Below are 56,253 nucleotides of genomic sequence, written 5' to 3'. Positions count from 1 at the left end.
TGAACACGTCCTTGCAGAAGCCGTTGACGATCATCGACACCGCTTCTTCCTCGCCGATGCCGCGCGCCCGGCAGTAGAACAGCTGGTCGTCGGAGATCTTCGAGGTGGTGGCTTCGTGTTCGAGCGTCGCGCTCGGGTTGCGCACTTCGGTGTACGGGAAGGTGTGGGCGCCGCACTGGTCGCCGATCAGCAGGGAATCGCACTGCGTGTAGTTGCGCGCGCCTTCGGCGGAATCGAGCATCCGCACCAGACCGCGATAGCTCTGCTGGCCGCGACCGGCGGCGATGCCTTTGGAGACGATCGTCGACTTGGTGCGCTTGCCGACGTGGATCATCTTGGTGCCGGTGTCGGCCTGCTGGCGGTGGTTGGTCAGCGCCACCGAGTAGAACTCGCCGACCGAGTCGTCGCCTCGGAGGATGCAGCTCGGATACTTCCAGGTGATCGCCGAACCGGTCTCGACCTGGGTCCAGGAAATCTTCGAACGCGGGCCACGGCAGTCGCCGCGCTTGGTGACGAAGTTGTAGATGCCGCCGCGGCCTTCTTCGTCGCCGGGATACCAGTTCTGCACGGTCGAATACTTGATCTCGGCATCGTCGAGCGCCACCAGCTCGACGACGGCTGCGTGCAGCTGGTTCTCGTCGCGCTGCGGCGCCGTGCAGCCCTCGAGGTAGCTCACGTGGCTGCCTTCGTCGGCGATGATCAAGGTGCGCTCGAACTGGCCGGTATTGCGCTCGTTGATGCGGAAGTAGGTGCTCAGCTCCATCGGGCAGCGGGTGCCTTTCGGGATGTAGACGAACGAGCCTTCGGTGAACACCGCCGTGTTCAGCGCGGCGTAGAAGTTGTCAGCGAACGGCACTACCGAGCCGAGATACTTCTTGACCAGTTCCGGGTGCGTCTTCACCGCTTCCGACAGCGGGCAGAAGATCACGCCGGCCTCGGCCAGCTTCTTCTTGAAGGTGGTGCCGACCGACACCGAATCGAACACCACGTCGACCGCCACGTTCTGCACGCCGGCCAGCATTTCCTGCTCGCGCAGCGGAATGCCGAGCTTCTTGTAGGTTTCCAGCAGCTTGGGGTCGACCTCGTCGAGCGACTTCGGGCCGTCCTTCATCGACTTCGGCTGCGAGTAGTAGGAGATCGACTGGTAGTCGACCTTCGCGTAATGGACGTTCGCCCATTCCGGCTCGGCCATCGTCAGCCAGCGGCGATAGGCCTTGAGGCGGAAGTTCAGCAGCCACTCCGGCTCGTCCTTCTTGGCCGAGATCAGGCGGATGACATCCTCGGAAAGACCGGGCGGAACCTTGTCGGCCTCGATGTCGGTGATGAAGCCGGCGCTGTAGAGCTTCCGGCTGGCAACCATTTCGGTCACCTCGCGGATGTTCTGGGTCGCTGCGGCGTCTGGACTGGCTGCCATGGCGGTTGCTGATCCTGTGGTCGGAATGGAATTCGGGCTGTCAGCCGGCACGGTGCGGAACGCTGCCCAGTGCGGCCGGCGGCTTGATGCGGGTGACGGCGCCCGGCCGCGGTGCCGCCATGTCGGCCAGGGTCACTGCCGACAGCGCCTGGCGGACCGCGTCGTCGATCAGCCGCCAGTTCGAGCGCGACGTGCAGCTGCCTTCGATCGTGCAGCCGCCGCCGTGCTGGGCGCAGGCGGTGATGGCGATCGGCCCTTCGAGCGCGCTGACCACTTCGGCCACGGTGATGTCTTCGGCAGGTCGCGCCAGCTGGTAGCCGCCGTGGGCACCGCGCGTCGATTCCACCAGCCCGCCCTTGACCAGCAGCTTCAGCAGCTTGGCGACCGTCGGCGCCGAGACATGCGAACGCGCGGCCAGCTCCTGGGCGTTCAGCACCGTCGCTGGCGCGCGCGCCAGCGTGGTCATCACGAGCGTGCCGTAGTCGGTCAGCTTGGCAATCTTGAGCATGGCGGGGGCCTGTCGGCGGATACCGGACTGGAATGGTGCGGATTATAAGGGACGCCGCGCCCGCGGGTGCCGGGTGGTGGCGGAGTCGGCGACAATCGCCACCCGTTCCTGCCCGATGGATGCCGATCCGAATGAGCGACACGCCGCCCGCCCGCCTCGACTGGGATGTGGTCTACCCGCACGTGCTGCCGGTGATCGTGCAGCCAGAAGACACCGACGGCATGGGCCACACCAACAACGTCGCCTATCTCGGCTGGCTGGAACGGGTGGCCTGGGATCATTCCCACAAGCTCGGCATGACCCTGGAACGCTACCGGACGCTCGATGCCGGCTGCGTCGTGCGCCGCCACGAGCTGGACTACTTCGCGCCGACCTTCGCCGGGGAACAGCTGCTGCTCGGCACCTGGATCATCGAGAACGACGCCCGGCTGACCATGTGGCGCGGCTACCAGATCATCCGCCCGGCCGATCGCAAGGTCGTGCTGCGCGGCAAGACGCTGTGGGTCTGCGTCGACATGAAGCACGGCCGGCCCCGGCGGATGCCGCCGGAATTCGCCGTCTACGTCGCCGCCCAGCCGGCGCCGCGCGGCTGAGACTTCAGCGCAGCCAGCGCAGGACCGGCGCTTCTCCCAGCCGGCCGGTGACGATCGCGTTCTGGCCGAACTGACGGCCCAGCTCGGCGGCGCTGTCATCGGGCGGATCGATCAGCAGCTCGGAGGCCTCTGCCGGCCATTGGCCCGCCGGGTCCAGGCCGGTGGCCGGCAGATGGCGAATGCCCTGCGCCTGCAACGTGGCCTGCAGGTGCGCGCTGGCCGCCGCGTTGCGAGCCTCGTCGACAGCCACTCCGAGCGGATTGCAGGCGGTGACGATCGCCCAGCGCTGCACCACGCCCTGCGCGGCCAGCCAGCGATCGGCCTCGGCATCGACGACACCGATGCGGCGTTCGATGCCCGTTGCGATCCGGTAACGCGCCTGCCGGTAGGCGGCGTGCAGCCGGGCCTGATCGAGCAGCTCACCGAGCAAGGTCGCCAGCTCCGGCAGCCGTTCGTTCAGCGTGTGGCCGGCGTCGAGCATCGTCAGCGGCACCCGGTGCGTCGCGGCGTAGCGGATCGCCTTGTCCGGCACCACGATGTCGTCGCCCCAGCCGTGCACCACCCGGGTCAGCGCCGGCGGCTGCGGCGGCGCCCGGTCGTAGCCGGGGAAGTACAGCGCCGGCGCGATCAGGAACAGCGCGTCCGGATGCAGCGCGCCGGCCGCCATTGCCGACACGTAACCGCCCATGCTCGACCCCGCCAGCACCACGGCGCCGCGCGCTTTCGGCGCCAGCGCGATCAGCTGGGCGACTCTCAGGTCGGGGTCCGGCTGCTGTCTATAATCCGGGCTGACAACCGTATAGCCATGCGCCCGGGCGGTTTCGGCGAGATGGCGGATCTTGGTGCCCCAGGGGCCGCTCTCCTTGCCGTGGGCGAACACCAGCAGATGCTCGGGCAGGGCATCAGGAGCGGCCGGAGGGCGGGTGGTTTCGTCGGCGTTGCGCATCGGGAGCGAGGGCGGGAACGTGAAGAACGACAAGAAGAACGACGGAAAGGCTGGCCGCAAGGCAGGCGGCAGCATCATAGGCAACGCCGCCCGCGCGCGACGCAGCGCCGAGCCGCTCGAAGTCAAGCTGACCCTGCGCTACCGCTTCGGCGACGAACCCGACGACACCGTGACGGTGATGGACGACCGCGCGATCCCGATGGTCGACAGCGTGTTCAAGAACCGCGACCGCATCGTCCGCGCCCTCGCCATGACCCTGGTCCGCGCCGGCATCACCCGGCCGAAGGTGGTCAGCGAACTGGTGCCGGGTATCGGCCTGCTGCGCAAGGTGACCGGGCGGAAGGGCAACAAGCGCTAGCGACCGAGGTCGTTCAGCCCGGCTTCCATCGACTCGGCGCCACCCCGGTCCAGCGCCGGAAGGCATGGGTGAAGCTCGACGTGTCCGAGAACCCGAGCAGGTAGGTGATCTCGCTGATCGAGTGCCGCGCCTCGCGCAGGTAGGACGTCGCCAGTTCTCGGCGCAGCTCGTCGAGCACGTCCTGGTAGCGGGTGCCTTCGTCGGCCAGCCGCCGTTGCAGGCTGCGGCTCGACAGGTGCAGCGCTTCGGCGGCGCGATCCTGCGAGGGCTCGCCGCGCGGTAACTGCTCGATCAGCACGGCGCGCAAGCGCTCGCGGACCAGCAGCTTGCCGAAGCGGGCCAGGTAGCGGGCCGCCACTTCGTCGTTCTGGCGGGCCAGTTCCGGGTTGGCGAACTCCAGCGGCGCGTCGAAGGCTGCAGCGGCGAACAGCAGCCGGTTCTCGGCGGCGTCGAACAGCACCGGGCAGCGGAAGGCGCGCTGCCAGGGCGTCGGGTCCGCCGGTGCAGGGCGCATCAGCCGCACTTCCAGCGGCGCGTGATCGCGGCGATACAGGCCACGGCACAGGCGCACGACGACATAGGCGAAGGCATCGACGGCTTCCGGGATCGGCGCATGGCCGTCGCCGGTGGCGGCGATCGCGTAATGGCAGGTGTCGCCATCGCAGCCGAAGCGCAGCTCGGCGCCATCGCTGACCACGCGGAAGTAGCGGATCAGCCGTTTGAAGGCTTCGCGCAGCGTGGCCGACGCCACCAGCGAGTAGCCGAGCGCGTGGAAGCTCAGCACGCCGGCTTCGCGGGCCACCTTCAGCGCGAACGCCGGGTCACCGGTGGCGGCCACGGCCAGCTGCCAGAGCCGGTTGGTACGGGCCACCGGATAGCGGGCCTGGGCGTCGCCGAGGGCGGCGATATCGAGCCCGGCCTCGGCGAACAGCGCGGCGCTGTCGACACCGGCGGCATCCAGGGATTTGCGGATCGCCCGCGCCCAGCTGGTCAGCGTGGTGGCGGTGGTGAGCGGTGACTTGTCGTGCACGGACAACATCGTGGCGTCGGCGATCAGGCGGGAAAGGCGGGCGGAGCGAACAATGCGGCGCATCGTAACCCCACGTTGCACGAGGAGCGTTGAGTGAGCACCGTCGACCCGAGCCGCATGACCGATGAACAGAAGGCCGCCCACATCAAGGCCGTGGTGAGCGCCGAAGGCCAGCGCCTGCGCGAGCGCTATCCGATCCTGAAATCGCAGGACGCCATCGGCGCGGCGATCCTGGCGCTGGCCTGGGCCGGGATCGTCGCCAGCGGCTGGGCTTACTACGCGGGCCTGATCAGCGCCTGGCTGTGCATTCCGCTGGTCGCGGTGTTCGCTTCACTGACCCACGAGCTGGAACACGACCTGATCCACTGGATGTACTTCAAGAAGCAGCCGTGGGCGCATCACACGATGATGGCGCTGGTCTGGCTGGCGCGGCCGACCACGATCAATCCCTGGGCGCGGCGCACCTTGCACTTCAACCACCACAAGTTTTCCGGCCAGGCCAACGACCTGGAGGAGCGGGCGATCACCAACGGCGAGCGCTGGGGCGTGAAGCGCCTGCTGATGACCGGCGACAACCTGCTGTCAGTGGCGCTGCGGATGGGCAAGGTACCGAAGCACAAGCGCCTGAAGCTGTTCGTCAGCGCAGCGGCCGGCTACTTCCCGCTCGGCTGGGTGCAGATCGGCCTCTGGTACAACTTCCTCGGCTTCCATGCGCTGAACGGGCTGGCGCTGCTGGCCGGCACCGAGATCGGCTGGTGGGGCTGGATTCAGTCGACCATGCAGGTGGTCGATTTCCTGGTCGTCGCCTGGATCGCGCCGAACGTGCTGCGCAGCTTTTCACTGCATTTCGTCAGCTCGAACATGCACTACTTCGGCGATGTCGAGCCGGGCAACGAGCTGCAGCAGTGCCAGGTGCTGAACGCCTGGTGGATGACGCCGTTCCACCTGTTCTGCTTCAACTTCGGCTCGACCCACGCGATCCACCATTTCGTGGTCAAGGAGCCGTTCTACATTCGCCAGATGACCGCGCCGGTGGCGCACCGGGTGATGCGCGAGATGGGCGTGCGCTTCAACGACCTCGGCACCTTCCGGCGTGCCAACCGCTGGACCCGCACGGCCACCGCCTGAGCGCGGCAGCGGCCCGGATACGGCGGCGCCAGCGCCGCGTCACCTCAGGCCAGGACCCACGCCGCCCGCGACTGACCGTCGCCGGCGGCGTTGTCATTTCAGCCGGTCGCGAACATCGCTTCCGAGCCGGTGTGCGCCTTGCGCAGCTCGCGTTTCAGGATCTTGCCGGCGGTGTTGCGCGGCAGGTTCGGCACGAAGATCACCTGCTTCGGCACCTTGTACGGGGCCAGTGTCGCCTTGGCGTGGGCGATCAACAGCTCCTCGGTCGCGCTGGCGCCGTCGCGCAGCACCACGAACGCAGCCACCGCCTCGATCCACTTCGGATCGGGCAGCGCGACGACCGCGACCTCCGACACCGCCGCGTGGGTCAGCAGCGCTTCCTCGACCTCGCGGCTGGCCACCAGCACGCCGCCGGTGTTGATGACGTCCTTGACGCGATCGGCGATGAAAAGATAGCCCTCGTCGTCGAAGTAGCCGAGGTCACCGGAGCGGAACCAGCCGCCGGCGAAGGCTTCGGCGGTCTGCTCCGGCTTGTTCCAGTAGCCCAAGGTCAGCTGCGGGCTGCGGTGGACGATCTCGCCGAGCGTGCCCGGCGGGCAGTCGTTGAACTGCTCGTCGACGACGCGCGTCTCGACATTGAACACCGGCCGGCCGGCCGAAGCAGGACGCGCCTCGTGCTCGTGCGGGCGCAGCACGGTGGCCATCGGCGCGATTTCGGTCTGGCCGTAGCAGTTGAACGGCTGCGCCTTCGGCAGCCGCTGGCGCAGCTCCTGCAGCACCGGCACCGGCATGATCGAGGCGCCGTAATACACCTTCTCCAGCGACGACAGGTCGCGCGTGGCGAAATCCGGATGGCGCAGCAGGCTGATCCAGACCGTTGGCGGGGCGAAGAACGAGGTGATCCTTTCCTGCTCGATCAGTTCCAGCACGCGGGCTGGTGCCGGGGCGTCGATGATCATCTGCCAGGCGCCGACCAGCAGGTGCGGCATCGTGAACACGTGCATCTGGGCCGTGTGATACAGCGGCAGTGCCGCCAGCGCGCGATCGGTGGCGCGCAGTTCCAGATCCTGGATGCAGGTCTGGTATTCGGCCTGGATGCCGGCATGGCTCAGCATCGCGCCCTTCGGCGCCGCCGTGGTGCCGGAGGTGTACAGGAACTGCGCGACCGAGCTGTCGTCGACCGGATAGTCGGTATCCGGCAGCGGGCCGGACAGGGCGATGCTCAGCAGGTCCTCGCCCGGCGCGCCGCGCAGCAGGCGGGTGGCTGGCTGGTCGGCGCCGAGCACGTCGAGGTTGGCCGCCAGATCGGGATCGCTGAGCACCAGCGCCGCGCCGGACTGCTTGACCAGGTAGATCAGCTCGTCGCCGGTCAGCGCGTAGTTGATCGGCACATGGATGGCGCCGAGCCGGGTGCAGCCGAGAAAGGCGATCAGGTAAGCATCGGAGTTCTTGCCGTAGCTCAGCACCCGGTCCCCGGCCTTGAGGCCGAGGCTGGCGTAGAAGCCGGCCACGCGGTCGGCGGCCTGGTTCAGTTCTTCGAAGCTCCACTGGCGATCGGCATAGGCCAGCGCCGGGCGGTTGCGCTGGCGGCGGGCACTGCGGCGCAGCGCGTCACCCAGCGTGTTGCGGCGGGCACGGACGATCTCGGGCGAAAGGCTCAGGCTCACGGTTCGGTTCTCGCGGTGGTGTTGGTGGCGACGGGACTTGCGCCGTCGCCTTGTCTTGTCAGTCCGGAACAATACCGATTCGCGGCCGCTGGTGGCACCACCCGGTCGGGTCGTCCGCTGGCCCTAATCGCGGGGCGCGGAACCGGACAACGCAGGCGGCTCAGGCGGCGAGCAACTCCGCCAGCATCGCCGCAACGGTCGCCGTGGCCGCGCGCAGATCGCCAAGCCGCAGGCACTCGTCGGCGCCGTGGCCGTTGGCTTCGGCCAGCGCGCGCGGCCCGGCGCCGTAGAGCACGGTAGGAATGCCGGCCGCAGCGTAATGGCGGGCATCGGTGTACAGCGGTACGCCGTGCTCGGCGATCGGCGTGCCCAGAAAGGCTTCGCCATGGCGCTGCAGCGCGGCGGTCAGCCGTTCCGCGCCCGGCAGCTTGACCAGTGGCTGCGCCAGCATCCGCCGTTCGATGTCGACCCGGATGCCCGGATAGCGCCCGGCCGCTTCGGTGATCAGCGTCCGCAGCGCTGCTTCGGCGGCCTCGGCGGATTCCTCCGGAATGATCCGCCGGTCGATCCGGAAGCAGACCCGGTCCGGCACCACGTTGGTATTGATGCCGCCGCTGATCAGGCCGACGTTCAGCGTCGGCGTGTCGATGCCCGGCGTTGCCGAATGCACCTCGGCCAGCGCAGCCCGCGAGGCATACAGCGCCGCCAGCACGCCGGTCGCCGCTTCCAGTGCATCGACCGCCGCCTGCGGCATCGCCGCGTGGCCCTGCCGGCCGTGCACGGTCACTTCCAGATGCAGGCAGCCGTTGTGGGCGGTGGTCACCGCATAGGCAAAGCCGGCCGACAGGGCCAGATCCGGCCGGCTCAGTCCCTTGCGCAGCAGCCAGGCCGGGCCGATCTCGCCGCCGACTTCCTCGTCGTAAGTGAAATGCAGTTCCACCGCGCCGCACAGGCGCAGGCCGCCGCGCGCCACCAGCCGCTGCAAGGCGCGCAGCGCAAAGCTGTAGGTGGCGAAATCGGATTTCGATACCGCCACGCCACGGCCGTACATCACCGGCCCATGCCGCGGATCGTCGCGGATCAGCGCCCCGTAGGGATCGACCGACCAGCCGGCGCCCGGCGCGACGACATCGCCGTGGGCGTTCAGCGCGATGCACGGCCCCGGCAGGCCGAAGGACTGGCGGACGATCAGGTTGCGGGCCGATTGCATGCCGGCGGCGGCCAGATCGTCGGCGCCGACGACATGCGTTTCCACCGCATGGCCCAGCTGCATCAGCAGCTCGGCAGTGCGCGCGCCGTGGGCGCCGCAGTCACCGGGCGGATTGTCGCTGGGCAGTCTGACCAGATCGGCGAGAAAGGCGACCTGCTCGGCGAAGCTGGCGTCGACCTCGTCGAGGATCGCGCGTTGCAGCGGCGTCATGCCGGCCGCCCCAAGCAGGTCAGGAAATCGCCGAACACGTCGGCGGCACGCTGGGCATCGTCGGCTGTCATCTGTTCCTCGGGGTGGTGGCTGATGCCGCCGTTGCCGCAGCGGACGAACAGCATCGCCATCGGTGCCAGCCGCGCCATCATCATCGCGTCGTGACCGGCACCACTCGGCAGGCGGCGCGGCGGACGCGGATCGGCGCGGCGCTGGATCGCCTCCGCCAGCGCCTGCTGCAGCGCCGGGTCGCAGGGTGTGGCGGCCGCCTCGTGCACCTGGCGGCGCTCGACCGTGACCGCGCGGCGTGCGGCAATCGCATCGATCGCCGCGAAGATCGCGTCGCGGGCGGCGATCCGCCGCGCATCGTCCGGCGCGCGCAGGTCGATCGACAGCTCGCAGCGGCCGGGGATCACATTGATCGCGCCACCGAGCACGGTCAGCGTGCCGACCGTGGCAACGACGCCGTCGTGATCGCGGGCGATGTTTTCGACGGCCAGCAGCATCTCGGCAGCCGCCGCTGCGGCATCGCGGCGCAGCCGCATCGGCACCGTGCCGGCATGGCCGGCGCGGCCGGTGACGACCAGCGCATGACGCTCGGCGCCGTTGATCGCGGTGACCACGCCGAGCGCGCGGCCTTCGTCCAGCAGCACCGGACCCTGTTCGATGTGCACCTCGACGAACGCGGCGATCTGCTGCGGATCGCGGGCCAGCTGCGGAATCTCGGCTGGATCGTGGCCGGCCTGCTGCAGCGCTTCGGCCAGTGAAATGCCGTCACGGTCACGGCGGGCCAGCAGCATCGGATCGAAGTGGCCAGCCAGCGCGCTGGAGCCGAGGAAGGTCGACTGGAAGCGCACGCCTTCCTCGTCGCTGAAGGCGACGATCTCGACATCGAACGGCAGCTGCACGCCGCTGCGGCGCAGCTGGCCGAGCACGACGATCGGCAGCAGCACGCCGAGCCGGCCGTCGTAATGGCCGCCGTTGATGACCGTGTCGTAGTGCGAGCCGGTGATCACGGTGCGCGCGCCGGGTTGCGCGCTGCGCCAGCGGCCGACGACGTTGCCGATCGCGTCGATGTCGGCCTCGAGTCCGGCTTCCAGCATCCAGTCGCGCAGCCGCGCGGCGGTTGCCCGGTGCGTCGGCGTCAGGCAGGAGCAGGTCAGGCCGTCGGGCTGCTCGCTGAGCATCGCCAGCCGGCGGCACAGGCTGATGATCTCGTCGCCGGCCGGCTCGCGGATCCGGTCGGCGAGCCGGAACGCGGCGATCCGGCCGATCTCGTGCAGCGCGCGGGCGAACTCGGTGTCCTCGTCGTTGAGCAGTCGCTCGGCCCAGGTCGCGATGATCGAGGCCCGGCTGTGGCCCTTCACGGCGACGATGAACGGGAAGCCGAAGCGGGCCCGGTAGTCGGCGTTCAGGCGCTGCAGCTCGGCGTACTCCTCGGCGCTGCAGCGGTCGAGCCCGGCGCCGCGCTGCTCGCGCTGCGACTCGGCGGTCAGCGCGCCGGCCATCGCCGCCTTGCCGGCCAGCTCCGGGTGGGCGTCGATCAGTGCCCGCTGGGTGTCGCGCGGCGCGGCCAGCATCGCGGCGTTCAGCGCATCGAGCAGCGCCAGCCGGCTGGCGAACGGCCCGGCATCGATCGCCGCCTCGGCGACCCACGGCGAGTGCTCGTAGATGCCGTCCAGCGCGGCGACGAAGCCGGGCCGGTCCAGCGCGTTCAGTTCGGCCAGCGTGATCCTCATGGCGCCGGGAACCGCTGCCGCCAGTGCTCGGCGATGTCGATGCGCCGCGCGATCCAGACGTGGTCATGGGCCAGCACGTAGTCGAGGAAGCGCTCCAGCGCGGCGATCCGCGCCGGCCGGCCGATGATCCGCGCATGCAGGCCGATCGATAGCATCTTCGGCGCATCGAGCCCGGCCGGATCGCCTTCGGCGTAGAGGCTGTCGAAGGCGTCCTTCAGGTAGTCGTAGAACTGGGTGCCGCTGTTGAAGCCCTGGGCGGCGGCGAAGCGCATGTCGTTGCTGTCCAGCGTGTACGGCACGATCAGCTGCGGCAGCGGCCCGGCTGCCGTGTCGACCGTCACCCAGTACGGCAGGTCGTCGGCATAGGAATCGGCGCTGTAGGCGAAGCCGCCGTACTCGGCGATCAGCCGCAAGGTGTTCGGGCTGTCGCGGCCGGTGTACCAGCCGAGCGGCGCGCTGCCGGTCAGCGCGCGGTGGATCGCCACCGCTTCCGTGATGTGGGCGCGCTCGGTGACTTCGTCGACCTGCTGGTAGCTGATCCAGCGCAGGCCGTGGCAGGCGATCTCGTGGCCCAGCTCGCGATAGGCGGCCAGCGCGTCTGGATGGCGCTGCAGCGCCATCGCCACCGCGAACACGGTCAGCGGCAGGGCGCGCTGCTCGAAGGCGCGCAGCACCCGCCACAGGCCGGCGCGGCTGCCGTACTCGTAGAGCGATTCCATGCTCATGTGACGCATCGGAAAGCTTTGCGCGCCGATGATCTCGGAGAGGAAGGCTTCCGAGCCGGCATCGCCGTGCAGCACACAGTTCTCGCCGCCTTCCTCGTGGTTCAGCACGAACTGCAGCGCCAGCCGGGCGCCACCCGGCCAGCGCGGGTGCGGCGGGTAGCGGCCGTGGCCGATCAGGTCGCGCGGGTAGCGGTGGCTGTTCACGAGGGCAGGCGGGTCTTGGCGGGTTCGCCGAGGATGAACGTCTCCCGGATCGCCCGGTCGTCGCCCAGGGTCATCAGCACCATCAGCTGCTCGGCCAGCGTCCGCGCGCTGGCGGTACGGCGGGCGATCAGCGGCGTGGCGGCGAGGTCGAGCACCAGAAAATCGGCTTCGCGGCCGGAGCGGAAGCTGCCGATCCGGTCATCTAGCCCGAGCAGCCGCGCGCCGCCCAGTGTGGCCAGATAGAAGGCCCGCAGCGGGTGCAGGCGCTGCTGCTGCAGCTGCGCCACCTGGTAGGCGGCGGCCATCGTCTGCAGCATGCCGAACGAGGTGCCGGCACCGACATCGGTGGCCAGCGCATAGCGCAGGCCGAAGGCGTCGCCGACGTCGAGATTGAACAGGCCGCTGCCGAGAAACAGGTTCGAGGTCGGGCAGAACGCGGCGCCGGTGCCGGTCGACACCATGCGCCGGCGGTCCGACTCGTCGAGATGGATGCAGTGCGCGTAGATCGCCCCTTCGCGCAGCAGGCCGAAGCGGTCGTAGACATCGAGATAGCTGCGGGCCTCCGGAAACAGCTCGGCGATCCAGGCGATCTCGGCGTGGTTTTCCGCCAGGTGGCTGTGGATGTAGGCATCGGGGAACTCGGCGGCCAGCCGTCCGGCGGCGGCCAGCTGCGCGACGCTGGAGGTGGCGGCGAAGCGCGGCGTGATCGCGTAGTGCAAGCGCTCCCGCCGATGCCAGCGCTCGAGCAGCGCGCGGCTGTCGTGATCGCCGGATTCGGCGCTGTCGCGCAGCGTCTCCGGGCAATGGCGGTCCATCAGCACCTTGCCGCAGATCATCCGTAGCCGGCGTTCCGCCGCGACCGCGAAGAAGGCCTCGACCGATGCCCGGTGCACGGTACCGAACACCAGCGCCGTGGTGGTGCCGTTGCGCAGCAGCTCGTCGATGCAGACCTGGGCGACGTCGCGGGCGTGGGCCGGATCGCCGAAGCGGGCCTCGACCGGGAACACGTGATCGGCCAGCCAGTCGAGCAGCTGCCGGCCGCTGGAGCCGATGACCTCGGTCTGCGGATAGTGGACGTGGCTGTCGACGAAGCCGGGCACCAGCAACGCATCGCGATGGACGGTCACCGGCACGCTGTCCGGCAGCGTCGCCAGCAGCGACGAGGCCGGCCCGCAGGCGACGATCCGGCCGCTGGCGATCACCAGCAGGCCGTCGGCGAAGTATTCGTAGGCGCCGGGGTCGCTGCCGTCGCCGGGATCGCGGAGGAAATGCAGCAGCGCGCCCCGGTGCACCGCCACGCTCAGGTTGCGGCTCATGGCGACTGCGCCCAGCGCAGCAGCGCGGCGCGTTCGTCGGCGCTGAGGCCGGTGACGTTGCCGGGCGGCATCGCGCCGCCGCCCAGCTGGGCGGCAATGGCGGCCCGCCGCGCCTGCGCCGCCGCCAGGCTGTCGAGGCGCACGCCGTTCGGCGCGGCGGTCAGGCCGGGGAAGCTTGGCTGGCCGGCGTGGCAGCCGGTGCAGCGGGCCGCGAGGATCGCCAGCGCCTGGGCGTCGTCGATCGCCGGGCCGGTTGCAGCCGCTTTGCCGGGCGGCTGCAGCAGCACGGCGGCCGTGGCCAGCATCGCCAGGCCGGCCGCCAGCGCCAGCAGCACCGGGCGTCGGCCGTGCGGCTGCGCCCGGTGGCGCAGCACGAAGCCGTGGCGGATTGCTGCGCCGCCGGCCGCCAGCAGCACCAGCGCCAGCGCATTGAGGCCGGCGTGGGTGATGCCGGCGTGGTGATGGCTGATCATGGTCATCAGCACCGGCAGCGTGAAATAGGTGTTGTGCACCGAGCGCTGCTTGCCGCGCCGGGCGTCGAGCGGGTCGGGCGGCTGGCCGGCAGTGATCGCCGCCACCATCCGCCGCTGGCCGGGAATGATCACCATCGCGACATTGGCCACCATCATCGTGCCGAGCATCGCGCCGAACACGATGAACGCGCCCCTGCCGCTGAACAGCGCGCACAGCGCCCAGGCCGCCTGCGCCAGCAGCAGCGCCAGCACGGCGTTGAACATCCAGCCCGGCACGCGGCCGGCCTGCGCCAGCGGCGAGCGGCACAGGCCGTCGTAGACCAGCCAGCCGCCGACGATGAAGCCCAGCGCCACGGCCACCCCGGCCGCGCCGGGCGGTGCGGCGCGCGCCGGATCGAGCAGGTTCGCGGCCGGGTTCAGGAAATAGACCAGCACCAGCATGGCGACCCCGGTCAGCCAGGTGCTGTAGGCCTCCCAGTAGAACCAGTGAAGCCGTGCCGGCAGCTGCGGCGGGCCGAGCCGGTACTTCTGCGGGTTGTAGAAGCCGCCGCCGTGCACCGCCCACAGCTCGCCGGCCACGCCCTTGTCGGCCAGCGCTGGATCGCCCGGCGGCTGGAGATGGTTGTCGAGCCAGACGAAGTAGAAGCTGGCGCCGATCCAGGCGGTGCCGGCGACCAGATGCGCCCAGCGCGTCAGCAGGCTCAGCCAGTCCAGCCAGTAGGCGCTCATCGGACGGCGGCCATGGCGGTGGCGACCCGCACGCTACCGCAGCGGGCGCAGCCCTGCGGCTGGTCGAGGCGGCAGCCGTCGTCGGCGCCGGGCTGCGCGGCAGGTGCGGCGCTATCCAGGCCTTGCAGCAGCTGCGCCGCGACGCTGACCGCGATCGCTGCCGGCAGCTTGCTGCGGATGCCGCCGATGCCGACCGGGCAGGCGATGAGCTGGCCGTCCAGCCCGTCGCGGGCCAGCCGCGCACGGAAGCGTGCCGCCTTGGACGCCGAGCCGATCATGCCGATGAAGGCGGCGTCGCCGCGCCGCAGCAGCGCCTGACAGAGCGCGTAGTCGAGCGGGTGGTCGTGGGTCATCAGCAGGTAGCGGCCGGCGAGCGGCGCCTCGGCCAGCAGCGCCACCGGATCATCCGCCACGCAGGTCTCGATCCCGGCGGCGAGGTCGGCCGGGAAGAGACCCGGCCGGGAATCGATCCAGCGCAGCCGGAACGGCAGCGTCGCCAGGATCGGCGCCAGCGCCTGTCCGACATGGCCGGCGCCGAACAGCCACAGCGGCAGACGCAGGACATCGAGCCGCTGCCGCAGCCGGGCGCTGCCGTCGCCGTCGTCGCGCACCAGCTGCAGCGGCGCGGCGGTTGCCGCTGGCAGCAGCTGGCGGTGGACGCCGCCATCGGCGTCGATGCGGCTGTCGAGCAGCTGCGGCAGGTCGTCCGCCGCAGCGGCGGCAGCGGCCAGCAGCAGCGGGCGATCGGCCGCCGTCCAGCGTTCCAGCCACAGGTCGACGACGCCGCCGCAGCACTGCGCCAGATGCTCGCCGAGCCGGCGGCGCAGCAGCACGCCGCTGCGGCCGCCGTGATCGAGCAGCGCGCGGGCGGCCTGGGTCGCTTCCCATTCCAGATGGCCGCCGCCGATGCTGCCGACGCTGCCGTCGGCGCTGACCAGCATCGTCGCGCCGGCTTCACGCGGGGCCGAACCGCGCAGGCCGGCCAGCACCACGCGAACGATGACCGCGTGGCTCGCCAGCAGCTCCAGCAGGGCCTGCGGCCACGGGCTGTCGGGCGTTGCGCGCGAGATCGGCGTCATGGCCAGGCCTCGCCGCGGATCGCGGCGATCGCGCGCAGCACCGCTTCCGGCGTCGCCGGGGCCGGTAGCTGCGGCAGCCGGTGTCCATCGCCGCAGGCGGCAACGGCGTCGCGGATCGCGTGCAGCGCCGAGAACGCCAGCATCAGCGGCGGCTCGCCGACCGCTTTCGAGCGGTGGATGCTGTCCTCGCGGTTCGGCTCGTGCTGCAGCAGCGCGATGTGCGCCTCGGCCGGCCAATCGCGGGCGGTCGGAATCTTGTAGGTCGATGGCGCATGGGTCTGCAGCTGACCGTCGCCGCCGAACACCAGTTCCTCGCAGGTCAGCCAGCCGTAGCCCTGCAGGTAGCCGCCTTCGATCTGGCCCCGGTCCAGCGCCGGGTTCAGCGACTGCCCGACATCGTGCAGCACGTCGACCCGCAGCAGCCGGGTTTCGCCGCTCAGCGTATCGACCGCCACCTCCGACACCGACACGCCGTAGCCGAAGTAGAAGAACGGCCGGCCCCGGAAGGCGGCGCGATCCCAGTGGATCTTCGGCGTCCGGTAGTAGCCGGTGGCGGACAGCTGCACGCGGGCCAGGTAGGCCCGCTGGACGAGTTCGGCGAAGCCGAGGCGATGCTCGCCGATGGCGACTTCGCCGCCGCCGAAGCGCACGGCATCGGCGCTGACACCGAACGCCGTGCACGCCCAGGCGATCAGCCGCGCGCGTAAGGTCCGGGCGGCGGCCTGCGCGGCCTTGCCGTTCAGGTCGGCGCCGCTGGAGGCGGCGGTCGCCGAGGTGTTCGGCACCTTGGCGGTGTCGGTCGCGGTGATCCGCACGGCGGCCGGCGGCAGCCCGAATTCGTCGGCGACGATCTGGATGATCTTGGTATGCAGGCCCTGGCCCATCTCGGTGCCGCCGTGGTGGATCACCACGCTGCCGTCCTTGTAGATCTGCAGCAGCGCGCCGGCCTGGTTGTAGAAGGTGGCGTTGAAGGAAATGCCGAACTTGACCGGCGTCAGCGCCAGGCCGCGCTTGATCACCGGGTTTGCCGCGTTCCATGCGGCCACCGCGCGGCGTCGCGCACGGTAGCCGCTGCTGGCTTCGAGCTGGTCGGTCAGCGTGTCGAGCACGTTGTCGGTCACCGTCATGCCGTACGGCGTCAGGTTGCGACGGGCGAGGCCGTAGTAGTTGCGGCGGCGCACGGTCAGCGGATCGCGCTGCAGGCTGCGGGCGATGTCGTCGATCACCTGCTCGATGACCAGCATGCCCTGCGGCCCGCCGAACCCCCGGAACGCGGTGTTCGACACCGTATGCGTACGGCAGCGGTGCGACACGATCTCGACGTGTTCGAGGAAGTAGGCGTTGTCGACATGGCACATCGCACGGTCGTTGACCGGCCCGCTGAGGTCGGCCGAATGGCCGCAGCGCGAAGCGAGCATCACCTTGAGCCCGAGGATGCGGCCCTCGTCGTCGAAGCCGACCTCGTAGTCGGCCAGGAAATCGTGGCGCTTGCCGGTGATCTGCATGTCGGCGTCGCGGTCCAGCCGCAGCTTCACCGGCCGCCCGGTCTTGACCGCCAGCACGGCTGCAGCGGCGGCCAGCAGCGCCGGCTGGCTTTCCTTGCCGCCGAAGCCGCCGCCCATGCGCCGGCATTGCACCGTGATGTCCTGCATCGGCCGCGCCAGCACCTCGGCCACCACGTGCTGCACCTCGGTCGGATGCTGGGTCGAGCAATGGATCAGCAGCTGGCCGTCCTCGCCGGGAATGGCGATGGCGATCTGGCCTTCGAGGTACAGGTGATCCTGACCGCCGCAGACCATGGTGCCGGCCAGCCGCCGAGGCGCGTCGGCCAGCGCCCGGTCCGGCTCGCCGCGCCGCAGGTTCTGGCTGGGGATCACGTAGCTGTCGGCGGCCAGCGCGGCACGGATGTCGAGGATCGCCGGCAGCGGTTCGATGTCGGCGCGGAACTGCTGGACGGCGCGGCGCGCGGCGCGGTGGCTGGTGGCGGCAACCGCGAACATCGGCTGGCCGACGTGATTCAGCAGCGGCCCGGCGAACACCGGATCGTCCGGCACGATGCCGCCGTAATTGTTGTGGCCGGCGATGTCGGCGGCGGTGGCCACGGCCACCACGCCGTCGCTGGCCAGCACCGGCGCGAGATCCAGCGTCCGCAGCCGGCCATGAGCGACCGGGCTGCCGCCGAACGCCGCGTGCAGGGTATTGGCCGGCAGCGGCAGGTCATCGACGTAGAGCGCCCGGCCGCTGACGTGCAGATGCGCGGCCTCGTGGCGCAGCGGCTGGCCGACCGCGCCCATCAGCCGCTCACCTGATCGAGGCGCAGCGCATACGGTGCAGAGGCGTGTTCGAGCCGGAAGCGTTCCAGCAGGCGGGTCACGCCGAGGCGCCGGTAGGCGCTGCTGCCGCGCAGGTCGTCCAGCGGCTGGAATTCGGCGGCCAGCGCCGCGCTGGCCGCCGCGAACCCATCCGCTGTCCACGGCTGGCCGATCAGCGCTGCTTCGGCAAGACGGGCACGGACCGGGGTCGCCGCCATGCCGCCAAGGCCGATGCGGGCGCTGGCGATGCGCTCGCCGGCCAGCGTCACCGCGAAGCCGGCGCAGACCGCCGAGATGTCCTGATCAACGCGCTTCGACAATTTGTAGGCCGCCAGCCGCAGCCCCGGCTGTGCGCGCGGCACCCGGACCGAGGCGATGAACTCGCCTGCAGCCAGCGCCGTTTGCCGGTAGCCGAGGTAGAGATCTTCCAGCGGCAGGCACCGCGTGACCGGGCCGCAGCGCAACTGCAGGTCGGCGCCGAGCGCGATCAGCGCCGGCATCGCATCGCCGATCGGCGAGCCGTTGCCGAGGTTGCCGCACAGGGTGCCGCTGTTGTTGACCAGTGGCGATGCAAAGCGGCGGGCCAGATCGGCCAGCGGCGGATGCTCGGCGACCAGCGCCGTCCAGGCATCGGCCAGCGGCACTGCCGCGCCGATGGTGAGCGCCGCTTCGTCGTGCTCGATGCGCTGCAGTTCGGCGACCTCGCCGAGGTACAGCAGCGCCGGCAGCGCGCGCAGATCCTTGTTCAGCCACAGGCCGATGTCGGTGCCGCCGGCCAGCAGCAGCGCCTGCGGGTTTGCCAGATAGGCGTCGGCCAACGCGTCCAGCGTGCGCGGCGCCGTGAAGCCGGGCAGGGCCAGCGTTTCACGGCGCTGGATCGCGGCCAGTGCGGCGTGCCGCTCGACGCTGTCGGCATCGGCCGGCGAGCCGCACGCGGCTTCGGGATCGCGGTGCAGGGCCAGCGCGGCATCGATGATCGGCCGGTAGCCGGTGCAGCGGCAGAGGTTGCCGGACAAGGCGTCGAGCACCTCGTCGCGGCTCGGTGCCGGATTGCGCTGCTGCAGCGCGAACAGGGCCATCACGAAGCCGGGCGTGCAGTAGCCGCACTGCGAGGCGTGGTGATCGACCAGCGCCTGCTGCACCGGATGCAGCGGACCTGCGGGCGGCGACAGGCTTTCGACGGTGATCAGCTCGCAGCCGTCGAGCGTGGCGATGAAGCGGATGCAGCTGTTGATCGCGCGTCGTTCGATGCGGCCGTCGCGCAGCCGGCCGATCACCACCGTGCAGGCGCCGCAGTCGCCCTCGTTGCAGCCTTCCTTGGTGCCGCAGCGGCCGCGCTGTTCGCGCAGCCAGTCGAGCACCGTGGTGGTCGGCGGCAGGTCGCGCAGCGCCACGACCTCGCCGTCGAGCAGCAGGCGGACGGTGGTGGCGTCATCGGTCGGCATGGTCCGGCTCAGCTGCCGCGATAGGTGGAATAGCTCCACGGCGACAGCAGCAGCGGCACGTGGTAGTGCGCCGTGGCATCGGCAACGCCGAAGCGCAGGCTGACCCGATCGAGGAACGGCGGCTCCGGCAGGTTCAGGCCCTGCGCCCGGAAGTACGCGGCTGCCTCGAAGTGCAGCTCGTAGATGCCGGCAGTGAACGCCGCGCCGTCGAGCAGCGGCGTATCGAGGCGGCCGTCGGCGTTGGTGAGGAAATCGACGATTCGTTCGCAGCGCTCGGCATCACAGCGCCAAAGGCTGCCGCGCAGACCCGCCGCCGGCAGACCGGCAGCGGTGTCGAGCACGTGGGTGGTCAGTCGAGACATGGCTGCATGATGCCGCGTTGGCAAGGGTCCATCAGCCACGGCAGCAGCGCCGTCGCCTGCGCTGCGGAACATCGCAGCCGCCGCACCGGTTCAAGCAACCTCCATGCCGTATCAGTGCTGATCGCTTACCCGCTTGATGCGACCTGGTGCGCTGGAGAAATTGCCGGCAGCGGCGGCCAGCCGATGCAGGAATCGTGAGCGCGGAAATTGCGCAGCCACCAGGCCCAGTCTTCCGGCACCAGCGAAAACGGGTCCTCGTGCGCCAGTTCCCGCGCCGCCCAGACAGGCCAGTGCGGATTGGCCAGCGCCGGTCGGCCGAGCATGGCGATATCGATCAGCTCCTTGCGGATCACCTCATCCGCGACCTGCGGCAGGCCCAGGTTCCAGCTGGCGGCAACCGGAATGCCGACTTCGCGGCGCACCCGAGTGGCCCGCTCCACCATGAACGCCATGTCGGAAAACGGCGGTGCCGTCATCTCGTCGGTGTTGAAACCGATGCTGAGGTCGGCGAGGTCCAGGCCATGATCCCGCATCATCCGAACGGCTTCGATTGAATCGTCGAACTGCACGCCTTTCGGATTCAGATCGTCAGAGCCAAGACGCATCGTCAGCGGGTAGCGCTCCGGCCAGACGGCGCGCACCGCATCCAGCGCTTCCAGATGGAAACGCATGCGGTTCTTCAGGCTGCCGCCGTATTCGTCGGTGCGGTGATTGGCCAGCGGCGAGAAGAAGCTGGCGCCGAGATAGCCGTGAGCGAAGTGCATTTCCAGCCACTCGAATCCGGCATCAGCGGCGCGCCGTGCCGCATCGGCGTAGGCACGGTGGATCGTCTTGATCTCGTCGCGCGTCAGTTCGTGTACCGGGTAGATGCGGTGGCCGCCGTAGGGCACGGCCGAGGGCCCGACCACCGGCCAGCCGTCCGGATGATCCGGCGGCAGCTGCGCGCCGCCTTCCCAGGGCTTGAGCTCCGAGCCCTTGCGCCCCGTGTGGCCAAGCTGGATGGCCGGCACGGCGCCGAATGCCTTGATGATCGCCGTGACCCGCTTAAGGCCTTCGATCTGCGCGTCCTTCCAGATGCCGGCGCAGCCGACGCTGGTGCGGCCGTCCGGCGTGATCGCGATCTGCTCCGGGAACACCAGCCCGAAGCCACCCGCAGCGCGCGAACCCATCAGCATGATGTGGAAATCGTTCATCTCGCCATCGACCGACCGATACATGGTCATCGGCGACATCGCGATGCGGTTGCGCAGGGTGACGCCCTTGAGCGTGTAGGGGCTGAACAGATGCGGCATGACCTGGGTTCCTGTCGGTGGATGGGTGACACCTGGCGCTACGGATCGACCGTGCTGTCCGGACGCAATCCTTGCGCCTGCCGCTTCAGCCCGCCGACGGTCTACGCTGCGGCCGGCTTGGTCACCAGCATCGACTTCGCCATCTTTTCCAGTTCTTCCTTGGAGATGCCGAAGTCGATCGGTTCCGGCACCACGATGCCGCGCTGCACGGCCGGACGGGCGCGGATCGCTTCGATCCATCGCTGCAGGTGCGGCAGGTCGCCGATGTCGACGCCGGCCCAGAAGTGGATCGACACCCACGACCAGTTGGCGATGTCGGCAATCGAATAATCGCCGGCCAGGTATTCGTGATCGGCCAGCCGGGCATCGAGCACCTTGTACAGGCGCTTGGTTTCGGTCTGGTAGCGGTCGATCGCATACGGAATCTTTTCCGGCGCATAGCGGAAGAAGACATTGGCCTGGCCCTGCATCGGGCCGACGCCGCCCATCTGGAACATCAGCCACTGGATCACCTGCGAGCGGCCCTTGCGGTCGGTCGGCAGCAGGCGGCCGTACTTCTCGGCCAGATAGATCATCAGCGCACCGGATTCGAACACCGCGAAGTCGCCCTCGTCGCGATCGACGATCGCCGGAATCCGGCCGTTCGGATTGATCTTCAGGAAGTCCGGCTGCTTCTGCTCGCCCTTCATCAGCGCGATCGGATGCACGGTGTACGGCACCGCCAGTTCTTCGAGGGTGATGGAGGCTTTCCAGCCGTTCGGGGTGGCCGAGGTGTAGAGGTCGATCAAGGGTTGTCTCCGGGATGGGGGCGGACAGCGGGCGGTCAGGAGTCAGACGATCGCGTGGCGATCGAGCACGGTGAAGAAGGTCGCCGGTTCCGGGCGGACCCGGTAGTTGTCGGTCATGTCGCAGTAGATGATCCGGCCGCCGGCGGTGGTGATGAATACGGTCGGGCGGGGCACATCGCTGTCGTAGCCCAGCGCCTGGAAGCCGGCCGGCAGACCGTTCCTGACCTTGATACCCAGTGCTTCCGCCGCGCGGTTGCCGGTATCGGTCAGGAAGCGCATCGGCGCATCCATCTGCCGGGCGAGCTGCTCGCTGCTGGCTTCGGACTGCGGGCTGACCAGGTATACGGCCACCCCGCGACGCGCCAGTTCCCGGTACTGCGCGGCGATCTCGCGCACCTGCGCCACGCACAGCGGGCACCAGTTGCCGCGATAGAATATCCACAGCGCCGGGGTCTGCACCAGCGCGGCGGTCCGTAACGGCTCGCCGCGTTCGCCGAGGCTGAAGTCGGGCAGCGTGTTGCCGACCGCCAGCGCATCGTTGCCGGCAGCGCCGAAGCGTGAGTACCAGTAGACATAGGCCAGCGTGCCGACGACGCCGACCATCGCCGCCAGCGCCACTGCCGTCAGCGACGCCGGGCCGGGCAGCAGCAGGCTCAGCGCGGTGCCGAGCAGGCCGATGGCGCGGATCGGGCCGAGGTTGCGCGAGGTCCGCGCTCGCGGCATCAGCATCAGCTGCGAGAAGAACAGTGCCGGCCCGGCACAGGCCAGTGCCGTGCCCAGCCAGCGCGAGGTCCAGCCCTGCTCGCCGATCATGATCAGCGCCGCGATCAGGCCAGCGACGCCGGCCACGATGTAGGCGGTGACGAACAGCGATTTCAGCAGGTTCATGGCGAGTCTCCGGCGGTGGGCGGCAAGCGTGTTCAGTCGAGCGCGCGCAGGGCGACGCGGACGATGTCGTCCAGGCGTTCGGCTGCCGGCTTCGACTTGGCGGCCAGGTTGAGTCCGGACAGCGTGTTGACCAGAAAGCGCGCCAGCGCTTCCGGCGCCTCGCCGGTGGTGATCGCGCCGTGCTGCTGGCCGCGGCGGACGGCGGCCAGCAGGGCCGCTTCCAGTCGCTGGATCGCGGCGGCTGCGGCGGCCATCACCTCGGCGTCATGCGGTGCGATCTCGGTCAGGCAGTTGTTGATGAAGCAGCCGCGCTGGCCGGCTTCGGTCCGGGCCACGGCTACGGTTGCGCGCAGCGCCTCCTCGATCTCGGCGCGGCCGGCGTCGGGTCGGCCGAGCGCGGCCAGCGGGCCGTCCATCAGCTGTTCGGCATAGCAGCGCATGGCTTCGACGACCAGCGCCTGCTTGCTGCCGAAGCTGGCGTACAGGCTGCTCTTGCTGAGCCGGGTGGCGTCGAGCAGATCGGTCATCGACGCCGCGTTGTAACCCTTGGCCCAGAACACCTCGAGGGCGCTGCGCAGCGCCTGGTGTTCATCGAAGCAGCGCGGGCGGGCCATCGGAGGACGGTCGATTCTGGTTCTGGACTGACCGGTCCATAATTGAAGGGCCTGCCGTCCCTGTCAATGCAGGGCGTGTCCGCAGTCCGCGACTGATGTCCGTTTCCGCCATTCCCGGCCATCGTCGAGCCCGGCATGATCCGCCCTCGATACCCGATGCTGCGGCCACGACCGCAGCCACCATTCCGAGGAGGATTCATGTCCGCTGCGATCGACGCCTATCTGCCGTTGCGCCGCCTGGCCCACTGGGCGCACACCACGCCCGATGCCGTCTACCTGACCCAGCCGCTGGCCGATGGCACGGTGCGCACCTTCACCTGGGCCGAAGTGCACGACACCGCGCTGCGGATGGCGGCCCACCTGGCCGCGCAGGGCTGGCCGGCGGGCGCGCGGATCGCGATCCTGTCGAAGAACAGCGCCTGGTGGTACATGGCCGATTTCGCGATCTGGCTGGCTGGCCATGCCTCGGTGCCGATCTATCCGTCGCTGACCGGCGAGTCGGTGCGCTATGTGCTCGAACACGCCGAAGCCGAGGCAGTGTTTGTCGGCCAGCTCGATTCCAGCGACCGCGCGGCGATGCTGGCCGGCATTCCGGACGACGTCGAGGTGATTCGCCTGCCGACGGCCCGTGAGCCTTTGCCGGGCGGCCGCGCCAGCCTGGATTGGGACGCCGTGATCGCCCGCCACGCGCCGCTGCCGAATCCGCCGGACCGCAGCCCGGAAGAGCTTGCGACGATCATCTACACCTCCGGCACCACCGGCCTCCCGAAGGGCGTGATGCACCACTTCCGGGCGATGGCGGTGTCCGGCTATGCGCTGAAGCTGGCCTATGGCGCAACACCGGACGACCGCGTGCTGTCCTACCTGCCGCTGGCCCACGTGGCCGATCGCGTCGCTTCGGAAATGCATTCGCTGACCACCGGCCTCAAGGTCTGGTTCTCGCTCGGGCTGGAGACCTTCACCGCCGACCTGCAGCGCGCCCGGCCGACCTTCTTCCTGTCGGTGCCGAGGCTGTGGACCAAGTTCCGGCAGGCGATCAACGCGAAGATTCCGCAGCCGCAGCTGGCCGCGATGCTCGCCGATCCGGAGCAGGGTCCGCGGGTGCGCAAGCAGATCCTGACCCAGCTCGGCCTCGATGCTGTCCGCGTGCCGACCTTCGGCGCCGCGCCGATGCCGCCGGACCTGCAGCAGTGGTATCTCGATCTCGGCCTCGACATGCTGGAGGTCTACGGCATGACCGAAAACATGGCGGTGTCGCACCGTACCGGCGCCGGTGCCGGACGCATCGGCTGCGTCGGCCAGCCCTCGTATCAGGTCGAGGTGCGTCTCGACCCGGCCAACGGCGAGCTGCTGGTGAAGTCGCCGGGTCAGATGATCGGCTACTACAAGGACGCGGCGAAGACGGCCGAGGCTATGACCGCCGATGGCTACTTCCGCACCGGCGATGTCGGCACCATCGACGCCGACGGCTACTTCCGCATCACCGGCCGCGCCAAGGAAGCGTTCAAGACCGCCAAGGGCAAGTACGTGGCGCCGGCGCAGATCGAGAACAAGCTCGGCGCGCACGGCTACGTCGAAGCCTGCTGCGTCGCCGGCTCCGGCTTCCCGCAGCCGTTCGCGCTGCTGATGCTGTCGCCGGTCGCTTCTGCTGCCGGCCGCGAGGCGGTGAGCGCCGCGTTGGCTGCGCTGCGCGAGCAGGTCAACGCCATGCTCGACCCGCATGAGCGGCTCGACCGGCTGATCGTCGTGCCCGATGCCTGGACGGTCGACAACGGCCTGGTCACGCCCACCTTCAAGGTCAAGCGCAACGAACTGGAAGCCCGCTACGGCGCCCGCTTCGAGCAGTGGGCCACGGCGGCCGAGACGCTGGTCTGGGCCTGATCGCGGTCTGCGCGGCGCGGTTCAGCTGGCCCACGCACGCTGCACCATGATCGCGGCGGCCAGCAGGCTCAGCAGGCCGAACGCCTGCTTCAGCCGGCCCGGCGCGATGCGACCCGCCAGCCGGCTGCCGGCCGCCGTGCCAAGTGCGGCACCGCCGGCAAACGGCAGCGCCAGCGGCCACAGCAGGTGACCGGACAGCGCGGCCACAGTGACGCTGCCGGCCGAGACCAGCGCAATCACCGCCAGCGAGGTGCCGACCACGCTGCGCGCGGTCAGATTGGTGTAGCGGGCCAGGGCCGGCACGATCACGAAGCCGCCGCCGACGCCAAGCGCGCCGCTGAGCAGGCCGGACAGTGCGCCGGTGCCGATCAGCGCGCGGGCGCAGGGCGCGGTCCACTGCAGGCGGCCGCGGTCGCCATCCTGCACACAGGGCAGGCTGCGATCGGGCGTGATCGCCGCGGCACCCGGTGCGGCCTCGCGGATCATCCGGATCGCCACCGCGGCCAGCACGGCGGCAAACACCAGGGTCATCGGCAACACCGGAATCTGGTGCGCCAGCCAGGTGCCGGACGGCGCCACCAGCACGCCGACACCGCCGATCAGCGCGGCGGCGCGATAGCGGAGCTGCCGCTGACGAAAGGCCAGCAGCGCACCGAGCGCCGCCGACAGGCCAACGGCGAGCAGCGCGATCGGGGCCGCCTGCACCACGGTCAGATGCAGGACGAGGATCAGCAGCGGCATCGCCAGGATGCCGCCGCCGGCGCCGGTGAGCGCCAGCGCCAGTCCGATCAGCGCGCCGAGGCCAAGGGTCAGGACATGGGTCAGGGAAAGTGAGTCCATGTGCGCCTCAGCCGACAAGTTCGGGCTGGGCCATCCATTCACGGCCCTTGAGCATGCCCTGCCAGTACAGCGGTGGCAGGACGCGTTCCTTCAGCAGCCAGGCCAGCCGCGAAGGCTTGCGGCCGTCGAGCAGCCAGGCCGGAAAGCTTGGCGCCAGCTTGCCGCCGTAGACGAATTCGGCGAGCACGATCTTGCCGCGCTCCACCGTCAGCGGGCAGGAGCCGTAGCCGTCGTAACGGGCGTCGAGCGGCTGGTCGCGCAGCTGGGCGATCACGTTGTGCGCCACCACTGGCGCCTGCTTGCGCGCGGCGGCAGCCGTCTTGGCATTGCCGGTATTGCCGGCATCGCCGAGGCCGAAGACATTGGCGTGGCGCCGGTGCTGCAAGGTGCCGGCATCGACATCGACCCAGCCGGCGGCGTCAGCCAGCGGGCTGGCCTTGATGAAATCCGGTGCCCGCTGCGGCGGCACCACGTGCAGCAGGTCGAAGGATCGCTGCACGGTCTCGCGGCTGCCATCGGCAAGCACCCGGCTGAAGGTGGCGAGCCGGCGCGGGCCGTCGACGGCGGTCAGCGTGTGGCCGAAGCTCAACGTGGCCTCGTAGCGCTTCACGTATTCCATCAGCGCCGGCACGTAGTCGGCGACGCCGAACAGCACTGCGCCGGCGTTGAGGAACTCGATCTTCACGTCGCCGATCCGGCCATTGCGTTGCCAGTGATCGCCGGACAGGTACAGCGCTTTCTGGGGTGCGCCCGCGCACTTGATCGGCATCGGCGGCTGCGTGAACAGGGCCTTGCCGCGGCGCAGCGCGTGCACCTGCTGCCAGGTGTACGGCGCCAGGTCATAGCGATAGTTGGAGGTGACGCCGTTCTTGCCGAGGGTTTCCGACAGGCCGGGAATCGCTTCCCAGTCGAGCTTCAGGCCGGGGCAGACGATCAGCGTTCGATAGCGGATCGCCCGGCCGTCTTCCAGCAGCACTGCGTTCTGCTCCGGCTCGAACGCGGCCACGGCGGCCTTGATCCAGTGCACGCCACGCGGAATCAGCGACGCCATCGGGCGCACGGTCTGCTCGGCCCTGAACACGCCGGCACCGACCAGCGTCCAGCCGGGCTGGTAGTAGTGCCGCTCGGCCGGATCGATGATCGCGATGTCGAGCTTCGGATCGCGGGCCAGCAGGCTGGCGGCCGTGGCGATGCCAGCCGCACCGCCGCCGACGATTACCACGGTGTGCGTCACATCGGTCTGCGGGCCGGCCGCTGGCCGTGCTTCGGCTGCCTGCCGTTCCAGCCGGGCGGCCAGTGCCGAGAGGTCATAGCCGGCCTGTCGTGCGGCCTCGATCAGCGGTGCCGCCGCCGCGCCGCGCGCGGCGGCGGACAGCGCCCACAGCGTCGTCGAACGGGTACCGGTGCGGCAGTAGGCGAGCACCGGGCCGGGGGCGCTTGCCAGCAGATCGCCGAAGGTGCTGGCAGTGGCGTCATCGACCTTGCCGGCCACGACCGGCAGGTAGTGCAGGGTGATGCCGAGGGCGGCCGCGGCCTGCGCGATTTCCTGATGGGTCGGCTGGTCGGCGCCCTCGCCATCGGGGCGATTGCAGATCACCGTCGTGCAGCCCTGCGCCGCCAGGGCCGGCAGGTCGGTGGCGGTGATCTGCGGCGAAACGGTCAGGCGGTCGGTAAGGCGGGCAGGCGTCATGATCGAGGTTCCGGAAGCGGGTACGGGCAGGGGGGGCTGGAACGCGCTCAGAGCGCGTTGAGGGGAATCTTCAGGTAGCGCATGCCGTTGGCTTCCGGTTCCGGAAGCTCGCCCGCGCGCATGTTGACCTGCACCGACGGCAGGATCAGCACCGGCATCGCCAGCGTTGCATCGCGGGCTGTGCGCATGGCGACGAACGCGTCCTCGCTGATGCCGTCACGGACGTGGACGTTATGGGCGCGCTCCTCGGCCACCGTGCTGGTCCAGCGCGGCGCGCGGCCGTTCGGCGGGTAGTCGTGGCACATGTACAGCGTGGTGGCCGCCGGCAGGCTCAGCACCTTGTTGATCGAGCGGTACAGGGTGCGGGCGTCGCCGCCGGGAAAATCGCAGCGGGCGGTGCCGTAGTCCGGCATGAACAGGGTGTCGCCGACGAAGGCGGCGTGGTCGACCCCGTCGCTGACCACATAGGTCAGGCAGGCCGGCGTATGGCCGGGGGTGTGCAGCACGCGCGCCTCGAGCGAGCCGATCGCGAACCGGTCGCCATCGTGGAACAGGCGATCGAACTGGCTGCCGTCCCGGGCGAAGCGCGCGTCGGCGTTGAAGAGGGTACCGAACGCCGTCTGCACGGTGCGGATCTGGTCGCCGATGGCGATCTGCCCGCCGAGCCGTTCGCGCAGGTAGTGAGCGCCCGACAGGTGGTCGGCATGGACGTGGGTTTCCAGATGCCACTGCACGCGGGCACCGAGTTCCTCGACGCGACGGATCAGCGCGTCTGCCGACGTGGTGGCGGTCCGGCCGGATTTCGGGTCGTAGTCGAGGACGCTGTCGACGATCGCGCACTGCCCGGTGCTGCGATCGAGCACGAGGTAGCTGATGGTCGAGGTGGCCGGGTCGAAGTGACCTTCGACGACAAGGCCTGGGGTCGTGTTCATGGTGCGGACTCCTGTGTCGGTGCCAGTGCTGGCGGATAGCCGATCTGCAGCCAAGCGCCATGCCAGCCGGGCGATGCGATCAAGCCATTGATCGGTATCAGGATTATTCGGAAGTGACGGGGCCCTGCCCGATGCTGGCAGCGTTGGGGCTGGCAGTTCCGGCAGAAGATGGCAGTCGATTGGCAGTCCCGCGCGTTGGCGCTAGGCTCGCAGCGGGCGCAGCGGGCGCCAGAACCGGCAGACCTGACGATGGCGACCGCGGACCCTTCGGTGCACGCGCTGATCTCCTACCTGGAGCACGAGGCGACGCCGATGATCGTGCTCGACATCGACTACAACATCCTCGCCGCCAACACGGCCTACCAGCGCCAGTTCGCCACGCCGCGCCAGCAGGTGCGCGGGCAGAAGTGCTACCGGGTGTCGCACCAGTACAGCGTGCCCTGCGACCAGGCGGGCGAGCACTGTCCGATGAAGCAGGCGCTGGCCAGCCGCGCGCCGGATCGCGTGCTGCACGTTCACCACACGCCGCGCGGCCCGGAGCATGTCGATGTCGAACTGCGGCCGATCCTCGATGAAGCGGGCGAGGTGATCGCCTATGTCGAACGCCTGAACAGCATCGCCGCCGCCTCGGCCCAGCCGCGCGAGGACGGTCTGGTCGGCCGCTCCGATGCCTTCAATGCGGCGCTGTCGGCGCTGCAGCGTGCTGCGCCCTCCCAGGTGCCGGTGCTGCTGCAGGGCGAATCCGGTACCGGCAAGGAACTGTTCGCGCGGGCGCTGCATCAGGCCAGTCCGCGGGCGCGCGGCTCGCTGGTGGTGGTCGATTGCACCGGGCTGTCGGAAACGCTGTTCGAGAGCGAGCTGTTCGGCCACGAGCGCGGCGCGTTCACCGGCGCGATGCAGCGCAAGATCGGGCTGGCCGAAACCGCGCACGGCGGCACGCTGTTTCTCGACGAGATCGGCGACGTGCCGCTGCCAATGCAGGTCAAGCTGCTGCGGCTGATCGAGTCCGGCACCTTTCGACGTGTCGGCGGCATCGAGACCCTGCGCGCCGATTTCCGGCTGGTATCGGCGACCCACAAGCCGCTGAAGGCGATGGTCGAGGCCGGGACCTTCCGGCAGGACCTGTACTACCGGATCAGCGCCTTTCCGGTGCAGCTGCCGCCACTGCGAGAGCGGGACGACGATCTGCCGCTGCTGGTCCAGAGCCTGCTGCGGCGGATCGGTGGCAGCACGCCGCTGCGCATCGACGACGAGGCGCTGGCGACCCTGCGCCGCCACGCTTGGCCGGGCAATGTCCGCGAGTTGCGCAACGTGCTGGAGCGCGCGCGGCTGTTTGCCGACGACGGCGTGATCCGGCCGCGCGACCTGCCGCCGGAACTGCTCGATGGCGCCGGCAGCGCGGCGCCGCCGCTGCGCCGACGCCCGGACGACGAGAAGGCCCGGCTGTCACATGCGCTGGCCACCTTCGACGGCAGCCGTGCCGAGCTGGCGGCGCATCTCGGGCTCAGCGAACGGACCCTGTATCGGCGTCTCAAGGATTACGGGCTGGCCTGAGTCGGTTTGGCCGCAGCGGCTGCGGACTGCCAGAACACTGCCAAGGGGCGGCGGCGGCAGTCCTGATGGCAGTCAGCGCTGGCAGAGCGGCTCGCCGAAGGAATTCAAGCGAATGAAAATAAACAGGTTTTTCGTATGTCGCGGATGGCATGGCGTTTGATAGACGGGGTAGCCCTGCCAACCACCTGCCGATCATGTCCCGCCCGCCACCGCTTGCCGATACTGCCGCTGAAGTCCTCGCGCGCATGCCGCTGTTTCCAGGACCGGCGAAGGCTGCGGGCGCTTCCCGCCTGATGCAAACCCCGATTGCCGATACCCAGAGGAGCGACTGACGTGGACGACCCCCTGCTGCTGGCCCGTATCCAGTTCGCGGCCAATATCACCTTCCACATCCTGTTCCCGACCTTGTCGATCGCCCTCGGCTGGGCGCTGCTGTTCTTCCGGGTGCGCTATACCCGGACCCGCGACGAGCGCTGGATGTCGCTGTACCGCTTCTGGGTCAAGATCTTCGCGCTGTGTTTCGCGCTCGGCGTGGTCAGCGGCATCACCATGAGTTTCCAGTTCGGTACCAACTGGCCGGGCTTCATGACCACGGTCGGCAACATCGCCGGCCCGCTGCTGGCCTACGAGGTGCTGACCGCGTTCTTCCTCGAAGCGACCTTCCTGTCGATCATGCTGTTCGGCATGAACCGGGTCAGCGAGCGGGTGCACACGCTGGCAACCGCGCTGGTCTGCTTCGGCACCACGCTGTCTGCGTTCTGGATCCTGGTGCTGAACAGCTGGATGCAGACGCCGGTCGGCTTCGAGATGCGCGACGGCGTGGCCCATGCCACCGACTGGCTGGCGATCCTGTCGAACCCGTCGCTGCCGTACCGGTTCGTGCACATGCTGATTGCCAGCGCGCTGACCGTGGCCTTCCTGATCGCCGGCCTATCGGCCTACCGGCTGCTGCGTCGCGACCGTGGCCCGGAAGTGGCGCTGGGCCTGAAGGTCGGCGTCTATGCGGCGGCGGCGCTGATTCCGCTGCAGATCGTGGTGGGGGACCTGCACGGCCTCAACACCCTGCATCACCAGCCGGCCAAGGTGGCGGCGATGGAAGGGCTGTGGGACACCACCGCCGGTGCGCCGGCCGTGCTGTTCGCGATTCCCGACGAGGCCGGCCAGCGCAACCGCTACGAGATCGCGATTCCGAAGCTGGCTTCGCTGTACCTCGTCCATGACGCCAACGGCGTCGTGAAGGGCCTCAAGGACTTCGAGCGCCATCCCCGGATGACGCCGGTGTTCTGGTCGTTCCGGGTGATGGTCGGTGTCGGCCTGCTGATGCTGGCGGTGTCGTGGCTGTCGGCTGCCGCGCTGCGACGTGGCCCGTTGCCGACCTGGTTGTTGAAGGTGCTGACGGCGATGAGTTTCTCCGGCTGGTTCGCCGTCGTGGCCGGCTGGTGGGTCACCGAGATCGGCCGCCAGCCCTGGCTGGTCACCGGCGTGCTGACCGCCGCCGATGCCGCCTCCAGCGTGCCGGCACCGCTGATCGCGACCTCGCTGGTGATGTACCTGGCGCTGTACGCCGTGCTGATCGTGGCGTTCATCTCGGCGGTGTTCCATCTGGCGCGCAAGGGCACACCGCCGGCGCACGGCGGGGCTGCGCTGCCGCTGGCTGGAGCGGTGTCATGAATCCGGTCGACCTCGTACCCGCCGGCCTGACTGGCGCCGCGTTCTGGCTGCCGCTGATCTTCGTCTGCCTGATGGGGCTGGCGATGCTGCTGTACGTGATTCTCGACGGCTACGACCTTGGCGTCGGCATCTGGCTGCAGCGCGCCGAACCCGCGCAGCGGGACCGGATGATCGCAGCGATCGGTCCGTTCTGGGATGCCAACGAAACCTGGCTGGTGCTCGGCGTCGGCCTGCTGCTGGTGGCGTTCCCGCTGGCTCATGGCGTCATCCTCGGCGCGCTGTACCTGCCGGTGGCGCTGATGCTGGTCGGCCTGATCCTGCGCGGCGTGGCGTTCGACTTCCGCGCCAAGGTGAAGTCGGAGAAAAAGGCGCGCTGGGATCTGGCGTTCCATGCCGGCTCGCTGCTCGCCTCGCTGGCGCAGGGCACGATGCTCGGCCAGCTGATCACCGGTTTTGACGCGTCGCCGGCCGGGCTGCTGTTCTCGATTTTCATCGGCCTGGGCCTGGCGGCCGGCTACGCGCTGCTGGGCGCCAGCTGGCTGATCCTGAAGACCGAAGGCGCGCTGCAACTGCGGGCGCTGCGCTGGGCGCGGCTGTCGGCCTGGGGCACGGGTGCCGGCATCGCGGCGGTATCGATCGCGACACCGCTGGTCAGCCCGTCGATCTTCGCCAAGTGGTTCTCGCTGCCGCAGTTCTTCGCGCTGCTGCCGATCCCGCTGGCCTCGCTGGCGATGTTCGTGCTGCTGCAGGTGTTCCTGTCGCGGCTCAAGGTCGATGCCGGCAGCGGCAATGCCAATGGTCTGCGCCGCTGGTCGTGGGGCCCGTTCGCCTGCAGCGTGTCGCTGTTCGTGCTGGCCTTCTTCGGGCTTGCCTACAGCCTGTTCCCGTATCTGGTGCCGGACCGGATCACCATCTGGAACGCGGCCGCTGCACCGGAGTCGCTGATGGTGATGCTGGTCGGCGCGCTTCTGGTGCTGCCGGCGATCCTCGGCTACACCGCGTTCGCCTACCGGGTGTTTCGCGGCAAGGCTTCGGACCTCCATTACGGATGACGGAGGTTCTCGACCTTTGGGGATGGGCCGCTTCGGGTTAGCAGACTTACCGTGGCCGGCTTCGGCATCATCGCGGCCACGTTCCTCTTTCGGCCGAAACTGCCCGCATCCATGGAAAACCTTGACCTGCTGCCTGTCATCATCGGTGTCGGCGACATTACCGATCGCCCGGACAAGGGCCAGTCCGGCCTGGAGCCGCTGCGGCTGATCGAAGCGGCCGCGCGGGCCGCCGATGCCGACGCCGGCGGCGGCTGGCTGGCGAAGCTCGACCGCCTGTACGTGGTGCCGCAGCTGACCTGGCCGTACGCCGATCTGCCCGGCCTGGTGTCGTCGACGCTCGGCATCGCGCCGACCGTGGTGCCGACCGAAGGCATCAGCGGCGATTCGCCGGTGCGCTACCTGAGCCAGGCGGCGGTGGAGATCGCCAGCGGCCGCTCGGTGGCGGCGCTGATCTGCGGCGCCGAAGCCTTCGGTTCGCTGCGTGCCGCTGCCGCCCAGCGCAAGGCGCCGGATGGCTGGACGCCGGGCGGCAAGGCGGCGCCGTTGATCGATGGCTCCGCGTACGTCACCAAGCTGGCTGCGAAGTACGGACTCAAGGACCCGACCGAGGTCTATACCCTTTACGAGAACGCGCTGCGCGCCGCCAACGGCCTGACTGCCGAGGCATCGACCGCCGAATCGGCCGCGCTGTGGGCGCAGTACGCGGCGGTGGCGGCGACCAACGCCTATGCCTGGGACCGCGCCGGCCATGATCCGGCCGCGATTGCCACGGCCTCGTCGAAGAATCGGCCGATCAGCTATCCGTACCTGAAGCGGATGGTCGCGCAGCTGTACGTGAACCAGGGCGCGGCGGTGATCGTGACCTCGCGTGCGGCGGCGCTGGCGGCTGGCGTGCCGGCCTCAAAGCTGGTCTATGTCGGCTCCGGTGCCGGGGCTTCGGACATCGACGACTTCCTCTCGCGGCCCGGTTATGCCGAATGCCTGCCGATGGAGCTGGCGCTGACCGAGGCGCTGAAGGCCAACGGCCTGAGCGGTCGCGATGTCGATGCCGCCGAGATCTATTCCTGCTTCCCGTGCATCCCGAAGCTGGCGCTGAAGGCGATCGGCGGCCTGCGCGACGGCGTGGCGCCGAGCGTCACCGGGGGCTTGAGCTTCTTCGGCGGCCCGCTTGGCGATTTCATGAGCCATGCGATCACCGCGATGACCCGCGTGCTGCGCGCCGGCAGCGCCAACAGCGGCCTGCTGTACGGCAACGGCGGCTATGTGACCAAGCATTTCGCGGCCGTGCTGCTACGCGATCCGCCGGCGTCGCTGCCGGTCAGCCTCGATCTGAACGACACGGTCGCCGCCCGCCGCGCCAGCCTGCCGGCGCTGCGGCTGCTCGACGACTACGAAGGCTCGGCCACGGTCGAAACCTATCTGGTCAAGTTCGATTCCAGCGGCGACCCGCAGCTGGCGTCGATCGTCGCCCGCACGCCGGACGGCGCCCGCACCGTGGCGCTGCTGCATCCGCACGACTATCGCGGCCAGGCGCTGCTGATCAATGGCGCTCGCGAGCCGATCGGCCTGCCGGGGCAGATCGCCAAGGTCGACGGCCAGATGCAGTGGACCTTCGACGAGGCCGTGCTGCCGCCGGTCGGCGCGCCGGGCAGCCCGGTGCTGCTGGAACGCCGCGACGGCCATGTCGCCGTGGTGACCTTGAACCGGCCGCTGCGGATGAACTCGGTCAATGCGCGGCTGGCGCGGGCGATCGCCGAGATCATCCAGGTGACCGAGGCCGACCCGGCGATCCGCGTCGTGGTGTTCGCATCGTCGCGGCCGGAGGTGTTCTGCGCCGGGCTGGATCTGTCGGCGCTGTCGAACCCGCGCGCGCTGCAGGAACTGATGCGCATCGAGGGCGGCTTCGCCGGCTATGTCAACGCCGTGCGCAGCAAGCCGTGGATCGCGGCGGTGCGCGGCCAGGCGCTGGGCGGCGGTTTCGAACTGGCGCTGGCCAGCGAGCTGATCGTGGCCGCCGACGACAGCCAGTTCGGCCTGCCGGAAGTGAAGCGCGGCATCATCGCCGCCGCTGGCGGTGTCGCCCGCCTGCCGCGCGCGCTGCCGCGCAATCTGGCCGCGCAGGCGGTGCTGACCGGCGAGCCGATGTCGGCGGAGCTGCTGCACCGGCATGGCGTCATCAACGCGCTGGCGCCGGCCGATCAGGTGATCGACAAGGCCGTCGAACTCGGTCGCCGCATCGCCGCCAATGCGCCGCTGGCGATCGCCGAAAGCCTGAAGCTGCTGAAGCTCGGCGTCGACGTGAGCGATGCCGAACTGTCGCGGCTCAGCATGGAAGCCGGCGCCCGGCTGATGGGCACCGCCGATGCCCGCGAAGGCGGCCAGGCGTTCATGGAAAAGCGCGCGCCGGTCTGGAAAGGCAAGTGAGCGCCGGCCCGCTCGCCAAGCCGCTAACGGCGCGGCCGGAGCGGGCCGTATAGTCGGCGCAGGCGCCCGCAGCGCCCGACCGGGCCGACAGAGCCCCGCCGCCAATATCGAGGAGTGAACCGCAATGCGTCTGCTGATCCGTGTGGTCGTGTTTGTCGCCGTGCTGCTGGTGGGGCTGGTCGGGATCGGGTTCCTGCTGTCGGACCAGGTGCATGTCGAACGGCGTGTCGAGATCGCTGCGCCGCCGGCGGCGCTGTACGCGGTGCTGAACAGTTTCGACAAGTTCGAGCAGTGGTCGCCGTGGGCCGGCCTGGACCCGGCGATGAAGGTCGAGATCAGCGGCCCGCCGGCGGGTGTCGGCGCGCGCTATGCCTGGCATGGCAATGCCGAGGTCGGCTCCGGCAGCCAGGAGATCATCGCCACCACGCCGGACCGCTCGGTGACACTGAAGCTGGTGTTCGATGGCTTCGAGCATCCGTCGACCACGGTCTACAGCATCGAACCGAAAGGCGAGGGCAGCGTGGTCAGCTGGTCGATGGACGCCGATCTCGGTCATGACCCGGTGATGCGCTATGTCGGCCTGGTAATGAAGAAGGAGATCGAGGTCGACTACGACAAGGGTCTGGCGCGCCTGAAGACATTGGCCGAGGCCCTGCCGGCGCCGTCCGGCGATGCCGCCGCACCGGCCGCCGAGCCGACCGCCGCACCGAGCCCGGAGGGCGCCGGCTACTGAGCCGGAGGGTCGGCGCGGCAGCGCTGCGCGGGGTGCTTCCCGCCGGCTGCCGCTGCTGCCGCAGCGGGTCTCCGCAGATGGTCAATGCGCCGGTATCCTTCGCGCGATGAGCGATCCGGCACCCGTTTTCGATTCCAAGGCATTCCTGTCGCAGCTGACCAGTTCGCCCGGCGTCTACCGCATGTACGACGCCGGCGACGATCTTCTGTACGTCGGCAAGGCGCGCAATCTGAAGAAGCGCGTCGGCAGCTATTTCCTGCGTGCCAGCGGCAATCCGCGCATCGAGTCGATGGTCGACCAGATCGCCCGCATCGAGGTGTCGCTGACTCACACCGAAGATGAGGCGCTGCTGCTGGAAGCCACACTCATCAAGGAGCAGAACCCGCGCTACAACGTGTCGCTGCGGGATGACAAGAGCTACCCGTTCGTCAAGATCAGCAACGGCCACGACTACCCGCGGATCGGCTTCCATCGCGGCAGCAAAGACAGCGAAGCGCGCTACTTCGGGCCGTTCCCGAGCGCTACCGCCGTGCGCGAGACGCTCTACACCCTGCAGAAGCTGTTCCGCCTGCGGCCCTGCAATGACACCTTCTTCAGCAACCGCCGCCGGCCCTGCCTGCAGTACCAGATCCGGCGCTGCTCGGCACCCTGCGTGAAGCTGATCTCACCGGAGGACTACGCGGTCGACATCGGCCGCGCGGTGCGGCTGCTCGAAGGCCGTGGCGACGAGCTGGCCCGCGAGATCGGCACCGAGATGGAAGCAGCCTCCGAAGCGCTGGAGTTCGAGCGCGCCGCCAAGCTGCGCGACCAGATCGCGGCACTCGCGCGGGTGCGCGAGAACCGTGCGATCACCGGCGGCGCCGACGAGATCGACGTGATCGCGGTCGCGCCGCATCCGTCGTCGAGCTGCATCGTCGTCACCTCGGTGCGTGACGGCCTGAACCTCGGTCACGGCAGCTTTTTCCCGAAGCATCCGCACGGCATGGAAGTGCCGGAACTGCTGGGCAGCTTCCTCGGCCAGTACTACCTGAGCCGGCCGGTGCCGCCGGAGGTGCTGATCAGCCATCAGCCGGACGATCTCGAATGGATCGAGGCGACCCTGGCGCACGCCGCCGGCCGCAAGGTGAAGATCAACGCGCCGCAACGCGGCCCCAAGCAGCGGCTGATGGAGATGGCGATCAACACCGCGCAGCAGGCGCTGTCGACGCGGCTGGTCGAGGCGGCCAGCATGGACAAGCGCCTGCTGGAACTGCAGCAGGCGCTGGATCTGGACGCACCGCCGCGCCGGCTGGAGTGTTTCGACATCAGCCATTCGATGGGCGAACGGCCGGTGGCGTCCTGCGTGGTGTTCAACGAGGAAGGGCCGCTGAAGATCGCCTACCGCAAGTTCAACATCGAAGGCATCACGCCGGGTGACGACTACGCGGCGATCAAGCAGGCGGTGTCGCGGCGCTTCGCGCGCGTGAAATCCGGCGAGGTCCAGGTGCCGGACGTGCTGTTCATCGACGGCGGCGCCGGCCAGCTCGCGTCGGCCTGCGAGGCGCTGGAGGAACTGGAGTACGAGGGCGTGCGGATCGTCGCGATCGCCAAGGGGCCGACGCGCAAGCCGGGGCTCGAACAGCTGATCCTGCCGGAGCGCGATCAGCCGATCATGCTGCCGCCGGATTCACCGGCGCTGCACCTGATCCAGCGGATTCGCGACGAGGCCCACCGATTCGCGATCACTGGCCACCGGGCGCGGCGCGACAAGGCGCGCGTCACCTCCGGGCTGGAGGCGATCGAGGGCCTGGGGCCGACCCGGCGGCGGGCGCTGCTCAATGCCCTGGGCGGGCTCGGCCAGATCAAGCGTGCCGGCATCGACGAGCTGGCGCGCGTCGACGGCATCAACCGGCGGCTGGCGGAGCGGATCTACGCGCATTTCCATTGACGCGGTGTTGACGAACCGGCAGTGGATTCCTCGCCCGTTCGTTGCCTGATGACCCACTGCGCGCCACGTGCCGGCGGCATTCGGCTCGATTGCAGTGCCATGCGACCACAAGGCCCCGCTTTTGCTGGACACTAGCCTCTGACCACCGGCCACGAACGGCATCGCCTCCAGGACATGCGGATCAATCTCCCCACAGCACTGACGCTCGGCCGGGTCGTGGTCATACCGATCGTCGTCGGACTTTTCTACATCGACTGGCAGCATGCGCGGCAGGCCACGGCGATGCTGTTCGTGGCGGCAGCGGTCACCGACTGGTTCGATGGCTGGCTGGCGCGACGCTGGAACCAGACTTCCAACTTCGGCGCGTTTCTCGATCCGGTGGCCGACAAGCTGCTGGTGGCCGTGGCGCTGGTGATGCTGCTGCGCGACGACCCGCGCAGCGTCATGAGCGTGCTGGTGGCGATCATCATCGGCCGCGAGATCACCATCTCCGCGCTGCGGGAATGGCTGGCCGAACTGGGCCAGCGCAAGCGGGTCGCCGTCGGCATGGTCGGCAAGATCAAGACCGCGTTCCAGATGACCGCGATCAGCCTGATGCTGTGGAAGCTGCCGGTTGCCGACGTCGACGTCTATCGCATCGGCTATGGCTTGCTGTTCGCGGCGGCGGCGCTGACCTTGTGGTCGATGGTGGTCTACCTGCGGGCGGCCTGGCCGGTGATGCGCGACGAATTCTGAGCGGCCGTTCAAGCGCGTCTCGCGCTGCTTCGGAGACCGGTGATGAAGGGCGGACGGCGGTGCAGGTTTTTCGCAGGAATGGCTTGACACCCTGCCTTCAGCCACTAGAATACGCGCCTCGGCAACACGCTGCGGGAATAGCTCAGCTGGTAGAGCGCAACCTTGCCAAGGTTGAGGTCGCGAGTTCGAATCTCGTTTCCCGCTCCAACGTGAAGTCAGTCAGAAACCTCGTGAGCAACGAGGTTTTTTCGCTTCAGGAGTCTGGCTCCGAAAGCAAGCGGGTCGGGCACCTGAGGTGCTGGCCTGGCAGCAAGCGGTACGTGGGCTACATGGCAGATCGGTTATGCAGAGGACTGCAAATCCTCGTAGGTCGGTTCGACTCCGGCTGTAGCCTCCACTTTCAGACCCTCGTTCGAGGGTGGCGTTGCACGCTGCGGGAATAGCTCAGCTGGTAGAGCGCAACCTTGCCAAGGTTGAGGTCGCGAGTTCGAATCTCGTTTCCCGCTCCATTGCCGGCCTCGGCCGGACGCCCTTCGCGGCTGCCGCCGCAGACCTGACTCCCAGTTTCCTCGCGATCGTCAGCCGGGCATGCGCCCGAGCAGGCGCGTCAGCTGCGCGCGCAATGCAACGGCTGCACCGGCCAGCGCCACGATGACCATGCCGATGATGCTCAGCAGGTCGGCGACATGGCCGAACACCAGCCAGCCGAGCAGGCCAGCCCAGACCAGTTGCAGGTACATCACCGGCGCCAGCACCGATGCCGGCGCGTGACGGTGGGCCGCAGTGAACAGGAAATGCCCGAGCCCGCCGGCTGCGCCGGTGCAGAAGAACAGCAGCATCTGGGACGTGTCCGGCCAGCGGCCTTCCCAGAACCACGGCAGCATCAGCCCGTAGACCAGCGAGCCGACGATGGCCGTGTAGAACAGCATCGGCACGGTGCCTTCGGTGCGCGCCAGCAACCGCGACATCAGCTGGTAGCTGGCGATCAGCACGGCGCCGATCAGCGCGCAGACGACACCAAGCGGATCAAGCCCCGCGCCCGGCCGGGCGATCAGCAGCACGCCGGAAAAGCCGGCCACGGCCGCCACGATGCCGTAGCCGCCCACCCGTTCGCCCAGCACCGTGCCGCTGATCAGCACCACCAGTAGCGGCGACAGGAAGACGATCGCCGTCGCTTCGGCGACCGGCAGCCGGTGGAAGGCGATCGCCATGATCACCGACGCCAGCGCCAGGCAGGCCGAACGCAGCAGCACCAGACCGGTGCGCTGGGTCTGTACCAGCCGGCGGCCATGACCGGGCGCGAGGATCGCCAGCATCAGCAGGCCTTGCACGGCGTAGCGGATGGCGATCACCACTGGTGGCGCGTAGTGCTCGGTCAGCACCTTGGTGGTGGTGTCCATGCAGGCGAACAGCAGCACCGCCGCCATCACCAGCAGCGCAGCGCGCAGCGGGTGGCTGCCGACAGCAGCGCTGGCGATGACGGGAGCCGGCGCGGCGGTTGCAGCAACGGAATCGGCGGGCGGCGGCGTCGTCATCGGCGGAGCGGGTCGGTGGGCGCGCATCTTAGGCTGCCGGCGTCCGCCGTGCCCGCTGCCCGATCAGCGCTGCCAGAAAACCGCCGGGCCGGCCGACCGCAGGCGCGCGACCTCACCGCTTCCACCCGACGAGATGTCGAAGCCGCGCCGGCCGGTCCCCGTCCCCGGAGGTCCGGCAGACGATCAAGCGCCAGCCTTCAGGCCGCGCAGGCCTTGGCGGTGCGCTGCCAGGCCGGGCGTTGCTCCAATCGGGCCAGATAGGCGCGCACCTGCGGGTAGCGGTCCAGCGGCGCGTGAGTGGGGAACGGAATCGCCGTGCCGGCCGCCATCGCCAGCGTGTAGTAGACCATCACGTCGGCGGCGCTGAAGCGGTTGTCGACCAGGTAGTCGCCGCCGGCCAGCGTCCGCTCGACATGCGCCAGCATGGTGTCGTACTCGCCCATCGCGAAGGCCTGCAGACCCGGCGCATCGGACTGGGTCAGCACCGACAGCAGGTCGATCAGCACCGGATACATCAGAGTCGATTCAGCGCTGGCCATCCAGTAGTCGTACTGCCGTCGCGCGGCGGTGCCGGGCGCCGGACGCAGCCCGTGGTCGCCATGGCGATCGAGCAGGTAGTCGCAGATCACCGAGGATTCCTCGACGACGATACCGTCGTCCTCGATCACCGGCGCCTTGGCCAGCGGCGTCACCGCCCGCAGCGACGGCGGCGCGCGGAAAGTCTGCGGGTCGCGCAGGTGGCGGACCAGCTCGTAGCGCAGGCCCATTTCCTCGGCCAGCCAGACGATGCGCTCGGAACGGGACAGCACCAGATGGTGGATCTTCAGCACGCGGGTTCTCCTCCGGTTGCGGGATGCGTCCGGCCCCTCGTGCCGCTTCCGGGCCGGATCGCGACTGCGACTTTAATTCACCCGCTGGTTGGCGGTCGCCAGCAGGCTGCGGCATTCGCCGACCATGCGCTCGATCAGCTCGGCGCAGGTCGGAATGTCGTCGATCAGGCCGACCGACTGGCCGGCCCAGATCAGGCCGGCATTGACGTCGCCGGTTTCCAGCGCCACGCGGCCCTTGGCGCCGGACACCAGGTGCTGGATGTCGGCAAACGTGCAGCCGCCCGGGCGGTTCTCGATCGCCACCACCTCATCCGATACCGGCGTCTTCAGCACCCGGCCGGTGTTGTGCAGCGTGCGGAAAATCAGGTTGGTGTCGCGCTCGGTCGCCTTGACCAGCAGCTGCTTGATGTTGTCGTGGATCGGCGCTTCCTGGGTGACGCAGAAGCGGGTGCCCATGTTGACGCCTTCGATGCCGAGCGCGAACGCGGCGGCCATGGTCCGGCCGTCGGCGATGCCGCCGGAGGCGATCAGCGGAATCTTGACCTTGCGGGCGGCCAGCGCGAACAGGATCAGGCAGCCGATGCCGTCCTCGCCCGGATGGCCGGCGCATTCGTAGCCATCGATCGACACGGCATCGACGCCATTGCGTTCGGCCGACAGCGCATGCCGCACGGCGGTGCACTTGTGGATGATCTTCACGCCGCGCGCCTTGGCCTTGAGGATGAATTCCTTCGGGTTGTTGCCGGCGGTTTCCAGCACCTTCACACCGTTGTCCAGCGCGGCGTCGAGATAGGCCTCGTACGGTGGTGGCTTGGCGCTCGGCAGGATGGTCAGGTTGACGCCGAACGGCTTGTCGGTCATCTCGCGGCAGCGAAGGATTTCCTTGGCCAGATCGTCCGGGCTCGGCTGGGTCAGCGCCGTGATGATGCCCAGGCCGCCGGCATTGGAAACCGCAGCGGCGAGTTCGGCACGGCCGACCCACATCATGCCGCCCTGGATGATCGGGTACTGGATGCCCAGCATTTCGGTGACTCGGGTCTTCATCGGGGCGGTGTCTTCGGTGGGTGAAGGGAAGGTGGGCCAGCCGGCGGCAGGGGCTGGAAACGGGTGACGGCGAGCATGCGGGCCGGGCCAGCGGGCGCTGCCCGTCTTTCGTCTGGGCCACGAAAAAGCCCCGCCGATCGGAGATCGACGGGGCTTGCCGGCAAGGCCCGAAGGCAGCCGGATCAGCTCATCGCGAAGCCCTGGTAGTCGTTGGCGGCCACCTCGTCGCACTTGCCGCGATAGGTGCCGACGCCGCCGCAGTACGACAGCAGGCGCCGCGGCTTGCCTTCGACGTTCGAGCCCATGTACCAGCTGTCGGTCTTGACGATCAGCGTGGCGTTGGCGATCGAGTCGTGGTGTTCCACCCAGGCGTCCTCGAAGGCCTTGGTCGGCTCGATCTCGGTGACGCCCTTGTCGCGCAGGCGGATCAGGCAGTCGCTGATCCAGTCGACCTGCTGCTGCAGGCAGGTGGTCATGTTGCACAGCGCCGCCGACGGTGCCAGCGGAGCCGCCGTGGTGAACAGGTTCGGGTAGCCGTGCTTGCCGAGGCCCATCGCGGTGCGGATGTCCTTGCCCCAGTCTTCCTTCAGCGAACGACCGCCGCGGCCGCGCACGTCGATACGGCTCAAGGCTCCCGAGCCGGCGTCGAAGCCGGTAGCCAGCACCAGGATGTCGACTTCATGCACGGTGCCGTTCTTCATCTGCACGCCGTTCGGCACGATCCGCTCGATCGCCGATTCGCGGCAGTCGATCAGCTGCACGTTCGGCCGCAGGTAGGCTTCCAGATAGTTCGATTCCAGCGGCACGCGATGGGTGCCGAAGCCATAGTCCGACGGCTTCGGGATCAGCTTGTCGCAGAGGAAGGGATCGTTGTTCAGGCGTTCGCGCATCTTTTCGCGGACGAACTCGGAGATGTCGGCGCTGGCCGCCTCGTCGGAGAACACTTCCGGGAACGCCGACAGCCAGAGCGCCAGCGAGCCGTCCTTCCAGTAGTGCTCGTAGATCGCCCGCCGCTGTTCCGGCGTCTTGTCGTACCAGGAGCCGTTGGCGAAGTCGTACTCGAAGCCCGAGAACGTCGACTGCACCCGTGACTTCAGCGACTCGAAACCGTCGACCTTCTTGGCCCAGTCGGCTTCCGAGTACTTCGGGTTGTTCATCGGAATGATGTACTGCGGCGTCCGCACGAAGGCCTTCAGCTTGCCGACCTTCGGGGCGATGGTCTGGATCACCTGGATGCCGGTGGCGCCGGTGCCGACCACGCCGACGGTCTTGCCGGTCCAGTCGATCTCGTCCTTCGGCCAGCGCGCGGTGTGGAAGATGCGGCCCTTGAAGGTGTCCTGGCCCGGGAAGCGGTTTTCCAGCGGCGCCGACAGCATGCCGGCGCAGCTGATGAAGAAGCGCGCGGTGACGGTGTCACCCTTGTCGGTCGAAATCTTCCAGAGCTTCTGGGCTTCGTCGTAATGGGCGGCGGTGACCCGCGTCGAGAAGCTGTAGTGCTTGCGCAGGTCGTTCAGATCGGCGACGTGGTTCAGCCACTTTTCTGTTTCCGGCTGGGCCGGGAAGCGCTCGGTCGGCTTCCACTGCGCGTACATGTCCTTGGAGAACCAGTACTGGTAGATCTCGGCCTCGGAATCGAAGCGGGCACCGGGGTAGCGGTTCCAGTACCAGGTCCCGCCGACGTTCGAACCGGCCTCGAAGGCCTTGACGTTGAACCCGGCTTCGCGAAGCCGATACACCTGGTACAGGCCGGCGACGCCGGCACCGATGACGACTGCGTCGTATTGTGCCGTTGAGGTGGCAGGGGTCTTGGCGACTGCGGACATGGGATCTCCTCCGGTTGGTGTCTGGGGGCCTATGTTCGAACCGGGAACGGTCAAGGCCTGATTGACATGAAACCAGAAGTGCCGCCACTGCAAAAGCGGGGGCGGCCCATGCCGAAAACCTGCCCGATCGGGTGGCGCGCGGCCTGACCACCGAGGTGCCGATCGTGGCCGGTGCGCCGCCGGCTGCGGCCACCGGCATGACGGAGGCGGAAAAACGGCGACACCCGCTGCGCCGGAAGCGTAGCGGGTGTCGTCGAAGGCCGGTCGTATCGACCCGGCCCCGATGCAGACTTCAACCGATCAGCTGCGGACGCAGGCGGCAATCTTCGCCGGAACGTCGATCGTCGCGCCGTTCAGCTTCAAGGTCAGCGGCGCGAAGCCGGTGGTCTTGCCGATCGTCTTGGTGGTCGACAGCACCGTCGCGTTGTACGAGGCGCCGAGCAGCGCCTGCAGGTCGGCCAGCTTGCTGCCGTTGCCGGCGGCGGTGGCGATCAGGTACGAGACGGCGATGACCGGGTAGGTCGCGAAATCCTGCGCGGCCTTCTTGGTCGCGATGACCGGCGGCTGGGCGTAGTCGTTCGGCAGCACGGTCAGCAGGCAGCCCGGGATCGCCGAGGCGTTCTGGCCGGTGACGTCGAGCACGGTCGGACGGCCGTTGGCATCGTTGGCGCCCAGCACCTTGTCGAGCGACACGTTCAGCGACAGGCCGGTGGAGCCCTTGGCCAGCAGGTTCTTCGACGGGCTCAGCTTGTTGTAGACCACGGCCGGGCAGGTGTACTTCACCGCCTTGGTCGGCGACGGCTGGAACACCTTGCCGCTGCCGGCGCAGGTCACGGCGTCGCCGCCCGGCGGAATCACGCCCGGCGTGCCCTTCGGCAGATCCTTGGAGCGCGACACGGTTGCGAACTTGAGGCTGGCGCCGCCTTCACGCTTGGTGCGGCTGACGGTATCGGCCACGTCGGCGTAGCCGATCGCGCCTTCGGTCGCTGCCACCGTGGTGACGATGCTGCCGTTGCCCGACACCGCCAGCGAACCGGCCGGCAGGGTGGCGCCGGTCGGCAGGCCGGTCGAGAACACGTTGACCGTCTTGAAGCCGGTGACGGCGGTGTCGCCGGTGGCGTTCAGGGTCGGGCAGGCGGCCGACAGGAAGTTCGTGAAGCTGAAGGTGGTGCCCGAGCTGTCCGACCGGGTGATGACCTTGATCGGCCGCGTCAGCGTGGTGACCTTCGGCGTGCTGGTCAGCTGCGACCAGTCGGTGATCGAGCCGGAGAAGATGCCGCAGATGTCCGAACGGGTCAGGTTCAGCTGCTTCTTGCCGAGATCGGGATTGTTGTAGACCACGGCGACGCTGCCGGCGACGGCCGGAATCTGCACCTGCTGGCTGTAGAGATCGCCGTAGTTCTGCGCGGGTGTGCCGGCCGAGGTGTTGAAGGTGTTGACGTCAGCCTGCGACAGCGGCGCGTCCGAGCCACCGAAGTCGGCCTTGCGGGTCGGGGCCGAGACGCCAGCCGGCGTGCCGGTGCCGTAGTCGCCGCACGGCGCGGTGGCCACCAGCGTGTTCTGGATGATGCCGCGGCCGACGCCCGAGCCACCCTGGCAGTACGACACGCCGACGCGACCGGACTTCTGGTCCGGCGTGCCCGAAGCGGCCGTGCTCTTGGCGAACTCGACGAACAGCGAGGCCTTGCTGGCGGCGTTGGCGTTTTCCTTGGCGCCGGCAGCCGGCGGCAAGGTGTTCGACAGACGGCGATTCGGCACGGCGTCGAGCCAGGAATCACCGACGTAAGCGTTGATCGGGAAAGTAGCGCCGCCGCCGTACAGCACGACCGACGGCTGTTCGATGGTCGCTGCGCCAGCGGCGTTGGCAAGCGCCAACGCGGCCGCCGCGACGATCGACTTCGATGAATGAGACATGAGGCCCCCTGAAAGCAAAAGACAAAGTGGATACTTCTGGAATGCAACGCGAAACCTGGACAACGCGACGGCACCACACCGTGCTCGAACGAGCGGCGGCACCGTAGGGGTTCAACGTGTCAAGGCAATGTCAATTTCGTGAAACCGCATCGGCAGCGATGCCAGTCCACTGGCATGCACTCCACTAACGGCTGCTGGAGTCGGCAGCTGTTGCGGCTGCCGCAGGCCGACTTCAGCGCTGCAGCAGCCGTAGCGGCACTTCCACTGCGCAGCCGGCGGCGGCCAGCACCAGGCTGGCGCGGTCGATGCGCAGCAGGGTGCTGCCATCGGGCAGGCGGCTGCCTTCGCGGAACACGGCATCGTCGATGACGATGAAGCGCCGCAGCGGCTCCGCCGCATAGACGCTGGCGACCGCACGCGGCAGCGGAAAGCGGCCGCGTTCGTCGGCCGACAGGTCGCGCCACTGCGCGGGCGCCTCCGGCGTGCTGGCAGCGGTGCAGGGGCCTTGATAGGCGCTGACGGCAACCGGCTTGCGCGGATTCAGCGGCGCCGCCGCGGGCTGCTGCAAGGGCGGCCCGGAGGTGACGATCACCGGCCCTGCCGCCGGTTCGTTCGCCGAATCGTCATCGCGCTCATCCGATAATTCATCGGCAGCGGTCGGCGGCGCTTCCTGCGTCCACTCCACACCGGTCGGTTCGGCCGGCGCCGCGATGGCTTCGTTATAGGCGTACGGATCGTCCTCCACTTCGATCATTTCGCTATCGGCCGATTCGCTGGCCGGCGGTGGCGCCTCCGGTACGGCGGCCGATGGCGACACCTCGGGCGCGGCCGCAGCGATGGCATCGCCATCAGGCGAGCTGTCGCTGCCGGATGAAGGCGGCGGCGTCATCAAGGCGGCTGCATCCCCTGTCGTGACCGGCGCTGCCGCCACCACCGATGCCGGTGCGGCGACCGGCTGACCGCGCAGCGTAAGCAGCAGCGCAGTGGCTGCCACCGCCACCAGCAGTGCGCCGGTCATCAGGCGTCGTCTGTCATCAGGCTGCCGGGGCGTTCGCGCCATTGTGTGGATCAGGGGAGGTACAAGCCGATGTCATCATATTGACAAATTATTTAACTTTAATAACGGCGCGGTCTGCCTCCTGCGCAGATCCAGTGTGGTGACACTCCACCCGCCGGAACGACGGCCACAGTCGACGGTGTATCCACTCATTGTCGATTCGGGGATTGCTGCTTGCGCATTGCCGGCCCGTCACTGCAACACGCGTTGGCCGCGATGGTCGTGCACGCCTGCCTGCCTGCCGTGGCGGCCGAACCGGCGCCGGTGGACCCGATACCTCGAACCGTCGCCGTGCCGGTGCGCGATCAGCGCTTCGACATCTTCGAAATAGCGGTCGACGGCAACACCCGGCTGAACGACATCGACATCCAGCTGGCGCTGGAGCCTTTCGTCGGTGAAGGCCGCAAGGCCGCCGATGTCGACGCCGCCCGCAGCGCGCTCGAACAACTCTACAAGCAGCGCGGCTACAAGAGCGTTGCGGTGACCATTCCGAAGCAGACGATCAAGGATGGACTGGTCCTGCTCGAGGTCGTGGAAGGCAAGGTCGGCAGCCTTGAAGTGATCGGCAGCCGCTACAGCTCCATCGACCAGATCAAGCTCGAAGTGCCGTCGCTCGCCGAAGGCCAGGTGCCGGACTTCGCGAAGGTCGAGCAGGAGCTGAACTACGTGAATCGGCTCGGCTACCGCCGGGTCACGCCGGTGCTGGCACTGGCCGCGACCCCCGGCGTGATCGACGTCGACCTGAACGTCGACGATCAGCTGCCGCTGCGGCTGTCGGCCGAGGTCAACAACCGCCACGGCCGCGATACCTCGTTCATGCGCACGGTCCTGACGGCCGGCTACGACAACCTGTTCCAGCTCGGCCACAGCATCACGCTGAGCGTGCAGCTGGCGCCGCGCCGGATCGACGACGGCCGCGTCTACTACGGCGCGTACCGCATTCCGCTTGGCGACGGCAGCTGGAATCTCAGCGCGACGGCGCTGCGCACCGGCAGCAACGTCACCGCGCTCAGCGGGGTCGATGTCAACGGCAGCGGCCGCAGTTTCGGGCTGTCGCTCGGCAAGCAGTGGCCGGCGCTCGGCGGCATCTACTACCCCGGTATCTCGATCGGCGTCGACTACAAGAACTTCAACACGGTGGCCAGCGTCGGCCCCGGCGCGGAGATCCGCACGCCGGTCGAGTACCTGCCGGTGACCTTGAGCCTTACGCAGCTGCTGCGCCTCGAACAGCAGTCCTTGCAGAACGATTTTCGGCTCAGCGTGGCTTCGCCGAAGCTCGGCAGCGACGCCGATACCATCGATCTCAACCGTTTCAAGGCGCGCGGCCAGATGCTGCAGTTGCGTAACAGCATCTGCTACGAACGACGGCTGCCGGGCGCGCTCGAACTGGGGCTGCGCTTCAGTACCCAGATCACCGACCAGCCGCTGATTTCCAGCGAACAGTTCGCCGGCGGCGGCATGGACAACGTGCGTGGCTACCTCGAAGCCGAAGTGCTCGGCGACTACGGCTACTTCGCCTCCGCCGAGCTGCGCGCGCCATCGCTGAGCGACTACGTGCCGTCCAGCCTGCTGCGCCGCGCGGTCAGCGAATTCCAGCCCTACGCCTATTTCGACAGCGCCGACCTGAAGCTGCGCGGCCCGTTCCTCGACAACAGCAGCCCGCGCGCCAAGTACCTGTCGAGCTTCGGCTTCGGGCTGAGTTTCAAGCTGATCGACCACCTCAGCGGCACGCTCGACTGGGCCATGCCGCTGCATCGCGGCGCGGTGACCGGTGATGGCGACAGCCGCCTGCTGTTCCGCATTTCCGCATCGCTTTGATCCCGAGCTGGAGCCCTTCATGACCGCCTGCTGCATCCGAACTCTGCTGGGCCGCCTGTGCGCGGCCGTGTTGCTGCTGGGCTCCGCCAGCGCCCAGGCCTGGTGGAACCCGGACTGGGCCTACCGCAAGTCGATCACGCTGGACGCCACGCCGTCTGGCGCAGCGTTGGGCGGCGAGGTCAAGGACGCGGTGGTGCTGGTGCGCCTGCACGAGGGCGTCTTCAACTTCGCCGAAGGCAGTGCCGATGGTGCCGACCTGCGCTTCATCGCCGAGGACGACAAGACCGAGCTGGCGCATCACGTCGAGAAGTACGACCCGGTGTTCAACCTGGCCTTCGTCTGGGTGCGGGTGCCGGTGCTGGCCAACGGCAAGCCGGCGCCGATCTGGCTGTACTACGGCAATCCGAAGGCGACGGTGCCGGTGGAGAGCAAGAACAGCTATCCGGCCGACCAGCTGCTGGTCTACCACTTCGCCGACAAGGACAAGCCGGTGCAGGACGCCACCGCGTTCGCGCATCACGCCACCGGTGCAGCGCCGGCGCTCGACGACAGCGGGCTGATCGGCAGCGCCGCGCGCTTCGACGGCGCCACGTCCGTGCTGCTGCCGGCGTCGCCGAGCCTGAATCTGACGGCCGGTGGCAGCTTCACCTGGTCGGCCTGGGTCAAGGCAGCGGCCGCGGTCAGTGGCGTGCTGTACAGCCAGCGCGATGCCGGCGGCGCGGCGCTATTGATCGGTGTCAATGCCGGCCTGCCGTATGTCAGCGCCAGCGCAGCCGGAGCGGCAGCGGCGACCGCGCCGGCATCGGCCGCGCTGGCGGCCGACACTTGGACGCTGCTGACCGTGACCGGTGGCGCGTCGCTGAAGCTCTACGTCAACGGCGTGCTGGCAGCGACCCTGGCGCAGCCGACCCCGGCGATCAGCGCAAGCCCGGTGCTGGGCGGTGATGCCGCCGCCAGCGGCCAGCCGCTGCGCAGCGGCTTCGTCGGCGAGATCGACGAACTGCAGATCGCCAAGAGCGAGCGCGATGCCAACGCGCTGCTGCTGGCGGCGGTCAACCAGGGCGCCGCCGACCGGCTGGTCAGCTTCGGCGCCGACGAGGCGCAGGCCGGTGCCGGCGGCAGCCACTTTGCGGTGATCATGGATTCGCTGACGCTGGACGCCTGGGTCTGCATGATCGTGCTGGCGCTGATGATGCTGGCCAGCTTCTACATCATGGCCCGCAAGGGCCGGCAGATCGGCGCGGCCAGCAAGGGCAACCGCCAGTTCATGGCGCTGTACCAGCAGCACGACGGCGATTTCGCCAGCCTTCAGCAGGCGCTGCCGGCGGCGGCCGAATCGCCGCTGAGCCGCATGTTCAAGGTTGGCCGCACGGAAGTCGGCAAGCGTGTCGCCAAGGCTCCGGACGCCGCGCTGTCCTCGCAGTCGATCGAAGCGATCCGGGCTTCTCTGCACGGCACCCTGATCCGCGAGAACCAGGAGCTGAACCGGCTGATGGTGCTGCTGACCATCGCCATTTCCGGCGGCCCGTTCATCGGCCTGCTCGGCACCGTGCTCGGCGTGATGATCACCTTCGCCTCGGTGGCGGCGGCCGGCGAGGTCAACGTCAACGCGATCGCGCCCGGCATCTCGGCGGCGCTGGCGGCCACCGTCACCGGCCTGTTCGTCGCCATCCCCTCGCTGTTTGGCTACAACTACCTGCTGACGCGCGCCAAGGAATGCAGCGCGGACATGCAGGTGTTCGTCGACGAGTTCGTCACCCGGGTCGCGGAGCAGTACCGCGGCACTGGCGCGACGGCCTCGCAGCACGGCTGACGGAGCGCCTGCCATGCAAGTCCAGGAAGACAAGCCGTTCGACGACATCAACATCACGCCGATGCTGGATCTGTCCTACGTGCTGCTGGTGATCTTCATCATCATGTGCACGGCCTCGGTGCAGGGCATCAAGGTCAACCTGCCGAAGGCCAGCAGCCAGCCGGCGCTGGCCAAGCCCAAGACCGTCGCGATCACCATCACCAACGACGGCAAGATCTTCATGGACGCCGTGCCGGTGACGCTCGAGGAACTCGGTGCCCGGCTGCGCCAGAAGAAGGCCGAGGTGCCGGACCTGCCGGTGGTGGTGCGCGGCGACGGCGAAACCCAGTACCACAACGTCGTCGACGTGCTGAGCCTGCTCGGCCAGCTCGACATCACCCAGCTGGGCCTCGTGACCCAGCGGCTGGTGCAGTAGGCCGGTCGCTGCCGTCATGACCGAAACCCCGACGCCGCGTCTTGCCGCGCGCCGCTGGCTGCTGCTGGCGGCCGCGCTGCTGCCCGCTGGCGGCGTGGCCTGGCTGCTGCTGTCCGGCGGCGACAAGCACCCGCCTCGCAAAGTGGTGCCGGCCGTGGTGCAGCTGAAGCTGATCGCGCCGCCACCGCCCCCTCCGCCGCCACCACCGCCGCCGCCGAAGGATCTGCCGGAGCCGGTGAAGCTGAAGACGCCGGAGCTGAAGGTCGAGCAATCGCCACCGGAGCCGACGCCGCCGGCGCCGGGCCCGAAGTCCGATGCACCGCCCGGCCCGCCGGCGCTCGATGCCGCCGGAGAGGGGGCTGGCGACGGCTTCGGCCTCGAAGGCCGGCCCGGCGGTGCCGGTTATGGCGGCGGCGGGGGCGGGGGCGGCGGCAGCATCGGCAGCTATGTCGACGGCCAGATCCGCAACCGCATGCTCGATGCGATGCGCAAGCGCAAGCGGCTGCGCGAGCAGAAGTCGCAGATCGACCTGGCGCTGTGGTTCAGCCCCGAAGGCCGTCTCGAGAAGGTCGAGGTGCTGCATTCCAGCGGCAAGCCGGACCTCGACCAGCTCTATGTCGACGCCGCGCGCTCGTTCGATCTCAGCGGCGTGCCGCAGATCGCCAGCGTGCCGCAGCCGCGCCGCCTGCGGCCCGGCAGCCGCGAACGCAGCGCCGACGGCTACAGCCTCGACTGACCGCCGCCGCGCCGCGTCCGCTTCCCATTCGTCAACTCCTTGCGCCTCATGAACGATTTCCCGAAAGCCTCGTGCAGTCCCTTCCGGCTCACCGCCATCGCGGCGGGCGTCGGCCTGCTGGTCGGCCTGCCGTCCGGCAGCGAAGCGGCCGACGCAGCGCGTCACGTCGTCGCGCAGGGCGAGGTGCTGTCGGCGATCGCCGCGCGCCTGTGTCCGCCGAACACGCCGGCCTGCGTCTGGCAGCAGTCGGAAGTGATCTACCGCGCCAATCCGAACGCGTTCCGGGGCGCACCGGAAGCGCTGATCGCCGGCAGCACGCTGCTGCTGCCGGCGGCCCAGCCACCGAGTGGCGAAGCCGCCATCGCCGCCGCAGCGGCCGCTGCGGGCAGCAGCGCCGCCAACGCACCGCCGGCACCGACCGCACCGCGCGTGCTGCCGCGCGCCAATCCGGCACCGGCATCCGCATCACCATCGGCGCCGGCGTCCGCTCCGGTGGCCGCTGCCGCTGTGACATCGGCACCGGCGCCTGCTGCAACCAGGCCCGCGCCGGCCGCAGCCGAGGACCCCGAAGCGCCGGTCGCCGGGCGGTTGCAGCAGGCCGAGCCGGAGACCGCCGCCAGCCTGCAGACGCCGTTGCCGACCGTGGCCGAGGCGGCCGCCGCCGCGGGCGCGACCGCAGTGGCGGCCGCCGTGCCGTCACCGACGCCCGCTGCATCGGTGTCCGCACCTGCGCCGACGGCGACACCGGCCGCTGCCGCTGCCCGCACGGCCGACGCTGCGGCGCCTGCCGCTGCACCGACATCCGTACCGGCGCCTGCACCGGCACCGGCCGCCGCCGCCGCGCCGCCAGGCCGGGTCCGGGTGCCGTATCTGTCGGAACTGGAACGCAAGCGCCTTCGCGATGACCTGCGCGAGGAGATCATGGACACCGCGCGGCGCGAGAACTGGGCGCAGCCGGATGCGATCCCGGAATGGCTGAAGCGGATCAGCCTCAATGCCGATCTGCTGGTGCGTGGCGAAGGCCAGCTGTACGAGAGCGGCAACAACAACCAGTTCTTCAATTTCCAGGCGATCAACGGCGGCCAGCCGATCAACACCACGCCGCCCGCTGCTGGCGAGCCGCTGGCGCTGCCGTTCCTGAACACCACCGAAGATCGCCAGCTGCTGCGCCTGCGCGCGCGCATCGGCGCCCGCTTCACGGTGACGCCGGATCTCAGCGTCAACGTCCGCCTGGCCTCGGGCAACGGCGTGTCGCCGGTCAGCACCAACCAGACGCTTGGCAACGATTTCAACAAGCTCAACATCCTGCTCGACCGCGCCTACCTGCGCTATCAGCCGGACCCCCGGCTGGCGTTGAACCTGGGCCGGGTGCCGAACCCGTTTGCCGGCGCGCTGGACCTGATCTGGGACCGCGACCTGGCCTTCGACGGCCTCAGCCTCAGCTGGTCGGAGCGGGTGGCCGGCAACGATTTCCGCATTCGCGGCGGCGGCTTCTCGGTGGAAAACACCGACCCGAACTATCCCGGCAACAGCATCAACAAGGTCGGCAGCTACGACAAATGGCTCGCCGCGCTGCAGGTGGAATGGAGCCGCCTGCTCAACCAGGACACCGCGCTGCACGCCGACAGCGCGGTCTACGAGTTCGTCAACATCGAAGGCGAACTGTCGTCGCCATGCTTCGCGCCGAACGTCAACGTCACCTGCGATACCGACAGCTCGCGGCCCGGCTTCGTGCAGAAGGGCAACACGCTGTTCGGCATCCGCGACCTGCGGCTGATCAACCCGGGCGATCCGGCCTTCCAGTACTTCGGCCTGGCCTCGAAGTTTCGCGTGGTGTCGTTCGGTGGCGGTGTCGACGTGCGTGTCGCCGGCCCGCTGCATCTGGCCATCGACGGCGAGTTCGCGCGCAATGCCGCGTTCAGCCGCCGGCGCATCGTCGACCGCATTCCGGTCAACAACTATGGTCCCTGCGCGCCCGGTGTCGGCACCTGCACGCAGCAGGTCGACATCGGCCGCGACGCCTACCAGCTGCAGGTGCGCTTCGGCCACCCGGTGCTGCGCCATTTCGGCGACTGGCAGGGGCAGGTCGGCTATCGCCATGTCGAAAGCGATGCCGTGCCGGACACCTTCACCGATTCCGATTTCCATCTCGGCGGCACCAACGCCAAGGGCTACTACATCGGCGGTTCGGTCGGCTTCACCGACAACGCCACGATCGGCGTCCGCTACCTGAGCGCCACCGAGATCAGCGGCCCGAAGCTCGGCATCGACGTGCTGCAGCTCGATGTCAGCGCCAGCTTCTTCTGAGCCCGAGGATCGTCCCATGCGTCCAGGCCTTGCCCGCTGTCTGCTGCCGCTGCTGGCCGCCGTGCCGATGCTCGCCGCCGCCGAAGGCGCGCTCGACACCCGGCTGCGCGACCAGCTGCGCCAGACCATTCTCGAACTGCGCCAGCTGCAGGACGAGAACGCCCGGCTGAAAAGCCAGCTCAACGCCGCCCCGGCCAGGCCGGCCGCCGACCCCGAGGCCGAGCAGCGGCTGCGCCGCGCGGTTGTCGAAGCCGGCCGGCTCAGCACCCAGGGCGCACTGCTGGCGCAGGAACTGGACAGTGCCAAGGCCCAGATCGCCGAGCTGAATCGCCGGCTCGACAGCGCCAGCGCCGAAGGCCGCGCCGCCCAGGGCCGCGAGCGCCAGCTTGGCGCCGAGCTGGCCGCACAGCGCGCTAGCAGCGCCAGCTGCGAAAGCCACAACGCCGAACTGGTCGCGCTTGGCCGCGAACTGGTCGACCGCTATCACGCGCGCGGCTTCACCGACGTGCTGCTCGACCGCGAGCCGCTGACCGGCGTCCACCGCATCCGTTTCGAAACCCTGGTGCAGACCTACGAAAGCCGCCTGCGCGAGCAGCGCGTGACGCCGCCGCCTGCGCCGAATCCCGCCACTGCCGACGCTTCCAGCCCATGACCGATACCGCCACCCCCGCCGCCACGCCTGCGCTCGTCGAGCACCTCGGCATCGACGGCCTCACCGACCTGCTGCAGCGCGCCGGCTTCCGCGCCAACGCCGCCAGCGACGGCCAGCGGCCGCTGGTGCAGAGCGCCGTGCAGGGGCTGGGCTTTCTGCTGGTGCCGGGCAATCCGGCGCGCATCGCCGCCGACCGCTATGTCGATTTCAGCTTCAACTGCCTGATCCGGCTGGAAACGCCGCTGCCGGCGACGCTCGTCGAGCAGTGGAACGAGAACAAGCGCTTCGGCCGCTGCTTCCAGCGCGATGGCCTGCTGGTGCTGGCCTTCGACGTGATGCTGGCCGGCGGGGTCGCCGACCGCTTCCTGCTGGCGCAGTGCGAGATGTGGGACCGGCTGATGCACGACTTCATCGCCCACCTGCGCCAGACCCCGGCGGGCAACGCCGTCCGCCAGCCGGCCTGATTCCCCACGCTACGTCCGAGTGCGCGCCATGACCCGTTCCCGCCGTTCGCTGTCGCTGCCGACCGCTGCGCCGTTGCTGCTGTCGCTGCGCGGCCGTCTTCGCTGGCTGGCGCTGCAGGGCCTGATCGGCGCGCCGGTCGGCCTCGGGCTGGCGCTGCCTGGCGATGCCGGCGCGGCCGGCTTCGGCACCGCCCAGTGGTTCGGCCAGGCGGGGGCAACACCGGTGACCGGCGGCCGGCCAGCCAGCACCGGCCTGCCGACCGGTGCGGCCGATGGTCTGGGCGGCGTGATCACGCCGGACCAGGCGCGGCTGCGCGCCGATCGCTCGCTGCGCGATCTGAACCGCTCGCTGGAGCAGATCAACGTCGCCCGCCGCGACCAGCAGCTGGCCGCACAGGCAGCGCTGTCGCTGAACTCAGATATCCCCGACGGCCACGTCGCCGGCGGCCTGCTGGAAGTGCAGGAAGCGGTGGTCCAGCGCAGCGACGGCCAGGGCTGCATCAACGCCGCAGCCTGCCTGTGGGTGAACGCCGAGCTGCCGGTGGCCACGGTCGACAACGGCCATCACACGGTCACCGTCGCGCAGACCGACAGCAAGGCGATCCTGACCTGGGATTCGCTGCGCGTCGGCCGCAACACCACCTTGCACATTGACCAGCGCGCTGGCACCCAGAGCGATGGCCGCAACGACTGGGTGGCGCTGAACCGGGTCAAGCCGGGCGCCGAGCCGACCGTCGTGCAGGGCCAGATCAAGGCCGAAGGCACGGTCTACCTGATCAACCAGAACGGCGTGCTGTTCGGCGCCGGCAGCCAGGTCAACGTCAATTCGCTGCTGGTCTCGACCCTGCCGCTGTACCAGACCGGTCCTGTCACCAGCCTGGCCGAGACCAGCGCCGTGCAGCTCGATGCCAGCAACCGCCTGTTCCTGAGCACCGGGCTGACCTCGGTCGGCACCGGCACCGCCAATGGCAACGCGCTGGGCATCGCCGACGCCGGCAACCTCAGCATCGAGACCGCCGCGCAACTCGATGCCGTGCTGCCGGCCGACATCCGCATCGAGCGTGGCGCGACGATCTCGGTGAACCAGGAAGGTTTTGCGCTGATCGCCGCGCCGAACATCCACCAGGCCGGCCGCATCGCCGCCACCGACAGCCAGGTGGTGCTGGCCGCCGGCATCGGCGTGACCTTGACCAACAACAGCGGCGGACGCGGCTTCACCACCGCCACCGGCGGCCGGATCAGCGACCGCAGCAACGGCGGCGCCGACATCACGCCGACCTTCGCGATCGACAACACCGGCATCGTCGAGTCGCTGCGCGGCAGTCTGACGATGCGCGCCACCCGCATCGAGCAGGACGGCGTGCTGCTGTCGACCA

The 56,253-nt window shown here is 69.2% G+C and carries 46 protein-coding genes and 3 tRNA genes (2 of these 49 running past the window's edge); 22 read left to right on the top strand and 27 right to left on the bottom strand.

Annotated features, from left to right (window positions below; all coding sequences use genetic code 11):
* Positions 1-1,414: the 5' portion of a Fe-S cluster assembly protein SufB gene (sufB, locus tag ACTIGJ_RS04885; protein ID WP_439639157.1), read on the bottom strand. The gene continues 74 nt to the left of window position 1, outside the view; only the first 1,414 of its 1,488 coding nucleotides appear in the window; the start codon lies at positions 1,412-1,414; its stop codon lies beyond the left edge, outside the window.
* A gap of 40 nt (positions 1,415-1,454) precedes the next feature.
* Positions 1,455-1,922 carry an SUF system Fe-S cluster assembly regulator gene (locus ACTIGJ_RS04880; RefSeq protein ID WP_439639156.1) on the bottom strand — a complete coding sequence of 156 codons (468 nt, stop codon included), beginning with the start codon at positions 1,920-1,922 and terminating at the stop codon, positions 1,455-1,457.
* 131 nt (positions 1,923-2,053) lie between these two features.
* Between ACTIGJ_RS04880 and ACTIGJ_RS04875 the strand changes: the two genes are divergently transcribed.
* On the top strand, positions 2,054-2,515 hold the full coding sequence (locus ACTIGJ_RS04875) for an acyl-CoA thioesterase (RefSeq protein ID WP_439639155.1): 462 nt from the start codon (positions 2,054-2,056) through the stop codon (positions 2,513-2,515).
* Positions 2,516-2,519: 4 nt separating this feature from the next.
* Here ACTIGJ_RS04875 and ACTIGJ_RS04870 read toward each other — a convergent pair whose 3' ends face one another.
* On the bottom strand, positions 2,520-3,461 hold the full coding sequence (locus ACTIGJ_RS04870) for an alpha/beta fold hydrolase (RefSeq protein ID WP_439639154.1): 942 nt from the start codon (positions 3,459-3,461) through the stop codon (positions 2,520-2,522).
* Between the two features lie 19 nt (positions 3,462-3,480).
* On the opposite strand from ACTIGJ_RS04870, the gene ACTIGJ_RS04865 reads away from it, so the two are divergent.
* Complete coding sequence (locus tag ACTIGJ_RS04865) at positions 3,481-3,819, top strand: hypothetical protein (RefSeq protein ID WP_439639153.1); 339 nt, start codon at positions 3,481-3,483, stop codon at positions 3,817-3,819.
* A gap of 13 nt (positions 3,820-3,832) precedes the next feature.
* Here the strand turns inward: ACTIGJ_RS04865 and ACTIGJ_RS04860 are convergent, their stop codons facing one another.
* Positions 3,833-4,858, bottom strand: a complete 1,026-nt coding sequence (locus ACTIGJ_RS04860; RefSeq protein ID WP_439639152.1) for an AraC family transcriptional regulator — start codon at positions 4,856-4,858, stop codon at positions 3,833-3,835.
* Between the two features lie 108 nt (positions 4,859-4,966).
* Here ACTIGJ_RS04860 and ACTIGJ_RS04855 point away from each other — a divergent pair, with 108 nt between their 5' ends.
* Entirely contained in the window at positions 4,967-5,977 is a 1,011-nt protein-coding gene (locus ACTIGJ_RS04855; protein WP_439639182.1) for a fatty acid desaturase, read from the top strand.
* A gap of 98 nt (positions 5,978-6,075) precedes the next feature.
* On the opposite strand, the gene ACTIGJ_RS04850 is transcribed toward ACTIGJ_RS04855, so the two are convergent.
* From ACTIGJ_RS04850 to ACTIGJ_RS04785, 14 genes are all read right to left on the bottom strand, one after another.
* Positions 6,076-7,644 (bottom strand): fatty acyl-CoA synthetase, encoded by a 1,569-nt coding sequence (locus tag ACTIGJ_RS04850; protein ID WP_439639151.1) that lies wholly within the window; start codon positions 7,642-7,644, stop codon positions 6,076-6,078.
* Between the two features lie 160 nt (positions 7,645-7,804).
* Positions 7,805-9,064, bottom strand: coding sequence for a M20/M25/M40 family metallo-hydrolase (locus tag ACTIGJ_RS04845; RefSeq protein WP_439639150.1), 1,260 nt, complete (start codon positions 9,062-9,064; stop codon positions 7,805-7,807).
* Positions 9,061-10,803, bottom strand: coding sequence for an allantoate amidohydrolase (locus ACTIGJ_RS04840; RefSeq protein WP_439639149.1), 1,743 nt, complete (start codon positions 10,801-10,803; stop codon positions 9,061-9,063). Before ACTIGJ_RS04840 ends, ACTIGJ_RS04845 begins: the two co-directional genes overlap by 4 nt.
* The gene (gene puuE / locus ACTIGJ_RS04835; RefSeq protein WP_439639148.1) at positions 10,800-11,732 is read right to left on the bottom strand and encodes an allantoinase PuuE; all 933 of its coding nucleotides are present in this window, start codon (positions 11,730-11,732) and stop codon (positions 10,800-10,802) included. Before puuE ends, ACTIGJ_RS04840 begins: the two co-directional genes overlap by 4 nt.
* Positions 11,729-13,048, bottom strand: coding sequence for a guanine deaminase (guaD, locus tag ACTIGJ_RS04830; RefSeq protein WP_439639147.1), 1,320 nt, complete (start codon positions 13,046-13,048; stop codon positions 11,729-11,731). The genes puuE and guaD overlap by 4 nt, the downstream gene beginning before the upstream one ends.
* A complete protein-coding gene (locus ACTIGJ_RS04825) occupies positions 13,045-14,250 on the bottom strand; it encodes a urate hydroxylase PuuD (RefSeq protein WP_439639146.1) in 1,206 nt (401 codons plus the stop codon). The genes guaD and ACTIGJ_RS04825 overlap by 4 nt, the downstream gene beginning before the upstream one ends.
* Entirely contained in the window at positions 14,247-15,329 is a 1,083-nt protein-coding gene (gene xdhC / locus ACTIGJ_RS04820; protein WP_439639145.1) for a xanthine dehydrogenase accessory protein XdhC, read from the bottom strand. The genes ACTIGJ_RS04825 and xdhC overlap by 4 nt, the downstream gene beginning before the upstream one ends.
* Positions 15,326-17,623, bottom strand: a complete 2,298-nt coding sequence (xdhB, locus tag ACTIGJ_RS04815; protein WP_439639144.1) for a xanthine dehydrogenase molybdopterin binding subunit — start codon at positions 17,621-17,623, stop codon at positions 15,326-15,328. The genes xdhC and xdhB overlap by 4 nt, the downstream gene beginning before the upstream one ends.
* On the bottom strand, positions 17,623-19,086 hold the full coding sequence (gene xdhA / locus ACTIGJ_RS04810) for a xanthine dehydrogenase small subunit (RefSeq protein WP_439639143.1): 1,464 nt from the start codon (positions 19,084-19,086) through the stop codon (positions 17,623-17,625). Before xdhA ends, xdhB begins: the two co-directional genes overlap by 1 nt.
* Positions 19,087-19,094: 8 nt before the next feature.
* Positions 19,095-19,448 (bottom strand): hydroxyisourate hydrolase, encoded by a 354-nt coding sequence (gene uraH, locus ACTIGJ_RS04805; protein WP_439639142.1) that lies wholly within the window; start codon positions 19,446-19,448, stop codon positions 19,095-19,097.
* Positions 19,449-19,573: 125 nt separating this feature from the next.
* Positions 19,574-20,740 (bottom strand): NADH:flavin oxidoreductase/NADH oxidase, encoded by a 1,167-nt coding sequence (locus tag ACTIGJ_RS04800; protein WP_439639141.1) that lies wholly within the window; start codon positions 20,738-20,740, stop codon positions 19,574-19,576.
* Positions 20,741-20,841: 101 nt separating this feature from the next.
* A complete protein-coding gene (locus ACTIGJ_RS04795) occupies positions 20,842-21,528 on the bottom strand; it encodes a glutathione S-transferase family protein (RefSeq protein WP_439639140.1) in 687 nt (228 codons plus the stop codon).
* A gap of 42 nt (positions 21,529-21,570) precedes the next feature.
* The gene (locus tag ACTIGJ_RS04790) at positions 21,571-22,416 is read right to left on the bottom strand and encodes a redoxin domain-containing protein (RefSeq protein WP_439639139.1); all 846 of its coding nucleotides are present in this window, start codon (positions 22,414-22,416) and stop codon (positions 21,571-21,573) included.
* A 32-nt stretch (positions 22,417-22,448) separates the two neighbouring features.
* Entirely contained in the window at positions 22,449-23,030 is a 582-nt protein-coding gene (locus ACTIGJ_RS04785) for a TetR/AcrR family transcriptional regulator (RefSeq protein ID WP_439639138.1), read from the bottom strand.
* 198 nt (positions 23,031-23,228) lie between these two features.
* Here ACTIGJ_RS04785 and ACTIGJ_RS04780 point away from each other — a divergent pair, with 198 nt between their 5' ends.
* Entirely contained in the window at positions 23,229-24,911 is a 1,683-nt protein-coding gene (locus ACTIGJ_RS04780) for an AMP-binding protein (protein WP_439639137.1), read from the top strand.
* A gap of 21 nt (positions 24,912-24,932) precedes the next feature.
* On the opposite strand, the gene ACTIGJ_RS04775 is transcribed toward ACTIGJ_RS04780, so the two are convergent.
* The 3 genes from ACTIGJ_RS04775 to ACTIGJ_RS04765 are packed head-to-tail and all read right to left on the bottom strand — an operon-like array spanning position 24,933 to position 28,373.
* Positions 24,933-25,751: a sulfite exporter TauE/SafE family protein gene (locus ACTIGJ_RS04775; RefSeq protein ID WP_439639136.1), complete on the bottom strand. Its 819-nt coding sequence runs from the start codon at positions 25,749-25,751 to the stop codon at positions 24,933-24,935.
* Between the two features lie 7 nt (positions 25,752-25,758).
* Positions 25,759-27,441, bottom strand: a complete 1,683-nt coding sequence (locus tag ACTIGJ_RS04770) for a TIGR01244 family sulfur transferase (protein WP_439639135.1) — start codon at positions 27,439-27,441, stop codon at positions 25,759-25,761.
* Between the two features lie 47 nt (positions 27,442-27,488).
* A complete protein-coding gene (locus ACTIGJ_RS04765) occupies positions 27,489-28,373 on the bottom strand; it encodes an MBL fold metallo-hydrolase (protein WP_439639134.1) in 885 nt (294 codons plus the stop codon).
* Between the two features lie 249 nt (positions 28,374-28,622).
* On the opposite strand from ACTIGJ_RS04765, the gene ACTIGJ_RS04760 reads away from it, so the two are divergent.
* From ACTIGJ_RS04760 to ACTIGJ_RS04715, 10 genes are all read left to right on the top strand, one after another.
* The gene (locus ACTIGJ_RS04760; RefSeq protein WP_439639133.1) at positions 28,623-29,927 is read left to right on the top strand and encodes a sigma-54 interaction domain-containing protein; all 1,305 of its coding nucleotides are present in this window, start codon (positions 28,623-28,625) and stop codon (positions 29,925-29,927) included.
* 333 nt (positions 29,928-30,260) lie between these two features.
* A complete protein-coding gene (locus ACTIGJ_RS04755; protein ID WP_439639132.1) occupies positions 30,261-31,598 on the top strand; it encodes a cytochrome ubiquinol oxidase subunit I in 1,338 nt (445 codons plus the stop codon).
* The gene (locus ACTIGJ_RS04750; RefSeq protein ID WP_439639131.1) at positions 31,595-32,650 is read left to right on the top strand and encodes a cytochrome d ubiquinol oxidase subunit II; all 1,056 of its coding nucleotides are present in this window, start codon (positions 31,595-31,597) and stop codon (positions 32,648-32,650) included. The genes ACTIGJ_RS04755 and ACTIGJ_RS04750 overlap by 4 nt, the downstream gene beginning before the upstream one ends.
* A 111-nt stretch (positions 32,651-32,761) precedes the next feature.
* Entirely contained in the window at positions 32,762-35,074 is a 2,313-nt protein-coding gene (locus tag ACTIGJ_RS04745; RefSeq protein WP_439639130.1) for an enoyl-CoA hydratase-related protein, read from the top strand.
* A 124-nt stretch (positions 35,075-35,198) separates the two neighbouring features.
* Complete coding sequence (locus ACTIGJ_RS04740) at positions 35,199-35,807, top strand: SRPBCC family protein (protein ID WP_439639129.1); 609 nt, start codon at positions 35,199-35,201, stop codon at positions 35,805-35,807.
* Between the two features lie 106 nt (positions 35,808-35,913).
* Positions 35,914-37,734 (top strand): excinuclease ABC subunit UvrC, encoded by a 1,821-nt coding sequence (uvrC, locus tag ACTIGJ_RS04735; RefSeq protein ID WP_439639128.1) that lies wholly within the window; start codon positions 35,914-35,916, stop codon positions 37,732-37,734.
* Between the two features lie 174 nt (positions 37,735-37,908).
* Complete coding sequence (gene pgsA / locus ACTIGJ_RS04730; RefSeq protein WP_439639127.1) at positions 37,909-38,469, top strand: CDP-diacylglycerol--glycerol-3-phosphate 3-phosphatidyltransferase; 561 nt, start codon at positions 37,909-37,911, stop codon at positions 38,467-38,469.
* A gap of 131 nt (positions 38,470-38,600) precedes the next feature.
* A tRNA-Gly gene (locus tag ACTIGJ_RS04725) sits at positions 38,601-38,676 on the top strand.
* A 116-nt stretch (positions 38,677-38,792) separates the two neighbouring features.
* A tRNA-Cys gene (locus ACTIGJ_RS04720) sits at positions 38,793-38,866 on the top strand.
* A 36-nt stretch (positions 38,867-38,902) separates the two neighbouring features.
* A tRNA-Gly gene (locus tag ACTIGJ_RS04715) sits at positions 38,903-38,978 on the top strand.
* Between the two features lie 69 nt (positions 38,979-39,047).
* On the opposite strand, the gene ACTIGJ_RS04710 is transcribed toward ACTIGJ_RS04715, so the two are convergent.
* From ACTIGJ_RS04710 to ACTIGJ_RS04685, 6 genes are all read right to left on the bottom strand, one after another.
* Positions 39,048-40,004, bottom strand: coding sequence for a DMT family transporter (locus tag ACTIGJ_RS04710; protein ID WP_439639126.1), 957 nt, complete (start codon positions 40,002-40,004; stop codon positions 39,048-39,050).
* A 197-nt stretch (positions 40,005-40,201) separates the two neighbouring features.
* Positions 40,202-40,834, bottom strand: a complete 633-nt coding sequence (locus ACTIGJ_RS04705) for a glutathione S-transferase family protein (RefSeq protein WP_439639125.1) — start codon at positions 40,832-40,834, stop codon at positions 40,202-40,204.
* 72 nt (positions 40,835-40,906) lie between these two features.
* Positions 40,907-41,878: an NAD(P)H-dependent flavin oxidoreductase gene (locus tag ACTIGJ_RS04700; protein WP_439639124.1), complete on the bottom strand. Its 972-nt coding sequence runs from the start codon at positions 41,876-41,878 to the stop codon at positions 40,907-40,909.
* A gap of 182 nt (positions 41,879-42,060) precedes the next feature.
* Entirely contained in the window at positions 42,061-43,701 is a 1,641-nt protein-coding gene (locus tag ACTIGJ_RS04695) for a flavin-containing monooxygenase (RefSeq protein ID WP_439639123.1), read from the bottom strand.
* Between the two features lie 300 nt (positions 43,702-44,001).
* The gene (locus ACTIGJ_RS04690; protein ID WP_439639122.1) at positions 44,002-45,615 is read right to left on the bottom strand and encodes a substrate-binding domain-containing protein; all 1,614 of its coding nucleotides are present in this window, start codon (positions 45,613-45,615) and stop codon (positions 44,002-44,004) included.
* A gap of 232 nt (positions 45,616-45,847) precedes the next feature.
* Positions 45,848-46,633: a general secretion pathway protein GspB gene (locus ACTIGJ_RS04685; protein WP_439639121.1), complete on the bottom strand. Its 786-nt coding sequence runs from the start codon at positions 46,631-46,633 to the stop codon at positions 45,848-45,850.
* A 282-nt stretch (positions 46,634-46,915) separates the two neighbouring features.
* Between ACTIGJ_RS04685 and ACTIGJ_RS04680 the strand changes: the two genes are divergently transcribed.
* The 8 genes in view from ACTIGJ_RS04680 to ACTIGJ_RS04645 are tightly spaced (at most 48 nt apart) and all read left to right on the top strand, a layout consistent with a single transcriptional unit that may run on beyond the window.
* A complete protein-coding gene (locus ACTIGJ_RS04680; protein ID WP_439639120.1) occupies positions 46,916-48,490 on the top strand; it encodes a ShlB/FhaC/HecB family hemolysin secretion/activation protein in 1,575 nt (524 codons plus the stop codon).
* A gap of 19 nt (positions 48,491-48,509) precedes the next feature.
* Positions 48,510-50,303 carry a DUF2341 domain-containing protein gene (locus ACTIGJ_RS04675; RefSeq protein WP_439639119.1) on the top strand — a complete coding sequence of 598 codons (1,794 nt, stop codon included), beginning with the start codon at positions 48,510-48,512 and terminating at the stop codon, positions 50,301-50,303.
* Between the two features lie 13 nt (positions 50,304-50,316).
* Positions 50,317-50,718 (top strand): ExbD/TolR family protein, encoded by a 402-nt coding sequence (locus ACTIGJ_RS04670; RefSeq protein ID WP_439639118.1) that lies wholly within the window; start codon positions 50,317-50,319, stop codon positions 50,716-50,718.
* Positions 50,719-50,734: 16 nt separating this feature from the next.
* On the top strand, positions 50,735-51,454 hold the full coding sequence (locus ACTIGJ_RS04665; RefSeq protein WP_439639117.1) for a hypothetical protein: 720 nt from the start codon (positions 50,735-50,737) through the stop codon (positions 51,452-51,454).
* A gap of 48 nt (positions 51,455-51,502) precedes the next feature.
* Entirely contained in the window at positions 51,503-53,761 is a 2,259-nt protein-coding gene (locus ACTIGJ_RS04660) for a putative porin (protein ID WP_439639116.1), read from the top strand.
* A gap of 16 nt (positions 53,762-53,777) precedes the next feature.
* Positions 53,778-54,413, top strand: coding sequence for a hypothetical protein (locus tag ACTIGJ_RS04655; protein WP_439639115.1), 636 nt, complete (start codon positions 53,778-53,780; stop codon positions 54,411-54,413).
* The gene (locus ACTIGJ_RS04650) at positions 54,410-54,877 is read left to right on the top strand and encodes a YbjN domain-containing protein (protein ID WP_439639114.1); all 468 of its coding nucleotides are present in this window, start codon (positions 54,410-54,412) and stop codon (positions 54,875-54,877) included. The genes ACTIGJ_RS04655 and ACTIGJ_RS04650 overlap by 4 nt, the downstream gene beginning before the upstream one ends.
* 28 nt (positions 54,878-54,905) lie before the next feature.
* Positions 54,906-56,253, top strand: the beginning of a protein-coding gene (locus ACTIGJ_RS04645) for a filamentous haemagglutinin family protein (RefSeq protein WP_439639113.1). The gene runs 10,652 nt beyond the window's last position; only the first 1,348 of its 12,000 coding nucleotides appear in the window; its start codon is at positions 54,906-54,908; the stop codon falls past the right edge of the window.

Origin of the sequence: Nevskia sp., assembly GCF_051860985.1 — a bacterium.
In the GTDB taxonomy this organism is placed as follows: domain Bacteria; phylum Pseudomonadota; class Gammaproteobacteria; order Nevskiales; family Nevskiaceae; genus Nevskia.
The sequence above is the reverse complement of the archived record's forward strand: the minus strand, read 5'-3'. Positions and strand labels throughout refer to the sequence as shown.

What these genes read in the sequence shown, in the direction of transcription:
- ACTIGJ_RS04855 (WP_439639182.1), top strand. Translation starts at nt 4,967, where the DNA reads ATGACCGATGAACAGAAGGCCGCCCACATCAAGGCCGTGGTGAGCGCC.
- ACTIGJ_RS04650 (WP_439639114.1), top strand. Translation starts at nt 54,410, where the DNA reads ATGACCGATACCGCCACCCCCGCCGCCACGCCTGCGCTCGTCGAGCAC.
- ACTIGJ_RS04880 (WP_439639156.1), bottom strand. Translation starts at nt 1,922, where the DNA reads ATGCTCAAGATTGCCAAGCTGACCGACTACGGCACGCTCGTGATGACC.
- ACTIGJ_RS04660 (WP_439639116.1), top strand. Translation starts at nt 51,503, where the DNA reads ATGAACGATTTCCCGAAAGCCTCGTGCAGTCCCTTCCGGCTCACCGCC.
- ACTIGJ_RS04745 (WP_439639130.1), top strand. Translation starts at nt 32,762, where the DNA reads ATGGAAAACCTTGACCTGCTGCCTGTCATCATCGGTGTCGGCGACATT.
- uvrC (WP_439639128.1), top strand. Translation starts at nt 35,914, where the DNA reads ATGAGCGATCCGGCACCCGTTTTCGATTCCAAGGCATTCCTGTCGCAG.
- xdhA (WP_439639143.1), bottom strand. Translation starts at nt 19,086, where the DNA reads ATGCCGACCGATGACGCCACCACCGTCCGCCTGCTGCTCGACGGCGAG.
- ACTIGJ_RS04760 (WP_439639133.1), top strand. Translation starts at nt 28,623, where the DNA reads ATGGCGACCGCGGACCCTTCGGTGCACGCGCTGATCTCCTACCTGGAG.
- ACTIGJ_RS04685 (WP_439639121.1), bottom strand. Translation starts at nt 46,633, where the DNA reads ATGACCGGCGCACTGCTGGTGGCGGTGGCAGCCACTGCGCTGCTGCTT.
- ACTIGJ_RS04770 (WP_439639135.1), bottom strand. Translation starts at nt 27,441, where the DNA reads ATGACGCCTGCCCGCCTTACCGACCGCCTGACCGTTTCGCCGCAGATC.
- ACTIGJ_RS04750 (WP_439639131.1), top strand. Translation starts at nt 31,595, where the DNA reads ATGAATCCGGTCGACCTCGTACCCGCCGGCCTGACTGGCGCCGCGTTC.
- ACTIGJ_RS04825 (WP_439639146.1), bottom strand. Translation starts at nt 14,250, where the DNA reads ATGAGCGCCTACTGGCTGGACTGGCTGAGCCTGCTGACGCGCTGGGCG.
- ACTIGJ_RS04875 (WP_439639155.1), top strand. Translation starts at nt 2,054, where the DNA reads ATGAGCGACACGCCGCCCGCCCGCCTCGACTGGGATGTGGTCTACCCG.
- ACTIGJ_RS04690 (WP_439639122.1), bottom strand. Translation starts at nt 45,615, where the DNA reads ATGTCTCATTCATCGAAGTCGATCGTCGCGGCGGCCGCGTTGGCGCTT.
- ACTIGJ_RS04785 (WP_439639138.1), bottom strand. Translation starts at nt 23,030, where the DNA reads ATGGCCCGCCCGCGCTGCTTCGATGAACACCAGGCGCTGCGCAGCGCC.
- xdhC (WP_439639145.1), bottom strand. Translation starts at nt 15,329, where the DNA reads ATGACGCCGATCTCGCGCGCAACGCCCGACAGCCCGTGGCCGCAGGCC.
- pgsA (WP_439639127.1), top strand. Translation starts at nt 37,909, where the DNA reads ATGCGGATCAATCTCCCCACAGCACTGACGCTCGGCCGGGTCGTGGTC.
- ACTIGJ_RS04740 (WP_439639129.1), top strand. Translation starts at nt 35,199, where the DNA reads ATGCGTCTGCTGATCCGTGTGGTCGTGTTTGTCGCCGTGCTGCTGGTG.
- ACTIGJ_RS04845 (WP_439639150.1), bottom strand. Translation starts at nt 9,064, where the DNA reads ATGACGCCGCTGCAACGCGCGATCCTCGACGAGGTCGACGCCAGCTTC.
- ACTIGJ_RS04700 (WP_439639124.1), bottom strand. Translation starts at nt 41,878, where the DNA reads ATGAAGACCCGAGTCACCGAAATGCTGGGCATCCAGTACCCGATCATC.
- ACTIGJ_RS04665 (WP_439639117.1), top strand. Translation starts at nt 50,735, where the DNA reads ATGACCGAAACCCCGACGCCGCGTCTTGCCGCGCGCCGCTGGCTGCTG.
- ACTIGJ_RS04670 (WP_439639118.1), top strand. Translation starts at nt 50,317, where the DNA reads ATGCAAGTCCAGGAAGACAAGCCGTTCGACGACATCAACATCACGCCG.
- ACTIGJ_RS04840 (WP_439639149.1), bottom strand. Translation starts at nt 10,803, where the DNA reads ATGAGGATCACGCTGGCCGAACTGAACGCGCTGGACCGGCCCGGCTTC.
- ACTIGJ_RS04695 (WP_439639123.1), bottom strand. Translation starts at nt 43,701, where the DNA reads ATGTCCGCAGTCGCCAAGACCCCTGCCACCTCAACGGCACAATACGAC.
- uraH (WP_439639142.1), bottom strand. Translation starts at nt 19,448, where the DNA reads ATGTCTCGACTGACCACCCACGTGCTCGACACCGCTGCCGGTCTGCCG.
- ACTIGJ_RS04780 (WP_439639137.1), top strand. Translation starts at nt 23,229, where the DNA reads ATGTCCGCTGCGATCGACGCCTATCTGCCGTTGCGCCGCCTGGCCCAC.
- ACTIGJ_RS04765 (WP_439639134.1), bottom strand. Translation starts at nt 28,373, where the DNA reads ATGAACACGACCCCAGGCCTTGTCGTCGAAGGTCACTTCGACCCGGCC.
- ACTIGJ_RS04800 (WP_439639141.1), bottom strand. Translation starts at nt 20,740, where the DNA reads ATGCCGCATCTGTTCAGCCCCTACACGCTCAAGGGCGTCACCCTGCGC.
- xdhB (WP_439639144.1), bottom strand. Translation starts at nt 17,623, where the DNA reads ATGGGCGCGGTCGGCCAGCCGCTGCGCCACGAGGCCGCGCATCTGCAC.
- ACTIGJ_RS04710 (WP_439639126.1), bottom strand. Translation starts at nt 40,004, where the DNA reads ATGACGACGCCGCCGCCCGCCGATTCCGTTGCTGCAACCGCCGCGCCG.
- ACTIGJ_RS04655 (WP_439639115.1), top strand. Translation starts at nt 53,778, where the DNA reads ATGCGTCCAGGCCTTGCCCGCTGTCTGCTGCCGCTGCTGGCCGCCGTG.
- guaD (WP_439639147.1), bottom strand. Translation starts at nt 13,048, where the DNA reads ATGAGCCGCAACCTGAGCGTGGCGGTGCACCGGGGCGCGCTGCTGCAT.
- ACTIGJ_RS04775 (WP_439639136.1), bottom strand. Translation starts at nt 25,751, where the DNA reads ATGGACTCACTTTCCCTGACCCATGTCCTGACCCTTGGCCTCGGCGCG.
- ACTIGJ_RS04860 (WP_439639152.1), bottom strand. Translation starts at nt 4,858, where the DNA reads ATGTTGTCCGTGCACGACAAGTCACCGCTCACCACCGCCACCACGCTG.
- ACTIGJ_RS04870 (WP_439639154.1), bottom strand. Translation starts at nt 3,461, where the DNA reads ATGCGCAACGCCGACGAAACCACCCGCCCTCCGGCCGCTCCTGATGCC.
- ACTIGJ_RS04675 (WP_439639119.1), top strand. Translation starts at nt 48,510, where the DNA reads ATGACCGCCTGCTGCATCCGAACTCTGCTGGGCCGCCTGTGCGCGGCC.
- ACTIGJ_RS04790 (WP_439639139.1), bottom strand. Translation starts at nt 22,416, where the DNA reads ATGAACCTGCTGAAATCGCTGTTCGTCACCGCCTACATCGTGGCCGGC.